The 48,785-nt window shown below is 59.6% G+C and carries 59 protein-coding genes and 1 rRNA gene (1 of these 60 cut by a window edge); 12 read left to right on the top strand and 48 right to left on the bottom strand.

What is annotated here, in order from left to right:
* From OJHNALOF_RS02575 to argC, 34 genes are all read right to left on the bottom strand, one after another.
* Positions 1–494: ribosomal RNA gene (locus tag OJHNALOF_RS02575) — 16S ribosomal RNA — on the bottom strand; the annotation flags it as partial.
* A gap of 628 nt (positions 495–1,122) precedes the next feature.
* Positions 1,123–1,515: a 50S ribosomal protein L17 gene (gene rplQ, locus OJHNALOF_RS02570; protein WP_094201087.1), complete on the bottom strand. Its 393-nt coding sequence runs from the start codon at positions 1,513–1,515 to the stop codon at positions 1,123–1,125.
* A 44-nt stretch (positions 1,516–1,559) separates the two neighbouring features.
* Positions 1,560–2,549, bottom strand: coding sequence for a DNA-directed RNA polymerase subunit alpha (gene rpoA / locus OJHNALOF_RS02565; RefSeq protein ID WP_094201088.1), 990 nt, complete (start codon positions 2,547–2,549; stop codon positions 1,560–1,562).
* Positions 2,550–2,573: 24 nt separating this feature from the next.
* Entirely contained in the window at positions 2,574–3,194 is a 621-nt protein-coding gene (gene rpsD / locus OJHNALOF_RS02560) for a 30S ribosomal protein S4 (protein WP_094201089.1), read from the bottom strand.
* Between the two features lie 30 nt (positions 3,195–3,224).
* Positions 3,225–3,617, bottom strand: a complete 393-nt coding sequence (gene rpsK, locus OJHNALOF_RS02555) for a 30S ribosomal protein S11 (protein ID WP_014290661.1) — start codon at positions 3,615–3,617, stop codon at positions 3,225–3,227.
* 14 nt (positions 3,618–3,631) lie between these two features.
* Complete coding sequence (gene rpsM, locus OJHNALOF_RS02550; protein WP_014290662.1) at positions 3,632–3,988, bottom strand: 30S ribosomal protein S13; 357 nt, start codon at positions 3,986–3,988, stop codon at positions 3,632–3,634.
* A gap of 147 nt (positions 3,989–4,135) precedes the next feature.
* Positions 4,136–4,252, bottom strand: coding sequence for a 50S ribosomal protein L36 (gene rpmJ / locus OJHNALOF_RS02545; RefSeq protein WP_014290663.1), 117 nt, complete (start codon positions 4,250–4,252; stop codon positions 4,136–4,138).
* Between the two features lie 26 nt (positions 4,253–4,278).
* The gene (gene secY / locus OJHNALOF_RS02540) at positions 4,279–5,610 is read right to left on the bottom strand and encodes a preprotein translocase subunit SecY (protein ID WP_014290664.1); all 1,332 of its coding nucleotides are present in this window, start codon (positions 5,608–5,610) and stop codon (positions 4,279–4,281) included.
* Positions 5,611–5,618: 8 nt separating this feature from the next.
* Entirely contained in the window at positions 5,619–6,053 is a 435-nt protein-coding gene (gene rplO / locus OJHNALOF_RS02535; protein ID WP_094201090.1) for a 50S ribosomal protein L15, read from the bottom strand.
* Positions 6,054–6,057: 4 nt separating this feature from the next.
* Positions 6,058–6,240: a 50S ribosomal protein L30 gene (rpmD, locus tag OJHNALOF_RS02530; protein WP_094201091.1), complete on the bottom strand. Its 183-nt coding sequence runs from the start codon at positions 6,238–6,240 to the stop codon at positions 6,058–6,060.
* A gap of 6 nt (positions 6,241–6,246) precedes the next feature.
* Positions 6,247–6,747, bottom strand: coding sequence for a 30S ribosomal protein S5 (gene rpsE, locus OJHNALOF_RS02525; RefSeq protein WP_094201092.1), 501 nt, complete (start codon positions 6,745–6,747; stop codon positions 6,247–6,249).
* Between the two features lie 14 nt (positions 6,748–6,761).
* Positions 6,762–7,115, bottom strand: coding sequence for a 50S ribosomal protein L18 (gene rplR / locus OJHNALOF_RS02520; RefSeq protein ID WP_094201093.1), 354 nt, complete (start codon positions 7,113–7,115; stop codon positions 6,762–6,764).
* Between the two features lie 9 nt (positions 7,116–7,124).
* Positions 7,125–7,658 (bottom strand): 50S ribosomal protein L6, encoded by a 534-nt coding sequence (gene rplF, locus OJHNALOF_RS02515; RefSeq protein ID WP_094201094.1) that lies wholly within the window; start codon positions 7,656–7,658, stop codon positions 7,125–7,127.
* Between the two features lie 9 nt (positions 7,659–7,667).
* Positions 7,668–8,060 (bottom strand): 30S ribosomal protein S8, encoded by a 393-nt coding sequence (gene rpsH / locus OJHNALOF_RS02510; protein WP_094201095.1) that lies wholly within the window; start codon positions 8,058–8,060, stop codon positions 7,668–7,670.
* 22 nt (positions 8,061–8,082) lie between these two features.
* The gene (gene rpsN / locus OJHNALOF_RS02505) at positions 8,083–8,388 is read right to left on the bottom strand and encodes a 30S ribosomal protein S14 (RefSeq protein WP_094201096.1); all 306 of its coding nucleotides are present in this window, start codon (positions 8,386–8,388) and stop codon (positions 8,083–8,085) included.
* An 11-nt stretch (positions 8,389–8,399) separates the two neighbouring features.
* A complete protein-coding gene (gene rplE, locus OJHNALOF_RS02500; protein WP_094201097.1) occupies positions 8,400–8,939 on the bottom strand; it encodes a 50S ribosomal protein L5 in 540 nt (179 codons plus the stop codon).
* A gap of 13 nt (positions 8,940–8,952) precedes the next feature.
* Complete coding sequence (gene rplX / locus OJHNALOF_RS02495; RefSeq protein ID WP_094201098.1) at positions 8,953–9,270, bottom strand: 50S ribosomal protein L24; 318 nt, start codon at positions 9,268–9,270, stop codon at positions 8,953–8,955.
* 11 nt (positions 9,271–9,281) lie between these two features.
* Positions 9,282–9,650, bottom strand: coding sequence for a 50S ribosomal protein L14 (gene rplN / locus OJHNALOF_RS02490; RefSeq protein WP_014290674.1), 369 nt, complete (start codon positions 9,648–9,650; stop codon positions 9,282–9,284).
* A 160-nt stretch (positions 9,651–9,810) separates the two neighbouring features.
* Complete coding sequence (gene rpsQ, locus OJHNALOF_RS02485; protein WP_019935859.1) at positions 9,811–10,071, bottom strand: 30S ribosomal protein S17; 261 nt, start codon at positions 10,069–10,071, stop codon at positions 9,811–9,813.
* A 1-nt stretch (position 10,072) separates the two neighbouring features.
* Positions 10,073–10,264, bottom strand: a complete 192-nt coding sequence (gene rpmC / locus OJHNALOF_RS02480; protein WP_094201099.1) for a 50S ribosomal protein L29 — start codon at positions 10,262–10,264, stop codon at positions 10,073–10,075.
* On the bottom strand, positions 10,264–10,677 hold the full coding sequence (gene rplP / locus OJHNALOF_RS02475; RefSeq protein WP_014290677.1) for a 50S ribosomal protein L16: 414 nt from the start codon (positions 10,675–10,677) through the stop codon (positions 10,264–10,266). The genes rpmC and rplP overlap by 1 nt, the downstream gene beginning before the upstream one ends.
* Positions 10,678–10,689: 12 nt before the next feature.
* Positions 10,690–11,385, bottom strand: a complete 696-nt coding sequence (rpsC, locus tag OJHNALOF_RS02470; RefSeq protein WP_014290678.1) for a 30S ribosomal protein S3 — start codon at positions 11,383–11,385, stop codon at positions 10,690–10,692.
* Positions 11,386–11,403: 18 nt separating this feature from the next.
* A complete protein-coding gene (gene rplV, locus OJHNALOF_RS02465) occupies positions 11,404–11,736 on the bottom strand; it encodes a 50S ribosomal protein L22 (protein ID WP_014290679.1) in 333 nt (110 codons plus the stop codon).
* Positions 11,737–11,746: 10 nt separating this feature from the next.
* Complete coding sequence (gene rpsS / locus OJHNALOF_RS02460; RefSeq protein WP_014290680.1) at positions 11,747–12,025, bottom strand: 30S ribosomal protein S19; 279 nt, start codon at positions 12,023–12,025, stop codon at positions 11,747–11,749.
* A 21-nt stretch (positions 12,026–12,046) separates the two neighbouring features.
* The gene (gene rplB, locus OJHNALOF_RS02455) at positions 12,047–12,871 is read right to left on the bottom strand and encodes a 50S ribosomal protein L2 (RefSeq protein WP_094201100.1); all 825 of its coding nucleotides are present in this window, start codon (positions 12,869–12,871) and stop codon (positions 12,047–12,049) included.
* A gap of 17 nt (positions 12,872–12,888) precedes the next feature.
* A complete protein-coding gene (gene rplW / locus OJHNALOF_RS02450; protein ID WP_014290682.1) occupies positions 12,889–13,191 on the bottom strand; it encodes a 50S ribosomal protein L23 in 303 nt (100 codons plus the stop codon).
* Complete coding sequence (gene rplD, locus OJHNALOF_RS02445) at positions 13,188–13,793, bottom strand: 50S ribosomal protein L4 (RefSeq protein WP_094201101.1); 606 nt, start codon at positions 13,791–13,793, stop codon at positions 13,188–13,190. The genes rplW and rplD overlap by 4 nt, the downstream gene beginning before the upstream one ends.
* 17 nt (positions 13,794–13,810) lie before the next feature.
* Positions 13,811–14,449 carry a 50S ribosomal protein L3 gene (gene rplC / locus OJHNALOF_RS02440; protein WP_014290684.1) on the bottom strand — a complete coding sequence of 213 codons (639 nt, stop codon included), beginning with the start codon at positions 14,447–14,449 and terminating at the stop codon, positions 13,811–13,813.
* A gap of 21 nt (positions 14,450–14,470) precedes the next feature.
* Positions 14,471–14,782: a 30S ribosomal protein S10 gene (gene rpsJ, locus OJHNALOF_RS02435; RefSeq protein ID WP_014290685.1), complete on the bottom strand. Its 312-nt coding sequence runs from the start codon at positions 14,780–14,782 to the stop codon at positions 14,471–14,473.
* Positions 14,783–15,099: 317 nt separating this feature from the next.
* Positions 15,100–16,482, bottom strand: a complete 1,383-nt coding sequence (argH, locus tag OJHNALOF_RS02430; RefSeq protein ID WP_165661061.1) for an argininosuccinate lyase — start codon at positions 16,480–16,482, stop codon at positions 15,100–15,102.
* A 206-nt stretch (positions 16,483–16,688) separates the two neighbouring features.
* Positions 16,689–17,900, bottom strand: coding sequence for an argininosuccinate synthase (locus OJHNALOF_RS02425; RefSeq protein WP_165661060.1), 1,212 nt, complete (start codon positions 17,898–17,900; stop codon positions 16,689–16,691).
* A 6-nt stretch (positions 17,901–17,906) separates the two neighbouring features.
* Positions 17,907–18,815 (bottom strand): ornithine carbamoyltransferase, encoded by a 909-nt coding sequence (locus tag OJHNALOF_RS02420; protein ID WP_165661059.1) that lies wholly within the window; start codon positions 18,813–18,815, stop codon positions 17,907–17,909.
* A 9-nt stretch (positions 18,816–18,824) separates the two neighbouring features.
* A complete protein-coding gene (gene argB, locus OJHNALOF_RS02415) occupies positions 18,825–19,610 on the bottom strand; it encodes an acetylglutamate kinase (RefSeq protein ID WP_165661058.1) in 786 nt (261 codons plus the stop codon).
* Between the two features lie 6 nt (positions 19,611–19,616).
* Positions 19,617–20,630 (bottom strand): N-acetyl-gamma-glutamyl-phosphate reductase, encoded by a 1,014-nt coding sequence (gene argC, locus OJHNALOF_RS02410; RefSeq protein WP_094201106.1) that lies wholly within the window; start codon positions 20,628–20,630, stop codon positions 19,617–19,619.
* A 248-nt stretch (positions 20,631–20,878) separates the two neighbouring features.
* On the opposite strand from argC, the gene argE reads away from it, so the two are divergent.
* Together argE and ppc are read left to right on the top strand one after the other, a co-directional pair.
* Entirely contained in the window at positions 20,879–22,030 is a 1,152-nt protein-coding gene (gene argE, locus OJHNALOF_RS02405; RefSeq protein WP_094201107.1) for an acetylornithine deacetylase, read from the top strand.
* Positions 22,031–22,142: 112 nt separating this feature from the next.
* Entirely contained in the window at positions 22,143–24,764 is a 2,622-nt protein-coding gene (ppc, locus tag OJHNALOF_RS02400) for a phosphoenolpyruvate carboxylase (RefSeq protein WP_165661057.1), read from the top strand.
* A 44-nt stretch (positions 24,765–24,808) separates the two neighbouring features.
* On the opposite strand, the gene OJHNALOF_RS02395 is transcribed toward ppc, so the two are convergent.
* The 3 genes from OJHNALOF_RS02395 to OJHNALOF_RS02385 all read right to left on the bottom strand — a co-directional run bounded on the left by OJHNALOF_RS02395 (position 24,809) and on the right by OJHNALOF_RS02385 (position 28,356).
* Positions 24,809–26,680, bottom strand: coding sequence for a DUF4105 domain-containing protein (locus OJHNALOF_RS02395; RefSeq protein ID WP_165661056.1), 1,872 nt, complete (start codon positions 26,678–26,680; stop codon positions 24,809–24,811).
* A gap of 109 nt (positions 26,681–26,789) precedes the next feature.
* The gene (locus OJHNALOF_RS02390; protein WP_165661055.1) at positions 26,790–27,275 is read right to left on the bottom strand and encodes a DUF3015 domain-containing protein; all 486 of its coding nucleotides are present in this window, start codon (positions 27,273–27,275) and stop codon (positions 26,790–26,792) included.
* Between the two features lie 127 nt (positions 27,276–27,402).
* Entirely contained in the window at positions 27,403–28,356 is a 954-nt protein-coding gene (locus OJHNALOF_RS02385) for a bile acid:sodium symporter family protein (protein ID WP_165661054.1), read from the bottom strand.
* Positions 28,357–28,541: 185 nt separating this feature from the next.
* Here OJHNALOF_RS02385 and ybaK point away from each other — a divergent pair, with 185 nt between their 5' ends.
* The 7 genes from ybaK (at position 28,542) to OJHNALOF_RS02350 (ending at position 34,884) form a co-directional block, all read left to right on the top strand.
* The gene (gene ybaK, locus OJHNALOF_RS02380; protein ID WP_165661053.1) at positions 28,542–29,003 is read left to right on the top strand and encodes a Cys-tRNA(Pro) deacylase; all 462 of its coding nucleotides are present in this window, start codon (positions 28,542–28,544) and stop codon (positions 29,001–29,003) included.
* A 143-nt stretch (positions 29,004–29,146) separates the two neighbouring features.
* Entirely contained in the window at positions 29,147–30,406 is a 1,260-nt protein-coding gene (locus OJHNALOF_RS02375) for an imelysin family protein (RefSeq protein ID WP_165661052.1), read from the top strand.
* Between the two features lie 132 nt (positions 30,407–30,538).
* Positions 30,539–31,924: a di-heme oxidoredictase family protein gene (locus OJHNALOF_RS02370; RefSeq protein ID WP_165661051.1), complete on the top strand. Its 1,386-nt coding sequence runs from the start codon at positions 30,539–30,541 to the stop codon at positions 31,922–31,924.
* Positions 31,921–32,919, top strand: coding sequence for an imelysin family protein (locus OJHNALOF_RS02365; RefSeq protein WP_165661050.1), 999 nt, complete (start codon positions 31,921–31,923; stop codon positions 32,917–32,919). Before OJHNALOF_RS02370 ends, OJHNALOF_RS02365 begins: the two co-directional genes overlap by 4 nt.
* Positions 32,919–33,998, top strand: a complete 1,080-nt coding sequence (locus OJHNALOF_RS02360) for a DUF1513 domain-containing protein (RefSeq protein ID WP_165661049.1) — start codon at positions 32,919–32,921, stop codon at positions 33,996–33,998. The genes OJHNALOF_RS02365 and OJHNALOF_RS02360 overlap by 1 nt, the downstream gene beginning before the upstream one ends.
* Before the next feature lie 158 nt (positions 33,999–34,156).
* On the top strand, positions 34,157–34,408 hold the full coding sequence (locus OJHNALOF_RS02355; protein ID WP_094201115.1) for a GlsB/YeaQ/YmgE family stress response membrane protein: 252 nt from the start codon (positions 34,157–34,159) through the stop codon (positions 34,406–34,408).
* 77 nt (positions 34,409–34,485) lie between these two features.
* Positions 34,486–34,884: an NUDIX hydrolase gene (locus tag OJHNALOF_RS02350; protein WP_165661048.1), complete on the top strand. Its 399-nt coding sequence runs from the start codon at positions 34,486–34,488 to the stop codon at positions 34,882–34,884.
* Positions 34,885–34,956: 72 nt separating this feature from the next.
* Here the strand turns inward: OJHNALOF_RS02350 and OJHNALOF_RS02345 are convergent, their stop codons facing one another.
* From OJHNALOF_RS02345 to metB, 9 genes are all read right to left on the bottom strand, one after another.
* The gene (locus OJHNALOF_RS02345) at positions 34,957–36,348 is read right to left on the bottom strand and encodes a GntP family permease (protein ID WP_094201117.1); all 1,392 of its coding nucleotides are present in this window, start codon (positions 36,346–36,348) and stop codon (positions 34,957–34,959) included.
* A complete protein-coding gene (gene denD, locus OJHNALOF_RS02340) occupies positions 36,348–37,307 on the bottom strand; it encodes a D-erythronate dehydrogenase (protein WP_165661047.1) in 960 nt (319 codons plus the stop codon). Before denD ends, OJHNALOF_RS02345 begins: the two co-directional genes overlap by 1 nt.
* Positions 37,308–37,363: 56 nt before the next feature.
* On the bottom strand, positions 37,364–38,143 hold the full coding sequence (locus OJHNALOF_RS02335; protein ID WP_094201119.1) for a DeoR/GlpR family DNA-binding transcription regulator: 780 nt from the start codon (positions 38,141–38,143) through the stop codon (positions 37,364–37,366).
* Positions 38,144–38,146: 3 nt separating this feature from the next.
* Positions 38,147–38,932 (bottom strand): 2-oxo-tetronate isomerase, encoded by a 786-nt coding sequence (gene otnI, locus OJHNALOF_RS02330; RefSeq protein ID WP_165661046.1) that lies wholly within the window; start codon positions 38,930–38,932, stop codon positions 38,147–38,149.
* A gap of 11 nt (positions 38,933–38,943) precedes the next feature.
* The gene (locus tag OJHNALOF_RS02325) at positions 38,944–39,585 is read right to left on the bottom strand and encodes an aldolase (protein WP_165661045.1); all 642 of its coding nucleotides are present in this window, start codon (positions 39,583–39,585) and stop codon (positions 38,944–38,946) included.
* Positions 39,578–40,843 (bottom strand): 3-oxo-tetronate kinase, encoded by a 1,266-nt coding sequence (gene otnK / locus OJHNALOF_RS02320; protein WP_094201122.1) that lies wholly within the window; start codon positions 40,841–40,843, stop codon positions 39,578–39,580. Before otnK ends, OJHNALOF_RS02325 begins: the two co-directional genes overlap by 8 nt.
* Positions 40,844–41,743 (bottom strand): L-threonate dehydrogenase, encoded by a 900-nt coding sequence (ltnD, locus tag OJHNALOF_RS02315; RefSeq protein WP_165661044.1) that lies wholly within the window; start codon positions 41,741–41,743, stop codon positions 40,844–40,846. It abuts the gene before it with no gap.
* A 324-nt stretch (positions 41,744–42,067) separates the two neighbouring features.
* The gene (gene metL, locus OJHNALOF_RS02310) at positions 42,068–44,500 is read right to left on the bottom strand and encodes a bifunctional aspartate kinase/homoserine dehydrogenase II (RefSeq protein ID WP_165661043.1); all 2,433 of its coding nucleotides are present in this window, start codon (positions 44,498–44,500) and stop codon (positions 42,068–42,070) included.
* Positions 44,501–45,661 (bottom strand): cystathionine gamma-synthase, encoded by a 1,161-nt coding sequence (gene metB / locus OJHNALOF_RS02305; protein ID WP_165661042.1) that lies wholly within the window; start codon positions 45,659–45,661, stop codon positions 44,501–44,503.
* Between the two features lie 176 nt (positions 45,662–45,837).
* Between metB and metJ the strand changes: the two genes are divergently transcribed.
* Complete coding sequence (metJ, locus tag OJHNALOF_RS02300) at positions 45,838–46,164, top strand: met regulon transcriptional regulator MetJ (RefSeq protein ID WP_094201140.1); 327 nt, start codon at positions 45,838–45,840, stop codon at positions 46,162–46,164.
* Positions 46,165–46,195: 31 nt separating this feature from the next.
* Here the strand turns inward: metJ and cysQ are convergent, their stop codons facing one another.
* Both cysQ and nudE read right to left on the bottom strand, forming a co-directional pair.
* Positions 46,196–47,014: a 3'(2'),5'-bisphosphate nucleotidase CysQ gene (gene cysQ / locus OJHNALOF_RS02295; RefSeq protein ID WP_370462287.1), complete on the bottom strand. Its 819-nt coding sequence runs from the start codon at positions 47,012–47,014 to the stop codon at positions 46,196–46,198.
* Positions 47,014–47,571 carry an ADP compounds hydrolase NudE gene (gene nudE, locus OJHNALOF_RS02290; protein ID WP_094201142.1) on the bottom strand — a complete coding sequence of 186 codons (558 nt, stop codon included), beginning with the start codon at positions 47,569–47,571 and terminating at the stop codon, positions 47,014–47,016. The genes cysQ and nudE overlap by 1 nt, the downstream gene beginning before the upstream one ends.
* Positions 47,572–47,730: 159 nt before the next feature.
* On the opposite strand from nudE, the gene hslR reads away from it, so the two are divergent.
* Both hslR and hslO read left to right on the top strand, forming a co-directional pair.
* Positions 47,731–48,123 carry a ribosome-associated heat shock protein Hsp15 gene (hslR, locus tag OJHNALOF_RS02285; protein ID WP_094201143.1) on the top strand — a complete coding sequence of 131 codons (393 nt, stop codon included), beginning with the start codon at positions 47,731–47,733 and terminating at the stop codon, positions 48,121–48,123.
* Between the two features lie 18 nt (positions 48,124–48,141).
* Positions 48,142–48,785 carry the 5' portion of an Hsp33 family molecular chaperone HslO gene (hslO, locus tag OJHNALOF_RS02280; RefSeq protein WP_165661040.1) on the top strand. 217 nt of this gene lie beyond the right edge of the window, so the window shows 644 of its 861 coding nt (coding positions 1–644); the start codon lies at positions 48,142–48,144; its stop codon lies off the right edge, out of view.

The following is a 48,785-nucleotide window of genomic DNA, read 5'->3' as shown; positions in this document are numbered from 1 at the left end:
GTGGTTAACGTCACAGAGGTCAGGTATTAGCCAACCTCCTTTCCTCACCACTGAAAGTGCTTTACAACCCGAAGGCCTTCTTCACACACGCGGCATGGCTGCATCAGGGTTTCCCCCATTGTGCAATATTCCCCACTGCTGCCTCCCGTAGGAGTCTGGGCCGTGTCTCAGTCCCAGTGTGACTGGTCATCCTCTCAGACCAGCTAGAGATCGTCGCCTTGGTGAGCCGTTACCTCACCAACTAGCTAATCTCACTTGGGTTCATCCAATCGCGCAAGGCCCGAAGGTCCCCTGCTTTCCCCCGTAGGGCGTATGCGGTATTAGCCGTCGTTTCCAACGGTTATCCCCCTCGACCGGGCAGATCCCCAAGCATTACTCACCCGTCCGCCGCTCGCCGGCAAAAGTAGCAAGCTACTTTCCCGCTGCCGCTCGACTTGCATGTGTTAGGCCTGCCGCCAGCGTTCAATCTGAGCCATGATCAAACTCTTCAATTAAAGATTTGATGCTCAATGAATATCTGAATTGCTGCTATTTCTAGTGCACTTCACACAACATTGAAAAACAATATTTTTTTGTTTCCCAACATCCTGCGAGTGCCCACACAGTTTGCTTGATAAATTGTTAAAGAGCGTTGACCCTTCTGCGGGTCAGGGCTGCGTATTCTACGCAATCCTTGGTGTTCGTCAAGCGTTGAATCAAACTTTGTCTTGTTCGCTTTCAACTCCTGTGACCGTCGGCGTGTTGCCCCGTGTCAGTGGATGCGCATTATAGGGAGCCTCCGATTTTGCGCAAGGGCTTTTTTGTAAAAAACTCGCCCTTTCGCACCAACAGCTCAACAACCCAGCAAAACCACACATTAACCACAGAGTTATACACAGACAGGGGCTTGAGAATACCATTTGGTTACTTCTACAACAGAGGATAGCCCCCTCCCCTGCACCAAAAATCCATAAGGCTAGGGTAAAACCAGGAGTAAGGAGTAAGGAGTAAGGAGTAAGGAGTAAGGAGTAAGGAGTAAGGAGTAAGGAGTAAGGAGTAAGGAGTAAGGAAACGGTAGCTTAACGTAAGCGGGCTGGCAAAAGGTATGAAAAGAAAAAGCCGGGCGAACCCGGCTTTTATTGCTTACTCTTCAGAAGCGGCTGCTTCTTGCGCGTCAACATCGCGACCTACCAGCTCAATGTAAGCCATAGGGGCGTTGTCACCAGCGCGGAAACCACACTTCAGGATGCGGGTGTAACCACCCGGACGCTCCTGGTAGCGAGGTCCCAGTTCGTTGAACAGTTTGCCAACCACTTCGCTGTCGCGAGTGCGGGCAAATGCCAGGCGACGGTTAGCAACGCTGTCGCTCTTGGCCAGTGTGATCAGAGGTTCAACCACACGACGCAGCTCTTTTGCCTTGGGCAGAGTCGTCTTGATAACTTCATGACGAACCAAGGAGCTGGCCATGTTGCGGAACATGGCCTGACGGTGGCTGCTGTTCCGGTTCAGTTGACGACCACTCTTACGATGGCGCATGACCTAATCCTTCCTAACTAAATCGGTAAAACCCGTGATCCGGTTTATTCATCAGCGATGCTGGCAGGCGGCCAGTTCTCCAGGCGCATGCCCAGAGACAAACCACGAGACGCCAACACGTCTTTAATCTCGGTAAGAGATTTTTTACCCAGGTTGGGAGTCTTCAGCAGCTCCACCTCGGTACGCTGTACCAGATCACCAATGTAATGGATCGCTTCTGCCTTCAGACAGTTCGCGGAACGAACTGTCAGTTCCAGATCGTCGACAGGACGCAGCAGGATAGGATCGAACTCAGGTTTGTCTTCTTTCTCTTCCGGCTCGCTGACGTCACGCAGGTCCACGAAGGCTTCCAGCTGCTCAGCCATAATGGTGGCTGCGCGGCGGATGGCTTCTTCCGGATCCAGGGTGCCGTTGGTTTCCATGTCGATAACCAGCTTGTCCAGGTCGGTACGCTGTTCAACACGGGCCGCCTCTACATTGTAGGCGATACGAACCACGGGGCTGTAGGCCGCATCCAGCAGCAGGCGGCCAATCGGACGCTCGTCGTCTTCGGTGTGAGCGCGGGCGGCGGCAGGAACATAGCCACGGCCGCGCTGTACTTTCAGACGCATGCTGATGTCGGCGTCGTCCCCGGTCAGATGACAGATGACGTGCTCTGGGTTAACGATCTCGACGTCATCACCATGAGTGATGTCGCCTGCAGTTACGGGACCTGCACCAGTTTTGGTCAGTGACAGGGTAACCTCGTCCTTGCCTTCCAGCTTGATGGCAACCTCTTTGAGGTTGAGCAGGATTTCCAGAATATCTTCCTGGACACCTTCCTTGCTGCTGTACTCGTGCAGCACACCGTCGAGTTCAACTTCGGTGATGGCACAGCCCGGCATGGAAGAAAGCAGAATACGACGCAGCGCATTACCCAATGTATGACCAAAGCCACGCTCCAGCGGCTCGAGAGTCACTTTGGCATGAGTCTGGCTGATCTGTTCAATATCAACCAGACGCGGCTTAAGAAAATCTGTTACAGAACCCTGCATTGTGTCCTCTCTTAGAAGCTAGCTTTACTTGGAGTAAAGCTCGACGATCAGCTGTTCGTTAATCTCGGCAGACAGGTCGCTACGCTCAGGCAGGCGCTTGTAAGTGCCTTGCATGTTGGTAGCGTCAACTTCTACCCAAGTCGGCTTTTCACGTTGACCGGACAGCTCCAGGGAAGCTTTGATCCGGGCTTGCTTCTTGGCCTTCTCGCGAACGCTGACTACGTCTTCGGGAGAAACTTGGAAGGAAGGAATGTTAACAACCTGACCGTTTACCATGATGGCCTTGTGGCTCACCAGCTGGCGAGACTCGGCGCGGGTGGCGCCAAAGCCCATGCGGTACACAACGTTGTCCAGACGACCTTCCAGCAGCTGCAGCAGGTTCTCACCAGTGTTGCCTTTCAGGCGCGCAGCTTCTTTGTAGTAGTTGCGGAATTGCTTTTCCAGAACGCCATAGATACGACGAACTTTTTGCTTTTCACGCAGCTGTACACCGTAGTCGGACAGACGGGGCTTGCGAGCGCCGTGCTGACCGGGTGCGGTATCAATTTTACATTTTGAATCGATCGCGCGAACACCTGACTTCAGGAAGAGGTCAGTGCCCTCGCGACGGCTCAGTTTGAGCTTGGGACCCAGATATCTTGCCATGTTCTTTCTCCAACTATCCTACAAGAAGCGTTATACGCGGCGCTTCTTGGGAGGACGACAACCGTTGTGCGGGATGGGAGTCACATCGGTGATGTTGGTGATGCGGAAACCCGCAGCATTCAACGCACGGATGGATGACTCGCGGCCCGGACCCGGACCTTTAACCATTACTTCCAGGTTCTTAACGCCGTATTCCTTGGCAATTTCACCGGCACGCTCGGCAGCAACCTGGGCTGCGAACGGGGTGGACTTGCGGGAACCACGGAAACCTGAACCACCGGCAGTTGCCCAAGACAGAGCATTACCCTGACGGTCGGTGATGGTTACGATGGTGTTGTTGAAAGAAGCATGAACGTGGGCGATACCATCGCTCACCTGCTTTTTGACGCGCTTGCGAGCGCTACGAGCCGGAGTTTTAGCCATGTTCTACCTTCCCGTTATTTCTTGATCGGTTTACGAGGACCTTTGCGCGTACGAGCATTGGTCTTGGTGCGCTGACCGCGAACGGGGAGGCTGCGACGATGACGCAGGCCACGGTAACAACCCAGGTCCATCAGACGCTTGATGTTCATGGAAACTTCGCGACGCAGGTCACCTTCAACGGTGAACTTGGCCACTTGCTCACGCAGAGATTCTACCTGAGCTTCATCCAATTCTTTAATTTTCACATTCTCGGCGATACCGGCTGCGGCGCAGATGGCCTTGGAGCGGGTACGACCGACGCCATAAATAGCGGTCAAAGCGATGACGGCATGTTTATGGTCAGGAATGTTAATGCCAGCGATACGGGCCACTATGCACTCCTACATATTAACGAATAAAAAGCCATTACAAAGCCCGTCGAGGATACGTAATGGCTGAACTTTTCACCTAACGAAGGTGGCTGGCTACTTTAGCCAGCCTGCCTTCAATTTTCAAGCTAAACCGTAACTTTTTTAGCCTTAACCCTGACGCTGCTTGTGCTTAGGGTCAGAGGTGCAGATCACACGAATCACACCGTGACGCTTGATGATCTTGCAGTTACGGCAAATAGCCTTAACGGAAGCACGGACTTTCATTGCTTAACTCCGTAAATAACCGAACCTTAACGGTTGTAGCCCTTCAGGTTCGCTTTTCTCAGGACATCGCCATACTGATGAGACATCATGTGGGTTTGCACCTGAGCCATGAAATCCATGATGACGACCACAATAATTAACAGCGAGGTTCCGCCAAAGTAAAACTGGACGTTCCAGGCTGTCATCAGGAACTGTGGAACCAGACAGATAAAGGTAATGTACAGAGCACCGACCAGGGTCAGGCGAGTCATTACTTTATCAATGTAGCGCGCTGTCTGTTCACCCGGGCGAATACCCGGAATGAAGGCACCGCTCTTCTTCAGGTTGTCTGCCGTCTCGCGCGGATTGAACACCAGCGCGGTATAGAAGAAACAGAAGAAGATGATGGCAGCGGCATACAACATTACGTATAGCGGCTGGCCGGGTTGCAGCGTGAGCGACAACTCCTGCAGCAGGTTGGCAAACCACCCTTCGCCCTGACCGAACCAAGAGGCCACGGTGCCCGGGAAAAGAATAATGCTGGATGCAAAAATCGCTGGAATAACCCCCGCCATGTTCACTTTCAGGGGCAGGTGTGTACTCTGTGCCGCGAACACCTGGCGGCCTTGTTGACGTTTGGCATAGTTCACCACAATGCGGCGCTGGCCACGTTCAACAAATACCACGAAGTAAGTCACAGCAAACACGATCACGGCCAGCAGCAACAGCAACAGAATGTGCAATTCCCCCTGACGCGCCTGCTCTGCCGTGGCACCGATGGCCGAAGGCAGGCCGGCAACAATACCCGTGAAAATAATCAACGAGATACCATTACCAATGCCTCTTTCGGTAATCTGCTCACCCAGCCACATGAGAAACATGGTGCCGGTGACCAGACTCACCACTGCCGTAAAGTAGAAAGCAAGACCTGGATTAATCACCAAGCCCGGCATCATGTTCGGCAGACCGGTGGCAATACCGATGGCCTGAATGGTGCCCAGAACCAGCGTGCCATACCGAGTGTACTGACTGATTTTACGGCGACCCGCCTCACCTTCCTTCTTGAGCTCGGCCAAGGGAGGGTGAACCACAGTCAGCAGCTGAATGATAATGGACGCAGAAATATACGGCATTATCCCCAGCGCCAGTATGGACGCTCGTTCCAGGGCGCCACCACTGAACATGTTGAACATTTCAATGATGGTACCCTGTTGTTGCTGGAACAAGTCGGCAAGTACGGCGGCGTCAATACCAGGAATAGGCACGTAGGAGCCGGCGCGGAACACGACAATCGCGATCAGAACGAAAAGCAGACGGCTTTTCAGTTCACTCAGCCCGCCCTGTGCGTTTTTAGCTTCTAATCCTGGTTTCTTGGCCATAGTACTTATTATTCCTCGATTTTACCGCCGGCGGCTTCGATGGCAGCACGGGCACCTTTGGTGACACCCAGACCAACCACAGTCACTTGACGGTCAATGGTACCGGACAGTACAACCTTGGCAAACTGGATGTTCTTGGTCAGAACGCCAGCCTGTTTCAGGGTGTTCAGATCCACCACGTCGCCTTCAACTTTCGCCAGTTCGCTCAGACGGACTTCAGCGCTGACCAGGGCCTTGCGCGAAGTAAAACCAAACTTCGGCAGACGCTGTTTCAGCGGCATCTGACCGCCTTCAAAACCGTTGCGAACCTTACCACCGGAACGGGACTTTTGACCCTTGTGGCCGCGGCCGCCGGTCTTGCCCAGACCGGAACCGATACCACGACCCACGCGCTTGGCGGAAGGCTTGGAGCCGGCGGCAGGAGACAGAGTATTCAAACGCATGCGATTACTCCTCTACCTTAACCATGTAGTAAACCTTGTTGATCATACCGCGTACGCAAGCTGTGTCTTCCAGCTCAACGGTGTGACCAATGCGACGCAGACCGAGGCCACGCAGCGTTGCCTTGTGCTTAGGCAGACGACCGATGGAGCTACGAGTCTGAGTTACTTTAACAGTCTTGTTAGCCATGGCGCATTACCCCAGAATTTCGTCAACGCTCAGACCACGCTTGGCAGCGACCTGCTCGGGCGACTTCATATGAGCCAGAGCGTCGATGGTAGCGCGAACTACGTTGTTCGGGTTGGTGGAACCGTAGGTCTTGGCCAGTACGTTGTGCACGCCGGCCACTTCCAGAACGGCGCGCATAGCACCACCGGCAATGATACCGGTACCTTCGGAAGCAGGCTGCATGTACACGTTGGAGCCAGAGTGACGACCCTTAACCGGGTGGAACAGGGTGCCGTTGTTCAGGCCAACGGTGTGCATGTTGCGACGAGCCTGTTCCATCGCCTTTTGAATGGCGGCGGGTACTTCACGGGCCTTGCCGTAACCAAAACCAACGCGACCGTTACCGTCACCTACCACAGTCAGAGCGGTGAAGGAGAAGATACGACCACCTTTTACAACTTTTGATACACGGTTTACTGCAATGAGCTTCTCTTGCAGTTCACCGGCTTGAGCTTCGATTTTTGCCATTTTCGACTCCACCCTTAGAACTGAAGACCAGCTTCACGGGCAGCAGCAGCCAGGGCGGCTACACGACCGTGATATTGGAAACCGGAACGGTCAAAAGCGACCTCTTTAACACCTTTCTCGAGCGCGCGCTCAGCGATGATTTTACCGATCAGCGCGGCGGCATCGATGTTACCAGTTGATTTCACCTGTTCGCGAACAGACTTCTCGACGGTAGACGCGGAAGCCAGAACAGCGGTGCTGTTCGGTGCAATAACCTGGGCATAGATGTGGCGCGGAGTACGGTGAACCACCAGGCGAGTAGCACCCAGTTCCAGCATCTTTTTGCGTGCTTTGGTAGCACGACGGATACGAGCTGCTTTTTTGTCCATAGTGTTACCTTACTTCTTCTTAGCCTCTTTGCTGCGAACCTGCTCGCCAAAGTAGCGAACACCCTTGCCCTTGTAGGGCTCCGGCTTGCGGTACGCACGAATGTTGGCAGCAACCTGGCCGATCAGCTGCTTGTCGGCAGACTGGAGAACGATCTCAGTCTGGGAAGGACACTCAGCGGATACGCCTTCAGGCAGCGCATGCTCAACCGGATGAGAGAAACCCAGAGACAGGGCAATAGCATTGCCTTTCATCTGAGCACGATAACCCACACCAACCAGCTGCAGCTTGCGTTCGAAGCCTTGGGTAACACCGATAACCATGTTGTTGACCAGGGCACGGGCGGTACCGGCCTGGGCATTGGCGCCTTCCACGTTTTCACGAGGGGCAAAGGTCAACTGGTTGTCGTTCTGGCTGATTTCAACGGCGGCATTGATGGTACGGTTCAGCGTACCCTTGCCACCCTTGATGGTGATTTCCTGACCGTTCAACGTCACTTCTACGCCGGCAGGAATTTCGATAGGTGCCTTAGCAACGCGAGACATATCTACTCCTTAAGCAACGTAGCAGATGATCTCACCACCCATACCGGCTTTACGCGCGGCACGGTCGGTCATCACACCTTGAGACGTGGAAACGATGGCCACACCCATGCCGGCCATAACCTTCGGCAGTTCGTCGCGCTTCTTGTAGATGCGCAGACCGGGGCGGCTTACACGCTGCAGCAGTTCAACCACGGGGGTGCCCTGGAAATACTTCAGAGTAACTTCCAGTTCGGCCTTGGCGTCAGCAGAGACAGCGTAGTCAGTGATATAACCTTCTTCTTTCAGGACCTTGGCAATCGCTACCTTGACCTTGGAGGAAGGCATGGAGACAGCAACTTTGTTGGCTGCCTGACCGTTGCGGATGCGGGTCAGCATATCCGCGATCGGATCTTGCATGCTCATTGTGTATTACTCCCGTGTTCGCTTACCAAGAAGCCTTCTTCAGGCCCGGAATTTCACCCTTCATCATCAGTTCGCGCACCTTGATGCGGCTCAGACCGAACTTCCGCAGGAAACCGTGCGGACGACCGGTGATGTTGCAGCGGTTACGCTGACGAGAGGGGCTTGCGTCACGGGGCAGTTGCTGCAGCTTGAGCACTGCGTCCCAACGGTCTTCATCAGAAGTCTTGACGTCGGAAATGATGTCTTTCAGTGCCTGACGCTTGGTTGCATATTTGGCAACCAGCTTTGCGCGCTTGACTTCGCGAGCTTTCATTGATTGTTTTGCCATAACCCTACACCTTACTTACGGAATGGGAAGTCAAAGGCAGCCAGCAGAGCACGACCTTCTTCGTCTGACTGGGCAGTGGTAGTGATGGTGATATCCAGACCACGTACACGATCTACCTTGTCATAATCGATTTCAGGGAAGATGATTTGCTCACGCACGCCCATGGAGTAGTTACCACGACCATCGAATGACTTGGGGTTCAAGCCACGGAAGTCACGGATCCGGGGGATAGAGATGCAAATCAGACGCTCCAGGAACTCCCACATACGCTCGCCGCGCAGAGTTACTTTACAACCAATGGGGTAGCCTTCACGGATTTTGAAGCCAGCAACGGATTTACGAGCTTTGGTGACCAGCGGCTTTTGACCGGAAATGGCGGCCAGATCGGCAGCAGCATTATCCAGGATCTTTTTATCAGCCAGGGCTTCACCCACACCCATGTTCAGGGTGATTTTCTCAATCCGAGGGACTTGCATGATAGACTTGTACCCGAACTGGCTTTTCAGTTCATTTACTACAGTTTCGTTGTAGTAATCATGCAGTTTCGCCATCGTATTACTCCAATTACTTCACAAGTTCGCCGGTGGATTTGAAGAAACGGACTTTTTTGCCGTCTTCAATCCGGAAACCTACGCGGTCAGCCTTGCCAGAGGCAGAGTTGAACAGCGCTACGTTAGATACGTCAATCGGTGCTTCCTGGTCGATGATGCCGCCAGCCTGACCCAGTTGGGGTACGGGCTTCTGGTGCTTCTTGACCATGTTGATACCAGAGACGAGAACCTTACCTTCCTCGGTCAGGACCTGGGTGACAGTGCCACGCTTGCCCTTGTCCTTGCCGGTAAGAATGATGACTTCGTCATCGCGACGGATTTTAGCTGCCATCGTTTGACTCCTTACAGTACTTCAGGTGCCAGTGAAACAATCTTCATGAACTTCTCAGAACGAAGCTCACGAGTCACCGGGCCAAAAATACGAGTACCGATCGGCTGGTGATTGTTGTTAAGAATCACGGCCGCATTACGGTCGAAACGGATGACAGAGCCGTCCGGACGACGAACGCCTTTACGGGTGCGTACGACCACCGCGTTCATTACATCACCTTTTTTAACCTTACCGCGCGGAATTGCTTCCTTAACGGTAACTTTGATGATGTCGCCGATGCCGGCGTAACGGCGGTGCGAACCACCCAGGACCTTAATACACATTACGCTGCGCGCGCCGGAGTTGTCGGCCACGTCCAGCATACTTTGCATTTGGATCATGTTAGTGCTCCGCTAAAATTACTACGTTAAAACCCCTTTCAGGGCATGTTGGCTGCCAAAGAAGGCGCGGCATTATAGCACTGCCAATCCCGAAAAGGTAGCGTAAAAAACAAACGGCCCATCGCTGGGCCGTTTGACCGGGTTAGTATATCAGAGAACGTTAGGCCTTGACCGGACGCTCAATGATTTTTACCAGGGTCCAGGACTTGGTCTTGGACAGAGGACGGCATTCGCGAATGGTCACGACGTCGCCGGCCTTGCACTCGTTGTTCTCATCATGAACGTGCAGTTTGGTAGTACGCTTGATGTACTTCCCGTAGATCGGGTGCTTCACGAAGCGGTTGATAGCCACAGTGATGGACTTGTCCATCTTGTCGCTGACTACACGGCCCTGCAGAGTACGAATGGTTTGTTCGCTCATCTTAGGCACCTGCCTTTTCATTCAGAACAGTCTTAACACGCGCGATGTCGCGACGTACCGTTTTGAGGTTGTGAGTCTGAGCCAGCTGGCCAGTGCTCGCTTGCATGCGCAGGTTGAACTGTTCACGCAGCAGGTTCAGCAGCTCCTGGTTCAGCTCTTCAACACTCTTCTCACGCAGATCTTGTGCTTTCATCACATCACCGTCCGAGTTACAAAAGTGGTTCTTACGGGCAGTTTGGCAGCAGCCAGGGCGAAGGCTTCACGAGCCAGCGCTTCCGGTACGCCATCCATTTCGTACAGAACACGACCCGGTTGGATCTGTGCTACCCAGTACTCCACGTTACCCTTACCTTTACCCATACGTACTTCCAGGGGCTTCTCGGTAATCGGCTTGTCCGGGAAGATACGGATCCAGATCTTGCCCTGACGCTTGACGTGACGAGTCATGGCACGACGCGCTGCTTCGATCTGGCGAGCAGTGATACGTCCACGAGTGGTCGCTTTCAGACCAAAGGAACCAAAGGATACCTGGTTACCTGAGGTCGCCACACCGCGGTTACGGCCTTTGTGGACTTTACGGAATTTCGTACGTTTTGGTTGCAACATATCCGAGTCTCCTTACTTACCGCGGCCTTTGCGCTTGGGCTTGGACGGGGCTTGAGGCTCTTGAGCAACGGCCTGCAGGCCGCCCAGTACCTCACCCTTGAAGATCCAAACCTTCACGCCGATGATGCCGTAAGTGGTAGATGCTTCAGAAGTTGCGTAATCGATGTCGGCACGCAGGGTGTGCAGAGGCACACGACCTTCACGGTACCATTCGGTACGCGCGATTTCAGCGCCGCCCAGACGACCGCTCACTTCTACCTTGATGCCCTTGGCGCCAATGCGCATGGCGTTCTGAACCGCGCGCTTCATGGCACGACGGAACATTACGCGACGCTCCAGCTGGGACGCGATGGAATCGGCAACCAGCTGACCGTCGAGCTCAGGCTTACGCACTTCGGAAATGTTGATCTGAGCAGGTACGCCAGCCAGTTTGGCGACGTGCTTGCGCAGTTTTTCAACGTCTTCGCCTTTCTTGCCGATAACCACGCCGGGACGAGCGGTGTGAATGGTCACACGGATGCTCTTGGCCGGACGCTCGATAACGACGCGAGAAACGGAGGCGTTCTTCAGTTCCTTGTTGAGGAACTGACGTACCTGAAAATCGCTGTGCAGGTTGTCAGCGAAGTCCTTGGTATTCGCAAACCAGGTCGAATTAAAAGGCTTGGTGATACCTAAGCGAATACCATTCGGGTGTACTTTCTGGCCCATTGCTTATCTCCTAGCCTCTTAGCGGTCGGACACAACCACAGTGATGTGGCTGGTACGCTTCATGATACGGTCCGCGCGGCCCTTGGCACGAGGACGAATACGCTTCATGGTGGGACCTTCGTCAACGAAGATCTTGGTCACCTTCAGCTCATCGATATCCGCACCTTCGTTGTGCTCGGCATTAGCAATGGCAGATTCCAGTACCTTCTTGACCAGAACGGCAGCCTTTTTGGGGCTGAACGCCAGGACATTCAGTGCCTTGTCTACGGACAAGCCGCGAACTTGATCGGCTACCAGGCGCGCCTTCTGGGCAGAAGTACGAGCAAAGCGGTGTTTAGCTATAGCTTCCATCTTTTACCCCTTAACGCTTCTTGGCCTTCTTATCAGCGACATGGCCGCGATAAGTACGAGTCGGTGCAAATTCACCCAGCTTGTGACCGATCATTTCATCGGAAACGTAGACAGGTACGTGCTGACGACCATTATGGACAGCGATGGTCAAACCGATCATGTTCGGAATGATCATTGAACGACGGGACCAAGTTTTAATTGGCTTTTTATCCCCGCTTTCCACCGCTTTCTCTACCTTCTTCAGCAAGTGCAGGTCGATAAACGGACCTTTCTTGAGAGAACGTGGCATGGTGATACCTCTAAAAAACTATTACTTGTTACGGTGACGTACCACGAACTTGTCGGTACGCTTGTTTTTACGGGTCTTGGCGCCCTTGGTCGGTTTACCCCAGGGGGTAACCGGGTGACGGCCACCAGAGGTACGACCTTCACCACCACCGTGCGGGTGGTCTACCGGGTTCATCGCCACACCACGTACGGTCGGGCGAACACCACGCCAGCGCTGTGCACCGGCTTTACCCAGCTGACGCAGCATGTGCTCAGCGTTGCCAACTTCACCCAGGGTGGCACGGCACTCGGCCAGCACCTTGCGCACTTCACCAGAGCGCAGACGCAGGGTCACGTAGTTGCCTTCGCGAGCCAGGATCTGGGCGTAAGTACCGGCGGAACGGGCGATCTGCGCGCCTTTGCCAGGCTTCATTTCAATCGCGTGAACGGTAGAGCCCACGGGAATGTTGCGCATCGGCAGGCAGTTGCCGGCCTTGATCGGAGCAGCGTCACCGGAGAACAGCTGATCGCCAGCCTGAACGCCTTTCGGGGCCAGGATGTAACGACGCTCACCGTCTGCGTACAGCACCAGAGCGATGTTGGCAGAGCGGTTCGGATCATACTCAAGACGCTCAACCTTGGCCGGAATACCGTCCTTGTTGCGCTTGAAGTCGATGATACGGTAGTGCTGCTTGTGACCACCACCGATGTGACGGGTGGTGATGCGACCGTTGTTGTTGCGGCCACCAGACTTGGACTTTTTGTCCAGCAGGGCTGCAAACGGCTTGCCTTTGTACAGTTCCGGGTTGCTGATCTTGACGACATGACGGCGACCCGGAGAAGTAGGCTTACATTTTACGATTGCCATTTTGAATTACTCCTCTCTTACTCGGCACCGCCGATGAAGTCGATGTCCTGACCTTCTTTCAGGGTCACGTAGGCCTTTTTCCAATCGGAACGCTGGCCAACACGCATGCCGGTACGCTTGGTTTTACCCTTTACCAGCAGAGTGCGAACATCTTTAACTTCAACTTCGAACAGCTTCTCGACCGCAGCCTTAACTTCGGCTTTGGTAGCATCCTTGGCGACCTTGAACACGATGGTGTTGGTCTTCTCGGCAACCATGGTGCTTTTTTCAGAGATATGCGGCGCCTTCAGAACTTTCAGAATACGCTCTTCACGGATCATGCCAGCATCTCCTCGATTTGCTTAACTGCGTCGGCAGTTACCAGTACCTTGTCGAACGCGATCAGAGAAACCGGGTCGATACCGGCCACGTCACGCACGTCAACCTTGTACAGGTTGCGGGCGGCCAGGAACAGGTTCTCGTCCACTTCGCCGGTGATGATCAGAACGTCGTTCAGATCCCACTGCTTCAGCTTGGCAACCAGTTCTTTGGTCTTCGGCGCTTCCACACCGAACTTCTCTACCACGATCAGACGCTCTTGACGTACCAGTTCAGACAGGATGCTCTTGATGGCACCACGGTACATCTTCTTGTTGACCTTCTGGCTGTGATCTTGCGGCTTGGCTGCAAAAGTCACACCACCGGAACGCCAAATCGGAGAGCGGATGGTACCGGCACGGGCCCGGCCGGTGCCCTTCTGGCGCCACGGCTTCTTGCCGCCGCCGGACACTTCGGAACGGGTCTTCTGAGCACGAGTACCTTGACGAGCACCGGCGGCATAGGCCACAACAACCTGATGCACCAGAGCTTCGTTGAACTCACGCCCGAAGGTAGTTTCGGAAACTTCAAGAGCGCCTTGCGCGTCTTTCATTACCAATTCCATTACTATCTCCTCAGACGTTACGCTTTAACGGCAGGTTTAACGATGACGTTGCCGTTAGTCGCACCCGGGACTGCACCTTTGATGAGCAGCAGGTTACGATCAACATCAACGCGAACCACTTCCAGGTTCTGAGTGGTTACCCGCTCAGCACCCATGTGACCGGCCATTTTCTTGCCCTTGAACACGCGACCCGGAGTCTGGTTCTGACCAATAGAACCCGGAGCACGGTGAGACAGAGAGTTGCCGTGAGTCATGTCCTGAGTGCGGAAGTTCCAGCGCTTAACAGCACCAGCGAAACCCTTACCCTTGGAAGTACCGGTAACGTCTACTTTCTTGACATCAGCAAAGATGTCGACTTTCAGCTCGGCACCAACTTCGATGCTGTCGCCTTCGCCTTCACCCAGGCGGAATTCCCACAGACCGCGACCCGCTTCAACACCGGCTTTGGCGAAGTGGCCAGCTTCCGGCTTGGTGATGCGGTTAGCTTTCTTGGTGCCAGCGGTCACCTGGATGGCAGCATAGCCATCCTGTTCCAGTGTTTTCACCTGGGTAACACGGTTGGCATCTACTTCGATAACGGTGACCGGGATGGACACGCCGTCTTCGGTGAAGACACGGGTCATACCCAGCTTACGACCTACTAGACCGATTGCCATTGATAAAACCTCTTTCCGTTATTAGCCCAGGCTGATCTGGACGTCTACGCCAGCAGCCAGATCCAGACGCATCAGCGCATCGACAGTTTTGTCGGTGGGCTCAACGATGTCGACCAGACGCTTGTGAGTACGAATTTCGTACTGATCACGTGCATCTTTGTTCACGTGTGGAGATACCAGTACGGTGTAGCGCTCTTTGCGAGTCGGCAGCGGGATGGGACCGCGAACCTGGGCGCCGGTGCGCTTGGCAGTTTCTACGATCTCCGCAGTAGACTGGTCGATCAGGCGATGATCGAACGCCTTCAGGCGGATACGAATTCTTTGGTTCTGCATTACCAGAGCTCCAATTGGATAAAGAACATAAAATCAACACCGCCTGCTCTTTTAAATAAAGAGGGGGTGCGATTTAACAACGGTGCCCACCATATCGGGGGCCTGTAATGGGTCAGGAGCTACCTGACCGAAGCCTTTCGGCTACTTGGTAAAGTTAACCAAGCGAGCGGCATTATACGGTAATGGTGCCGTGTTGCAAGTCTGCTCTGTTATTTTTTAACCAGTGACAAGCGAGAGGAGTGGAGCGGCAGGAGTGGGAAATAAAGATCCAAAAAGAGCCCTTACGGGCTCTTTGGTGCATGCCGTGATAATGAAGCTTACCGGCGAGCCTGAAGGTGCTGCTCGGCGTTGGTCAGGGCCACTTCCACCTGCTCCGGGGCCACGCCACCCAGGGCGCAGCGGCTGGCCAGGCTGGACTCCAGGGTCAGGCGCGGGTAGACGTCGTCTTCAATCACGTCGCTGAACTGTTTGAAGTCTTCCAACGGCAGCTCTTCCATCGGCAGTTTCTTGCCGATGGCGTGCACTACTATGGCACCCACAATGTGGTGGGCTTCGCGGAAGGGAATGCCCTTGGACACCAGGTAGTCGGCCATTTCGGTGGCGTTGGAGTAGCCGCCTTGGGCCGCTTCCCGAGTCTTGTCTTCGTTGACCTTGAGATCGTGCAGCACCATCTCGGACATTTCCAGGCAGTCGTACCAGGTGTCGAGGGCGTCGAACAGACCTTCCTTGTCTTCCTGCATGTCCTTGTTGTAAGCCAGCGGCAGGGCCTTCAGGGTCATCATCATGCCGGCGTAGGCGCCGAACACCCGGCCGGTCTTGCCGCGGATCAGCTCCAGCGCATCCGGGTTTTTCTTCTGGGGCATCAGGGAAGAGCCGGAGGTCACGGCGTCGGACAGCTCGAGGAAGCCAGCCTCACCGGAGTTGTAGAAGATCAGATCTTCGGCAAAGCGGGACAGGTGCATCATGGAGTTGACGGCACAGTTGATCAGCTCCAGCACATGGTCCCGGTCGGAAACCGAGTCCAGGCTGTTGCGGGTGGGGCCGGCAAAGCCGAGGGACTTGGCCAGCTCATGGCGGTCTACCGGAAAACCGGTGCCGGCCAGGGCGCCGGAGCCCAGCGGACAGGTATTCAGGCGGGCGGCGGCATCCTGCAGGCGGCTGTAGTCCCGCTCCAGCATTTCCACATAGGCCAGGCACCAGTGGGAGAAGGTGACCGGCTGGGCGCGCTGCAGGTGAGTATAACCGGGCAGCACGGTGCCCTGCTGCTCCCGGGCCACGGTCACCAGCTGGTTTTGCAGGGCGTCGATTTTTTCCAGCAGCAGCGGCACCTGGGCCTTGCACCACAGTTTGAGATCGGTGGCGACCTGATCGTTGCGGCTGCGGCCGGTGTGCAGCTTCTTGCCCAGATCACCCACGGCGGCAATCAGCTCCCCTTCCACCCAGGAGTGAATGTCTTCCGCGTCGGATTGCAGGATCTGCTCCGGATCGGCCACCACCCGCGCCTTCAGTTCGTTCAGCGCCTGTTCCAGCCGCTGTTGCTCCTCGGTAGTCAACACGCCCACCTTGGCCAGGGCACGGGACCAGGCTACCGAGCCCACAATGTCCTGCTCCGCCAGCCGGTAATCGAACCGCAGCGAGTCGTTGAACTGCTTAAAGCGGGTATCCGCGGCCTGAGTAAAACGTCCACCCCAAAGTGCCATAATTCTGTTACTCCTATCTAAAACATAGCTATCAGCCTTAAGCTGTAAACTATCAGCAGCCCGAGTGGCTGGAAGAAAATGTCTTCCGCCCGCCGGTACGGCATGGCTGTAAAAATGGTGAATATATCGTGTTTTTTCTTACAGCTGACAGCTTATAGCTTAAAGCTGGATAAAAAAGGGGCCAAAGGGCCCCCTTTTTTATTCCATCACTGCTGCTGGTCTTTCAGCGCCTTGATGCGGCTGGCCAGAGAGTAAAGACGGATAAAGCCTTCGGCATGGCTCTGATCGTACACCTCGTCCGCGCCAAAGGTGGCGAACTCTTCGGAGTACAGGCTGTTGGGAGACTGCTTCTGAATGGCGGTCACCTGGCCCTTGTACATCTTCAGTACCACTTCACCGGATACGTCTTCGGCAATGGCTTCGGCAGAGGCCAGCAGGCCCTTGCACAGCTGAGTGAACCAGCGGCCGTCGTACACCAGGTGGGAGAACTCGGCGCCCACCTTTTCGCGCCAGGCGCGGGTCGGCTTGTCCAGCACCAGCTCTTCAATGGCGCGCAGGGCAGCCATCATCACGGTGCCACCGGGAGTTTCATAGCAACCGCGGGACTTCATGCCCACCAGACGGTTTTCCACGATATCCACCCGGCCCACGCCGTGCTTGGCGGCGCGCTCGTTCAGGTGGGTCAGCACCTGATACGGGGTCATGGCGTTGCCGTCCACGGCCACGATGCGGCCCTTTTCTACGGTCAGCGACACGGTTTCGGCCTTGTCGGGGGCCTGCTCGGGCGACACGGTCCAGGTCCAGGCCTGTTCGGACGGCTCGTTCCAGGTGCTTTCCAGCTCGCCACCTTCGGTGGAGATGTGCCAGGCGTTGGCGTCACGGGAATAGATCTTGGTGGCGCTGGCAGTGGTCTTGATGTTTCGCTCGGCCAGGTAGTCGAGCAGGTCTTCACGGCTGCGCATGTCCCAAATCCGCCACGGGGCGATCACGGCCAGTTGCGGAGCCAGGGCAGCCACGGCGCCTTCAAAGCGTACCTGGTCGTTACCCTTGCCGGTACAGCCATGGGAGATGGCGTCGGCGCCTTCGGCCAGGGCCACTTCCACCATGGCCTTGGCGATCACCGGACGGGCCATGGAGGTACCCAGCAGGTAGGTGCCTTCGTAGATGGCGCCGGTGGTCAGGGTCGGGTAAACGTAGTCGCTGACAAATTCGTCTTTCAGATCGGCCACGATGCACTTGGACGCACCGGAAGCGATGGCCTTTTCTTCCACGCCTTCCAGATCTTCCGCGCCCTGACCCACATCGGCCACGAACGCCACCACTTCACATCCCTCGTAGTTTTCCTTCAGCCACGGAATGATGGCGGAGGTATCCAGGCCGCCGGAATAGGCCAGCACGATCTTTTTGAATTGGCTCATTAACAATTATCCCTTCATCAATGTCAGCAGCACGGCGTTCTGGGCGTGCATGCGGTTTTCGGCTTGGTCGAGGATCAGGGAGGCAGGGCCATCCATGACCTCGGAAGTGATTTCCCACTCCCTGTGGGCGGGCTGGCAATGCAGCACCTTTTTTGCTCCGGTTTTGTCGAGCAGGGCCTGGTTGATCTGGTAAGGCATGTAGATCTCCTTCACCTGCTCCAGCGGCGTATTATCACCCATGGAGACCCAGGTGTCTGTATAGATCACGTCCACCCCTTCAATATCGTCCAGGCTGTCGGTCACTCGAATTTTGGCGCCGCTGACGGCAGCCAGGGCCTCGGCTTCCTTCAGGATCTGCGCGTCCACGTTGTGGCCGCGGGGGCTCACCGCGGTGACGGTGGTGCCCAGAATGGCGCCGCACAGCAGCAGCGAGTGGGTCACATTGTTGCCGTCACCCACATAGGCCAGGTGCACCTGGCTCAGATCATCAAAGTGCTCGGAGATGGTCAGAAAATCCGCCAGCGCCTGACACGGGTGATAGAGGTTGCACAGGGAGTTGATCACCGGCACGGTGGCGTGCTCGGTCATCTCCACCAGGGTCTGGTGGTCGTAGACCCTGGCCACGATGGCGTCGCACCAGCGCGACAGGTTGGCGGCGAAGTCCTGCACGGTTTCCCGCTTGCCCATGGCGCCATTCTGGCTGTCCAGGTACACGGCATGGCCGCCCAGCTTGTTCACGCCGATGTCAAAGGTCACCCGAGTACGCAACGACGGCTTCTCAAACAGGGTCACCACGCTCTTGCCCTTGAGGGCCTCGGCATACTTGGTCGGATTGGCCTTGACGTCTTTGGCCAGCTCGAGGATCTGCTCGATCTGCTCCTTGCTGTAGTCCTTCAGGCTCAGTAAATGCTGCATGGGGCTTCCTTAATGAGAAATACGGGTGCCGTGCTCGGACTCACCGGCCAGCAGCGACAGCAGCTGCTCCGGGTAACGCCAGCTGCCCACGGCCACCGGCCGGCCCAGGGTCTTGGTAGCCTTGAGCGCCGCCTTGACCTTGACCGCCATGCCGTCCTTGATGATGTTCTTGTCCATCAGTTCAAAGGCATCGGCCTCGGTCAGGTGGGCAATACGCTGGCCCTTGCCGTCGAGAATGCCGCTGACGTCAGACAGCATTACCAGCTCGGCATCGAGAATTTCGGCAATGGCGGTGGCGGCCTGATCGGCATTGACGTTCATAAGCTTGCCATCAAAGGTAATGCCGATGGAACTGACGATGGGCAGGAAACCGCCGCTTAGCAGGCTGGTCACCAGGGTGGCGTCGCCACCTTCAATCTGGCCCACCGCACCCAGCTCGGGATCCAGCTGACTGACCCGGCACAGGCCGCCGTCGGCCAGGCACAGGCCCACGGACGGAATCTCGTGGGCGAGGGCCTGGGCCAGCAGCAGCTTGTTGGCGGTGCCGGCCAGGGCGCCGGCGATCACCGGAATCTGCTCAAAGGGGGTCACCCGCAGGCCGTTTTTCTTGGTGGAGGTCAGGCCCATGGCCTTGAGCTGATTGTCCACCAGCACGCCACCACCGTGCACCAGCACCAGTTGGCGGTTGGATTCGTTCACAAAGGCTTTCAGGGTGGAAAACAGCGCTTCCAGCGCCTTGTCGCTTTCCAGCAGGGTGCCACCCAGTTTAACCACCAGCGGTTGTTGCTCAGACATGCGTTGTTACTCCTTGACCAGACCCGCCAGCGGCGAGAATCCCTGATGAATGTTGATGCACTGAATGGCCTGACTGGCGGCGCCCTTCAGCAGATTGTCGATGGCCGATACCACGATCAGCTGGTTGCCGTCCCGGCTCCAGTGCAGATCGCAGAAGGGCGTTCCCGCCACGTCGTTGATCTGGGGCCACTGCCCCGCCAGCCGCACAATGCGCTGGCCGTCGTAGGCCTGGTGGTAGGCGGCGGCAATCTGTTCGTCGGTAACGTCGTCCTTCAGCTGCACATAGACGGTAGCCAGAATGCCGCGAATAAAGTTGCCCAGATGCGGCTGGAACACCACCTGGGTGCCCAGATGATGGCTGATCTCGGGCTGATGGCGGTGGTTGAACACGCCGTAGGGCTTGAGGCTGACTTCACAAAAACTGTTGGCCATACTGGCCTTACGGCCGGCACCGCTGACGCCGGACACGGCGCTGATGATGGGGCGGTTGCCGTCGGCAATCAGCCCGGCCTGCTCCAGCGGCTTGAGCGCACTCAGGGAAGCGGTGGGGTAGCAACCGGGCACGGCGATCAGGCTGGCGGCCCGAATGGCGTCCTGGTTCCATTCCGCCAGACCGTAGGCGGCATTGGCCAGCCAGTCGGTATGCTGGTGGGCAAAACCGTAGAACTTGTCGTAGAAGCCCTCACCAGGCACGCGAAAGGCACCGGACAGGTCAAATACCGGCAGGCCCTTGGCCAGAAATCCCGGGGCCAGATCGTGGCTCACCTCATGAGCGGTAGCCAGCAATACCAGGTCCGCCTCGGTGTGAATACGGCTCAGGGCTTCGTCATCCAGCGGCAGCAGCGGCAAATCGATCACGCCCCGCCAGCGCGGGTGCAGGCTGGCAAATGGCTTGTGGGCATCCTGACTGCCCTCGGACACATAGAGTCCGGCCAGTTCCAGGTGGGGATGGCCGTGGATCAGTCCGGCCAGCTCGGCGCCGGTGTAACCACTGGCACCTATGATTGCAGCTTTCAACATGGTCGCGTCCGTAATCTCGATTCAGCTCGTTATAAATATGCAGGCGTCAGCCTAGCGTGTTAGCAGGGCCTGTGTCACCCTGAGGCAAAACGGTGTGGCGCCATCATCGCCCTTTGGCGGGCAAGCAGGATGCAGGGCCAAAAATCACCACCGGTTACCGAATATTGACTGAACGGCAGACTAGCAACAAAAACATATTTATGCAATTGTGTTGAATTTAAATTTGAATGAACTTTGACGGAGGCCCCATGGCATCATTCAACCTGCTGGACATGTACCGAGACATCATCGCGCTGCCTTCCATCAGCAGCACTGACAGCAGCTGGGATCAGAGCAACGAGCAGGTGATTCGCCTGCTGGGTGACTGGTTCAGCCAGCTCGGCTTTGAGGTGGAAATCACCGAGCTGCCCGACCTGCCCGGCAAATTCAACCTGCTGGCCACCAAAGGCCAGGGCGATGGCGGCCTGCTGCTGGCCGGCCACACCGACACCGTGCCCTTTGATCCGGGCCGCTGGAACAAGGACCCCTTCAAGCTTACCGAGGAAGGCAACCGCATCTATGGCCTGGGCACCATCGACATGAAGGGCTTCTTTGCCTTTATTGTGGAAGCGCTGAAAGACATGGACCTGAGCAAGCTCGACAAGCCCATTCGCATTCTCGCCACCGCCGATGAGGAAACCACCATGGCCGGCGCCCGTGCCATTGCCAGCGCCATGGCGATCAAGCCCGACTACGCGGTGATCGGCGAGCCTACCGGACTGGTGCCGGTGATGATGCACAAGGGCCATATGTCGGAAGCCATTCGCGTCACCGGCAAAAGCGGCCACAGTTCGGATCCCGCCAACGGCGTCAACGCCCTGGAGATCATGAATCAGGTGATGGGCCGGCTGCTGGACCTGCAGCGCCAGCTGAAAGAAAAATACGCCAACCCCCATTTCAAGGTGCCCCAGCCCACCCTCAACCTGGGCCATATTCACGGCGGCGACAGCCCCAATCGCATCTGCGCCTGCTGCGAGCTGCACTTTGACATGCGTCCCATTCCCGGCGTGGGCCCCGACGAACTGCTCGGTCTGCTGCACCATGCCCTGGCCCCGATCAAGGAGCAATACCCCGATGCCCTGGAGTTGACCCACCTACACGAGCCCATTCCGCCCTACGGCACCGATCCGGACGCCGAGCTGGTGCGCGCCGCCGCCGAACTGACCGGCCACCCGGCGGAAGCGGTGAACTACTGCACCGAAGCCCCCTTTATCAATCAGCTAGGCTGCCAGACCATAGTGCTCGGCCCCGGCCATATCGCCCAGGCCCACCAACCCGACGAATACCTGGACCTGTCTTTCGTCCAACCCACGGTAGCGGTGCTGCAACGCCTGGTGAGCCGCTTCTGCTTAAGTAACTAAATTACAAAATGTGAGCTGCGGCATGCCGCAGCATTGACCGGCTGCGGGAAAGCTGGCTGAATGAAACACGGAAACGTGACCATTTTGTAATAAACTGACAAAAGAGGCAGATATGGATAATCATGCGGCACTCAGGGCCAATGTGGGCCTGCTGGGTCAATTGCTGGGCGATGCCATTCGCGAACATCACGGACAGGCCTTTCTCGACAAGATAGAAACCATTCGCCAGCTGGCCAAGTCGGCCCGCCAGGGCAATGACGAGGATCAGCAGCAGTTGCTGATCACCCTCAAGCAACTGAGCGATGACGAGCTGCTGCCGGTGGCCCGCGCTTTCAGTCAGTTTCTCAACCTGGCCAACGTGGCCGAGCAGTTTCACACCATTTCCCGGGGCTATCGTCAGGACGCCGGCCCCAACCCCCTCGATCAGGTGTTTGAGCGGCTGAAGGGAGCCAACGTCAGCGAAGCGGACATTCGCGATGCGGTTGCCTCACTCGACATCGATCTGGTGTTGACCGCCCATCCCACCGAGGTAACCCGCCGCACCTTTATTCACAAGCATGTCCAGCTTAACGACTGCCTGGCGGCGCTGGAGCTGGAGCTACCGGAAGAAGAAAAGGCCGGCCTGCTGGCCCGGGTGGATCAGCTGATCACCCAAGCTTGGCACAGCAACGAAATCCGCGCCCAGCGCCCCACCCCGGTGGATGAAGCCAAATGGGGCTTTGCCGTCATTGAAAACAGCCTCTGGCCCGCCCTGCCCCGCTTTTTGCGCCAGCTCGACGAGCGCCTGGAACACGAACTGGGCGAGCGCCTTCCCCTGGACGCCGCTCCGGTGCGCTTTACCTCCTGGATGGGCGGCGACCGCGACGGCAACCCCTTCGTCACCGCCAGGGTCACCGAAGAGGTGCTGCTGCTGGGCCGCTGGATGGCCAGCTCGCTGTTCCTGAACGACATTCAGGAGCTGGTGTCGGAGCTGTCGATGTCCGAGGCCAGCCGAGAGCTCTATATCGAAAGCGGCGAACACGACGAGCCCTACCGGGCGGTGCTGCGCCGGCTGCGAGAAGATCTGCGTGAGACCCTGCTGCACCTCAACGCTCGAGTGCAGGGCCAGAAGACCGATGCCCGGGATCTGATCACCGACAGCGAGCAGCTGCGCCGGCCCCTGGAGCTGTGCTATCGCTCACTGCAGGAATGCGGCCTGAACAAGATTGCCGACGGCCTGCTGCTGGATGTGATCCGCAAGGTGGCCTGTTTTGGCATTCACCTGCTCAAGCTCGACATTCGCCAGGACGGCGAGCGCCATACCCAGGCCCTGGCCGAAATCACTCGCTACCTGGGGCTGGGCGACTACGCCGAATGGAGCGAGGCCGACAAGCAGGCGTTTCTGCTTAACGAGCTCAACTCCCGCCGGCCGCTGCTGCCGCGTCAGTGGCAGCCTTCCGACGACACTCGGGAAGTGCTCGACACCTGCCGAGTAATCTCCCGTCATCCGCGGGATGCCTTTGGCATCTACATCATCTCCATGGCCGGCGAGCCGTCGGACGTGCTGGCGGTGCAGCTGCTGCTGAAGGAATGCGGGGTCGACTTTACCTTGCCGGTGGCGCCGCTGTTTGAAACCCTGGACGATCTCAACCACGGCGCCGCCGTGATCGAGCGGCTGTATCAACTGCCCTGGTACCGGGGCTATATGCAGGGCCGCCAGTACGTGATGATCGGCTATTCCGACTCCGCCAAGGACGCCGGTATGCTAGCCGCGGGCTGGGCCCAGTACAGCGCCATGGAAAAACTGGTGGCCATCAGCGCGAAGGAAAAGGTGGCCCTGACCCTGTTCCACGGCCGCGGCGGCAGCCTGGGCCGGGGGGGCGGTCCGGCCCGCCAGGCCATTCTGGCCCAGCCGCCGGGCTCTACCCTGGGGGGGCTGCGAGTCACCGAGCAGGGCGAGATGATTCGCTTCAAGTTCGGCCTGCCCCAGGTGGCCATCGACAGCCTGGCCATTTACGCCAGTGCTGTGCTCGAGGCCAACCTGCTGCCGCCCCCCGAGCCCAAACCAGAATGGCGTGCGCTGATGAACGCCATGGCGGAAGTATCCTGCGCCCATTACCGCTCTCTCATTCGTGGCGAGCCCGACTTCGTGCCCTATTTCCGCGCCGCCACCCCCGAGCTGGAACTGGGCAAGCTGCCGCTGGGCTCCCGCCCGGCCAAGCGCAAGCCCAACGGTGGCGTGGAAAGCCTGCGCGCCATTCCCTGGATCTTTGCCTGGACCCAGAACCGGCTGATGCTGCCGGCCTGGCTGGGCGCCCACAAGGGGTTGGAAAAGGTGGTGGAAGACGGCCACGAAGCCACCCTCCGTGCCATGAACCAGGGCTGGCCCTTCTTTCGGGCCCGCCTCGACATGCTGGAAATGGTGTTCCTCAAGGCCGACCTCGGCCTGGCCGCCTATTACGACAGCGTACTGGTGCCCGAGGAGCTCAAGCCGCTGGGCAAACGGCTGCGGGACGAGCTCCGCGCCAGCACCAAACTGGTGCTGCAACTGAAGGAAAAATCGGAGCTGCTGTCCAACGAGCCCTGGATTCAGGAATCCATCAAGCTGCGCAACCCCTATACCGATCCGCTCAACGTGCTGCAGGCCGAGCTGCTCAAGCGCTCCCGGGAGCAGGGTGACATTCACCCGGTGCTGGATCAGGCGCTGATGGTCACCATCGCCGGCATCGCCGCAGGCATGCGGAATACCGGCTGAGACGCTACCTTCCGTCAACCCGGCTGCAGGCCCCTGCAGCCGTATCAATAGTAAAAATACGCGGTCAGCTTCATGGATGTATTCTCTGTGTGCCAGTGCTGATACTGAAGCTGACTGCGCAGCGCCAACCGGCGATTGACCGCCCAGTTCCAGCTTGCAGTAATAACGGCATCCTGCTCAGCATCAGTATTGAGCAGTGCCAGGTACTGTCCTTGCAAGCCCGCCCGGTGCTGCGCACCCGCCTGATAAAGGATCCCGGCTTCCACTCCGCCCCCGGCCGCTACCTCATGCTCCGTTAATGCCCCATGACTGCCTGCAGCAGACAACAATGAATACATATGGAGTTTATCTGAACGCCCCCAGGCCTTACCGGCCCCTCCCTGAAAGAACCACCGGCTTTGCTTTGCGTCTTTCATCCCGGGCTTGCGATCAAAACCTGATCTGACGTTCCACGCCAGGCTGTCAAACACCCTGTTGCTGGGTGCCAGTGCCATGGCGTCTACAAGATACATACGTTCAAGCCGCGCCTGCGCATTGCTGTCAATATTCAGCTGTGAATCCAGAAAGCTTATCTGGGCCCCGGGAATAAAACCTGCCTGGGAATCCAGCACATCATGATATGCCGCCCGCCATTCCAGTGTTACCTGCTCGTGCGAATGCGTATTGCCTTGCACCCCCAACCCGACCCTTGCCGAACCGTGGCCCAGCTCAGGAGACACCCGAGGTGCCTGCACCGGTGAAAAAGGCGAACCGGTTGCGATTTTGCTGCGCTCATGCAGCAAGCGCGTCAGACGCTTTGCCGTGCCATCGCGTTCCAGACCTTTATCATACAGTTCAAAATTGAGCCATTCGTAGGCAAGCTCCAGTATCGCTGCTCGCTGTACCAAAGAAACTTGGCCCAGGGAGTCGTAATCCCCATGCTTGGCATTGATGACCTGATTCATCAGGGCCGGATCGATTTCATTGAATTGGTGTAGTAGCCTGGTGCCAAACGCGGCACGATATCGTGGGGTGGCCAGCAGATTATTGTTGGCTAATGTTGCAACGGTATCGGAAGGTATGGCCTGCAGCGGAAAATCCTTGATAAGCGATAAATCGTCCCGTGCCAGCTCCAGCAACGCCAGCAGCTGATAAGAGCAATTTTCATCCAGAAAATAATAATCAAACTCCGCATCACGCATTTCCCACAAATGCAGCAAGACGCGGTTCACCTCTCGAGTATCAAGGGCAAGCCGGTATTCCCAGATATCCCGCGATTCCATGTCATTATATTCACGCACCTTTCTGTAATAGGGCATTACCGTGAACCGGCCCGGATAGCTACCTGCCAACCCCTTTAGTGCAAACAGGGCCGGGTTGTCCTGGGTTTCCGGCTCTGCGGCAAAATTGATGGCAAATGCGACCAGCTCCTTGTTTCTCGTCTGATCTTTGGCATCCACCCGCAATAATGTATGGCCGAACATGGATGAGGGGTTATTCATGAATGCCGTTGGAAATACCAGCGTCATGCCTTCGGGATCCAGCACGCTCCGCCATCGTTCCAGTTCCGGGCAATTGAGCCGCGCTGAGCGCCCGTGCAGGGACTCCAGCCAGGTATAGCGTGCCGGATATTGGCATTGAGCGCGCTCGGCCACGAGCGGATCTCGGCTATACAAGTGTTCAATGGTGGCAACCAGTTCGGCGTAAGGATTTTGCTTTCCATCTTGCGCAAGAAAAAAGCGCCCCTGCCTGATGGTACTGACCGAACCGCGCAGCGGCTTGGAAAGATAATGCCCCAGTTTCAGCCAGTATGGGTTCTGTGCCAGGGTTGTCGCATCAAAACGCTCGTGATCAAACGACGAGGCGCCCAGCGCGGCTGAATGAAGGGAATACAGAAGGCCGAAAATGGCAATAACACTGAGCTTCGGAAAAACCATGACATACCGCTATTATCAATCTGGTACTTTGCGACCATTAATTCTCATTCCGATCACAAAAAATGCCCCCGCAGGAGCATTTTTTTGATCTCATATCTGGCCTGGGCCATTAGATACGATAAGACGCCAGCGCCTCGTTCTGTGCAATCAGGTCATTCAGATTGACCAGAACCTCGGTGGAGGTGACATTTTCTGATGCGAAGATGGTTGCGAAGTTCTCTTGCGCAACGGCGTTAAAGGCAATCTTGTCTGCATCCTGGATGCCCCAAACTTCAGACAGGGTTGCCAGCGTTTCACCCTCACCCTTGGCAATATCACGGGCCAGGTTATCCATGTTACCGTCGATGAACATGGCCAGTTTCTGTGATGAAGTGATGGTGCCGGTGCCGTCACAACCCAAAGTGCCAAACGTAATACCAAATGTCTGGTTACCTGAAGTGCCATTGGTGGTTGCAGCCAGCACTTTATGTACCTTGCCGGATTTACCATCAAATACCATGGTGCCCAGGCCGCAACCGATATCCTCATCGGCCATGGCTACATTGGAGAAAGAAAAGGCAGATACCAACGCCGTTACCGCAAACATCTTTTTCATGAAATACCCTCATCCTTATCAAAGCTACAATTAGCCTCGCAATGGTAACCCAGATGAGTCCTTATTCCAGCTTTTTCACTTAGAAAATATAATGTCATCACTTACCGCATGCTGGTGATTTATCTCATCAGGATTTTACCGGTATATGCTCGGCCGGCTGGCTATCGGCGTCGGCAACGGGCTTTTTACTCCAGTAACCCGCCAGCAGGGAGCCGGAAATATTGTGCCAGACGCTGAACAGGGTGCCCGGCAGGGCGGCGGCGGGGGTAAAGAACTTCATTGCCAGCGCCGTGGCCAGCCCGGAGTTCTGCAGGCCCACTTCAAAGGCAATGGTGCGGCAGACCCGCTTGTCAAAGCCGAACATGGCGGTAACCCCGTAGCCCAGCACCAGGCCGCAGCTGTTATGCAATACCACGGCCAGCGCCACCACGGGGCCAATCTGTGCCATTTTCTCCGCATTGAGCGCCACCACGATGGAGATGATAAATACGATGGCCAGCATGGACAGCAGCGGCAGCACCGGCTCCACCCGACGAACCAGGTTGCCGGCCACGGCATTGAGCACCCCCCCCAGCACCACGGGCGCCACCACCACCTGCAGCAGGCTGAGCAACATGGACTGCACCGGCACATCCACACTCTGGCCTACCAGCAGATCCACCAGCAGCGGGGTCATCACCACACCCAGCAGGGTGGAGATGGCGGTCATGGAAATAGACAGGGCGGTATCCCCCTTGGCCAGGTAGCACATCACGTTGGACGAGGTGCCCCCGGCCACACTGCCCACCAGCAGCATGCCTACCATCAGCTCGGGTCCAAAGCCCAGCACACGGCCCACCAGCAGGGCGATCAGTGGCATCAGCGAGAACTGTAACAACACCCCCACCAGCACCGCCTTTCTGTTTTGCATCACACGGCGAAAATCGTTCAGGTTGAGGGTCAGGCCCATGCACAGCATGATCAGGGTCAGCAGCGGCACTATCTGCCCCTTGATGCCCACAAACAGCTGCGGCTGCATAAAGGCCAGCACAGACAACAACAACGCCCACAACGGAAATAACTGGGTTAACACGGCCAACATGGCAACGACTCTCCTTTAAACAAGCAAAACGGCCACCTCATGTGGCCGTCATCTTTAAGTATCATGTGCAACAAACGATGAACAGCAGTACCGCATATTCATTATTACAATCCGGGATTCCTGCCCTTTTCACGCCTTTTCATTCCCTGCATAATTTTCCCTTCATTTGTTTACCGGACTTCGCCATGACCCCCGCCATTCTGTTTCTGGAAAAGCACAAGGCCGCCTTTACCCTGTACCAGTACGAATGCACCGCCCAGGACGACTTTGGCGCCCACGCCGCCGAGCAGCTGGGGGTGCCGCTCACGCGCGTCTTCAAGACCCTGCTGACCGAGGGTGAACAGGGCGCCGTGGTCGCGCTGGTGCCGTCATCGGGCAAGGTCAATCTCAAGCGCCTGGCCAAGGCCGCCGGGGTGAAAAAACTGGAGATGATGCCACCGCATAAGGCGGAGCGGCTTACCGGCTTCAAGGTGGGCGGCATCAGCCCATTTGCCCAGAAGAAACGGCTGACTACCGTGCTCGACGACTCCGCCAGTGACCACGACACCGTGCTGGTCTCCGGCGGTAAACGCGGCCTGTCGGTAGGGCTGGCGGCTCAGGACATCGAGCGCCTGCTGCAAGCGGTGATCGCCCCCATCGCCGAATGAACCCTGATTCAACGGCGGTAATGCGGGCAATATCCCCTCAGCGACTACGGGCTTTTACGGCGAGACCCTTGCACCTTTTTCCATTCTGACGCTAGAATCGTCCGGCTAATAAAAACGATTCTCAAATGCATAAGGATGATTAAATGCACTTCCGCAAACTTGCCCTCGCCGCTTCCATCGCTGGCCTGCTAAGCGCCTGCGCCCAGACCAACCACCCCGCCGTCACCCAGGATCAGGTGGTGGAGCACTACGCCGATATCGCCCAGGCCGTGTACAGTGACTCGCTCAGCGCCGCCCAAAGTCTGGATCAGGCCATTGCCGCCCTGCTGGCCAACCCGAGCGCGCAGACCCTGGCCGATGCCCGCACCGCCTGGCTGGCCGCCCGGGTACCCTACCAGCAGTCAGAAGTGTTTCGTTTCGGCAATGCCATCGTGGATGACTGGGAAGGCCAGCTCAACGCCTGGCCCCTGGACGAAGGTCTGATCGACTACGTGGCCCCGGGTTACCAACACGAGCTGGGCAACCCCGGCGCCACCGCCAACATCATTGCCAGCACTCGGCTGCAGGTGGGCGGTGAGCTGCTGGACGTCAGCCACATCACTCCCGAGCTGCTGGCCAGCCTGAACGAGCTGGCGGGATCCGAGGCCAACGTGGCGTCCGGTTATCACGCCATAGAGTTTCTGCTGTGGGGCCAGGATCTGAACGGCACCAACGCCGGCGCCGGTGAACGCGCCTGGACCGACTTTGCCCTAGATGCGGACTGCACCAACGGCAACTGTGACCGCCGCCGCGACTACCTGCAGGCCGCAAGCACCCTGCTGATCCAGGATCTCGAATACATGGCGGGCCAGTGGCAACCGGGCCAGAACAACTACCGCGCCGAGCTGACCGCCCTGCCGGCGGAAGAAGGCCTGCGCCGCATGCTGTTTGGCATGGGCTCCCTGTCTCTGGGTGAACTGGCCGGCGAGCGCATGAAGGTGGCCCTGGTAGCCAACTCGGTGGAAGACGAGCACGACTGCTTCTCCGATAACACCCATCACTCGCACTACTACAACGAAAAAGGCATCAGCAACCTGATGTTTGGTGAATATCAGCGCATTGACGGCACCACCCTGCAGGGCCCGTCGCTGCTGCAACTGGTAGCGCAACAGGACGATCTGGCCGCCGCGCAAATCGCCGACCAGTTCCGTACCAGCGAACAGGCCGTCTATCAGCTGGTGCAGTCTGCCGAGGTGAACAATGTGCACTTTGATCAGCTGATCGCCGCCGGCAATACCGAGGGCAACCGGCTGGTGCAGGACGCCATCGACGCCCTGGTGGAGCAAACCCGTGCCATTGAGCTCGCCGCCAACACCGTCGGCATCAACAACCTGAGCCCGGATACCGCCGACCACGAGTTTTAAGCTCATCTGGCCATAACAATAAAATCAATAAGGGGTGGCCTGGCCGCCCCGTGACGGCACCCGAAGCAGGCACGGTCTGCACGCCGTGTTGACCGCTTAACGTCCCGGGTGCCCTTTCGCTCTGGAGTCCTTATGTCGTTTCGACTCACCGGCCTGCTGCTTGGCGCCGTCCTTGCCTTGAGCGCCCAGGCCAATCCCGCCAAACCCGGCGGCGAGACCACCACCACCAAAACCGGCGCCAACGCCTTTTCCATGCCCGCTGCCAACCTGAGTTTTGACAAACGGCTCGACTTCTCGGTGGGCAACAGCTTTTTCCGCAATCCCTGGGTCGCCGCCCCGGCCACCACAGACGCCCGCGACGGCCTGGGGCCGCTGTTCAATACCAACGCCTGCCAGAGCTGTCACGTCAAGGACGGCCGCGGCCATCCACCCGCCTTTGACGGTGACAACGCGGTAAGCATGCTGGTACGGCTGTCGATTCCCGCCGATGAGAGCGAACAACATCGCGACTACCTGCGCACCCTTGGCGTAGTGCCCCATCCTGTCTACGGCGGGCAGCTGCAGGACATGGCCATTCCCGGCGCCGTGCCCGAGGGCAAGGTACGCATCGACTACAGCACCAACACCGTGCGCTTTCACGACGGCGACAGGGTGGAACTGCGCCGTCCTCACCTGACCATTGAGCAAACCGGCCATGGCGAGCCCGGCAAGCAGTTGCTCACCTCGGCCCGCATTGCGCCCCCCATGATTGGCCTGGGGCTGCTGGAAGCCATTCCCGAGTCGGCGCTGCTGGCCCGGGAAGATCCGCAGGATCACAATAACGATGGCATCCGCGGCCATGCCAACCGCGTGTGGAGCAACGCCCAAAACGCCACCGTGATCGGCCGCTTTGGCTGGAAGGCCGGCCAGCCCAGCCTGCGCCAGCAAAACGCCGGTGCCTTTGCCGGCGACATGGGGCTGACGTCAAACCTGGTACCCGCAGACGACTGCACCGCCGCACAAGCCTGTGAGCAATACCCGGATGGCGGCAAGCCCGAGGTGAGTGATGACATTCTCGACTCGGTGACCTTCTACAGCCAGCACCTGGCGGTGCCCGCCCGACGCAACCTGGACGACCCAAACGTCCAGGCCGGCGAGCAGTTGTTCCTGGCCCTGGGCTGTGCCAGCTGCCATACGCCGTCTTACACCACGGGTGAGCATACCAGCCCGGCCCTGAGCCACCAGACCATCTACCCCTATACCGATCTGCTGCTGCACGACATGGGTGAGGATCTGGCCGATAACCGGCCCGAGTTTGCGGCCAGCGGTCGCGAGTGGCGTACCCCGCCGCTGTGGGGCCTGGGCTATGCCGATGAAGTGGCGGGCTCGCCCGCCCGCTACCTGCACGACGGCCGCGCCCGTACCCCGCTGGAAGCCGTGCTCTGGCACGGTGGCGAGGCCGAAGCGGCCCGCAACCGAGTGCTGGCCGCCAGCGCCGAAGAACGAAAACAACTTATCGCCTTTCTGGAGTCGCTATGAACCTTCGCCTGTTTTCACTCGCCGCCCTGGGAGTGCTGACCGCCTGCCAGAGTCAGCCGCCGGTGGATCCGGCCCTTGAGCGGCTGACCGATGCCCACCTGACGTTAATGCGCCAGCAGGCGGGTCACCTGGCCGGCGAGCTTGAGCAACTACACCACTATGTTCAGGCCTATTGTGGCGGTGATCAGTCCCTGGTCACCGTGCAGGGGCAATGGCGTGACGCCTTTGCCGCCTGGACCGCCCACCAGGGACAGAGCGGCGGTCCCCTCGACGCCGCCGGCCTGAGCTATGCGTTTCAGCTGTGGCCCGACAAAAAAGACACCACCGGCCGCCAGCTGGCCGGTCAGCTCAGCCAGCCCGGTGCACTCAAGGGCGCCAGCGTGACCCTGGGGGCGGTGGAATACCTGTTGTATGAGGATCTTTCCCAGGCGCAGCGCTGTGCCCTGCTCCCCCGCATCAGCGCCGAGCTGGTCGCCAGCGGAGGGCGACTGCAACAAGCCTGGTACCATACGGCCGGCTACGCCCAGCAACTGGAGCAAATGCAGCTTCAGGGTGGGGAAGCCGTGGTACTGACGCAAATCCTGGGACAGCTGGCCCACCGCTTTGACCGCATCGAGAAGAAGCTGGATCTGCCCTTGAACACCGTCGACCACCCGCGGCCGCTGTTTGCCGAGGCCTGGCGCAGCGCGCAGTCACTGCACTTTTTACGCACCAGCCTGCACAGCCTGCAACAGGAATACCAGGCCGGCGGGGTACGAGCTTACCTTGAACAACGGCATGCAACCGCCCTGATTGCCGAGCTGGATGACGCCTTTGCCGACACCCTGGAGCACCTGCCAAAGGGGGACAGCCTGGCCTACTGGCTGCAAGGGGACAACTACGCCACCCTGCTGCGTTTTAAAATTTCCTTTGACCGCCTCGGCAGCAAGCTCAAGCTGCGCCTGCCCGAAGCCCTGGGAGTCAGCCTGGGCTTTAACGCCACGGACGGTGACTGATGCAACGGCGGCAATTCCTGAAGGGGCTGTCCGCCGCCGGGGTACTATGCAGCCTGGGACTGGCAGGCTGTGCCCTGCCTTCCACCAAGCAGGCCTATCTGGTGGGCGGCGGTCGCCGCGCGGGGGGCCATCGCTATGTGGTGCAGGCGCTTAACCTGGACGGCAGCCTGCGTTACGAGCTCCCCCTGCCGGACCGGGGGCACGGCATGGCCGCTCACCCCTCTCGGCCGCTGGCGGTATGCCATGCCCGCCGACCCGGCGGCTACCTGGCGCTGTTCAACCATGAGCAGGGCCGGCTGCTGCAGCTGCGCGAGGCCGATAACGAGCGTCATTATTACGGTCACGGCGTGTTCAGCGCCGACGGCCGCCGGCTCTATACCACCGAAGGGGTTCGTGCCAGCAGTGAGGGGGTGATTGGCGTGTATGCCCTTGAGCACGACCACCTCACCAAGGTGGACGAGTTTACCGGCTTTGGCCTGGGCCCCCACGAAATAGGCCGACTGCCCGATGGCAACCTGGTGGTGGGTGTCGGCGGCGTGCACACTCGGGGCCGCGAGCCGTTAAACCTCGGCACCATGCAGCCCAGCCTGAGTTACCTCGACGCCACCACGGGCGAGGTGCTGGAGCAACGCGGCCTGGCCGACCGGCACCTGTCCATTCGCCACCTGGCGGTGACCGCCGACGGCGAGGTGTTTAGCGGCCAGCAGTATCGCGGCAGCCCCGACGACTTTCCGCCACTGATCGTGCGTCATCGCCGAGGCCGCGAGCTTATGCCCCTTGGCGGCACACCGCTGGAATGGGCTCGCTTCAATCATTACATTGCCAGCATCGCGGTCACCGACTACTACATTGCCGCGACGTCACCCCCGGGTAACTGCTACGGCCTGTGGCACCGCCGCAGCGGCGAGCTGGTGCGCATTGCGCCCCTGCCCGATGCGTCCGGCGCCTCGGCGGATCAGGGCCAGATCTGGCTCGGCAGCGGCCAGGGCGGCATCAGCCGGCTTAACGCCCATGGCGAAGAGACCCGTTTCTACTCCCCCTGGCAATGGGACAATCACTGGTCGCTGATCGGCGCCTGAGGCATCCGGCGCCGGTATTGCCGTGCGTGGCGTCGGCCAAAGCACACCGCTGCTTAAAATGACGATCGTTCTCAATGACATGCAACATCATCACTGACGGCTGTGGGCCCTGCTGGTCTATGCTTTTAACCATTCAACATGAGGCAAGGGAGTGCACCATGGGAATTCTGAGCTGGATTATTTTCGGACTGATCGCCGGGGTGCTGGCGAAATGGATCATGCCCGGACGGGATGGCGGCGGCCTGATTCTGACTACCCTGCTCGGCATTGCCGGCGCCTTTGTGGGGGGCTGGATTGGCGTGCGGCTGGGCTTTGGCAGCGTGACCGGCTTTAACCTGGGCAGCATGATCACCGCGGTGATCGGCGCCCTGGTGCTGCTGTTTGTATACCGCATGATCAGCCGTTCCTGAGCTTCGCCATTTAATTCGCCAGCCCCATTCCGGCTTTGGCACAATACCCCTTCTATTCATTCAGCCAGGGAACAAGCATGAAGGCACCCAAGGTCGGCGTTATCGCCGTGGTCTGGCATCGGCAGCGAGTGCTGCTGGTCAAACGCAAACACGCTCCCCACGCCGGGCACTGGGGCTTTCCCGGCGGCAAGCTGGAGTGGGGAGAAACCATGAGCATGGGCGCGGCACGGGAACTGCAGGAAGAAACCGGCATCACCGCGCACATGGACGCGCCCTTTGCCTGCTACGATGTGCTGGCCGAAGAGGCCGGCGAGCTGGCCCACCACTATGTGATGGTGGCGGTGCGCGGCCATTACCAAAGCGGCACCCCGGTGGCCGATGACGACGCCGAGGCGGTGGCCTGGTTCAGCCCCGATGCGCTGCCCTCGCCCCTGTGTCCGGATCTGAAAGACATCATCGCCCGCTCGCGCGCCTGAGTCCTGCCGGCGACGCCCATAAAAAAAGAGGCCTTTTGGCCTCTTTTTTTGATTGTGCGTACCGCGCCCGCCTTACAGCACCGCGTCGAGCACCAGCACGCCCACCAGGCCGGTTGCCCAGGCCAGGGTGGTGGGAATGGACCAGACGATAATCTGCTGCTTCACGTCCTTGATGCCCATCATGCGGTTGACCACCCAGAACAGGCTGTCGTTGAAGTAGCCAAAGAACAGCGAGCCCATGGTCGCCGCTTGGGCCGCCACCAGCATGTTCACGCCGGGAATATTGGCCAGAATGGGCGCCGAGATGGAGGCGGCGGTGACCATGGCCACGGTACCGGAGCCCTGGATCAGGCGCACCAGGGTGGACACGATAAAGGGGATCAGCACCGGCGGCAGCGGCAGGCTGGCGATCTGTTCGCCCAGCATGGCGCCGGCGCCGGATTCACGCAGCACGGCACCCAGGGCACCACCGGCACCGGTCACCAGCAGAATGATACCGGCGCTCTGCAGGCCTTCTTCCAGGTGCTCCATGGTGTCGTGTTTGTTCATCTTCGGCACCAGGGTGTATACCGCCAGCAGCACCGAAATGGACAGGGCGATCACCGGGTGGCCCAGGTAGGTAAACGCCTGAGACACCGGGTTGTCGGCCAGGCCTTCCCAGCCCTCAACCTTGGCCAGGGTACCCAGCATGGTGTTGATGAAGATCAGTACGATGGGGGCCAGAATGGGCAGCAGCGACAGGAACAGGCTGGGCAGCGCCTTGCCGGCCTTGGACGCCAGATACTGGTTATAGGTTTCTTCCAGATCCTGGCTTTCCGCCACCGCAGGCGGATGGAAGTCGGGAAACTTCTTGGCCAGCCACTTGGCGTACAGCACGATCACCACCACACAGGGCAGTGCCAGGGTCAGACCGGCCAGCAGCATGGCCCCCACATCCACCCCGAACAGGCCGGCCACGCCCAGCGGACCCGGCGTGGGCGGTACCGTATGGTGGGTCACCACCAGGCCGCCGGCCAGGGCCACACCCACGGTCAGCAGGTTGCGCTTGCCCTTCTCCGCCAGCGCCTTGGCGATGGGGTAGAGGATCACAAAGGCGGAGTCCACGAAGATGGGAATGGACACGATATAGCCGGTAATGGCCATGGCCCATTCTTCCTTCTTTTTGCCCAGCCACTTGATGGCACTGTAGGCGATCTGCTCGGCGGCACCGGACACTTCCAGAATACGGCCCATCATCACGCCCAGGCCGATAACGATACCGATGCTGCCGAGGGTACCGCCAAAGCCCTTGGTGATCACGTTGACGATGTCACCGGCGGCCATGCCACCCAGGGCGCCGGCGATACTGGCCGCCGCCAGCATCGCGATCAGGGCGTGTACCCGGGTTTTGACCACCAGAAAAATCAGGACCACAACGGCGACGGCCAGGCCGATCACCGGGGCCATGGTGCTTGCTTCAGTCATTACTTGGTTCCTTCCATATCATCTGCCATAAAGCGGCGAATCACACTGTCAAAGTCGGCATCCTGCACAAACCCCAGGCCCTGGGCACGGGCGATATTGAACCGGCCCGGCCAGCTGGCCACGATGCGGGACACGCCTTCGTCTTTTTCATAACGAATGCGATCACACACCTCGTCGCCGGCCACTCGGCGCAGCGCATCGATCATTTCCTGCACGGTCACCGTGATGCCGGGCAGGTTGACGGTACGGCTCGGGCCAAAGGCCTCGGCGGGCACGCGGGCGGCCATCAGAAAGTTCTCCACCACGGTGGCCGGGGAAGACAGCCACATGGGCAGGCTCAGATCCACCGGGCACACGCTCTCCTCACCCTGCAGCGGCTCACGAATAATGCCGCTGGCAAAGGAAGAAGCCGCCTTGTTGGGCTTGCCCGGACGCACGCTGATGGTGGGCAGGCGCAGCACCCGACCGTCCACAAAGCCCTTGCGGGCATAGTCGTTGACCATCAGCTCGCCCACGGACTTTTCCATGCCGTAGGAGGACTGGGGGCAGACGGCGGTGTTGTCTTCAATCACTTCGGGCAGCTCGCCGCCAAACACCGCCAGCGAGCTGGAGAACACAAAACGGCAACCCGGCGCCTGGTGGCGGGCCGCTTCCAGCAGGTAGCGGGTGGCGTCGATATTGACCTTGATGCCCAGATCAAAGTCCGCTTCCGCGTGGCTGCTGACGATGGCCGCCAGGTGGTAGATCACGCCGGTGTCGGCGCTGACCAGTTCGCGCACCGCGGCTTCGTCGCCCAGGTCGGCGCGCACGCAGTGCACCCGCTCGTCGGCGATGGGGGAGCTGGGCTCAATCACGTCTGCCAGGATCAGGCGCTCAAAGGCAATGTCGTTCTGCTGCAACAGCGCCTTGGCCACGCGCTGGCCCAGAAAGCCCGCGCCGCCGGTAATAATGATGTTCATCTAGTTCTCCTCGGCGCCGGGCGCCGGATGGTGATACAGAGGTCGAGTTGTTGTGGTTATGCCGGTATCTTCCGGCTTACCAGGGATACCTGCAGCCCCTGGCCGCGCAACGGCTCGGCCGTCTCTTCGCCCAGGTCGGTATCACTGATAATGTCGGTCAGTGCCGTCAGCGGGCAGATACGAAACATGCCGTATTTGCCGTATTTGCTGCTGTCACTCACCAGAATGCGTCGGCGGGCCACCCGCAACAGGGCCTGCTTGACCATCACCTTGTTTTCGGATGGTGTCGACAGGCCTCGCTCCGCGTCCCAGGAGCTGGAGCTGATAAAGGCCAGATCCAGGTTCAGCCCTTCAAGCAGGGTGGCCGCCGCCTGCCCCACGCAGGAGCGGTTGCGGGCGTCCACCAGCCCACCGGTATGGAACAGGGTGAGCTGAGGGTATTGCATCAGGTAATGGGCAATGGTGAAGTCGTTGGTCACCACGGTGAGATTGGCCCGCGTGGCGATGCCCCTGGCCACCTCAAAGGTGGTAGTGCCCGCGTCCAGGTAAATCACCTGACCATCTTCCACCAGATCCGCCGCCGCCTGGCCAATGGCCATCTTGCGCTGATGGTGAATGCCGGCCTTTTCGCTATAGGCCAGCTCCTGCTTGACCGCGTCGTTGAGCCTGACCCCGCCGCTTACCGGCACCACCTTGCCTTCCGCCTCCAGTTGCTGAATGTCGCGGCGCACCGTCATGTGCGACACGTTCAGCTCGGCGGCGAGCTCATTGATGGACACCACGTTGCGCTCGTGTACATAGCGGTAGATGTAACCTCGGCGTTCGGCGGGAATCATGGCTTACTCCTTGTCGGCCCAGGGGGCGAACCAGCCCAGCCCGGCTTCGGTGTTGCCGCGGGGGCGGTATTCGCAGCCCAGGTAGCCGTCGTAACCCTTGGCATCCAGGTAATCAAACAACCAGGGATAGTTGATTTCACCCTGATCCGGCTCGTGCCGCTCAGGCACGGAGGCGATCTGAATGTGGCTGAACTTGCCCCACAGCCGGTCGATGGTGCGGGTGAGATCCCCTTCCATGATCTGGCAGTGGTAGAAGTCGAGCTGAATGCGCACGTTGGGGCGATCGATTTTTTCCAGCAACGCCTCGGCCTGCACCTGGGTGCTGAGAAAATACCCGGGCATGTCGCGGCTGTTGATGGGCTCCAGCAGCACCAGCACATCCTGTTTGGCGGCTTGGTCGGCGGCATACTGAATGTTGGCCACATAGGTGGCTTCATGCTGTTCCGCGCTGACCCCGGCCTGGCGCAAACCGGCCATGGCATGCAGCTGGCGGCAGCCCAGGGCCTCGGCGTAGGACAGGGCGGTGGCCACACCGGCACGGAACTCGCTTTCACGGCCGGGCAGTGAGGCCAGGCCACGCTCGCCCGCTTCCCAGTCCCCCGGGGGCATGTTGAACAGCGCCTGGGTCAGGCCCTGGGTCTTCAGCTCGGCGGCAATGGCGGCCTTGTCTTCGGCGTAGGGAAACAGGTATTCCACGGCAGTAAAGCCGGCGGCCCGGGCCGCCTTGAAGCGCGCCAGAAAGGGCACTTCGGTAAACATCATCGACAGATTGGCAGCAAACTTCGGCATCACGGGACTCCTTACAACTTGCCTTTGAACACCTGCTCCAGCTCCGCCACCTGCTCATCGGTCAGGGTGCGCATTTTGCTGTTTTGCAGGGTGAAATACAGCCGGGCGGTGTCTTCCAGCTCCTCGGCGTTGAACATGGCGGAACGCAGGTCCTTGCCCGAGATCACCGGGCCATGGTTGGCCAGCAGCACGGCGCTGTGGTCAACGGCCAGCCGGCCCACCTCGTCGGCCATGCGCGGATCGCCGGGACGAATGTAGGGCACCAGCGGCAGCTTGCCCACCCGCATCACGTAGTAGGGGGTGATGGGCGGCAGGCAGTTGGCCGGATCCAGGCCATCCACGCACGACAGCGCGGTCAGGTAGGCCGAGTGCAGGTGCACAATGCCACCCGCATCGGGCCGCGCCTTGTACATGGCGATGTGCATCAGCACTTCCTTGGACGGTTTGTCGCCGTCCAGGTGATTGCCGTCCATGTCCACCTTGCTCAGGCGGGCCGGATCCAGATCGCCAAAGCTGGAGTTGGTGGGGGTCGCCAGCAGGTTGCCGTCGGGCAGACGCAGGCTGAGGTTGCCGGCGCCGCCGCTGCTGTAACCCCGTTCAAACATGGAGCGGGCAATGTTCACCAGCTCCAGGCGCAAAGAATACTCAGACATGGAAAAACTCCTGGGCCTTGCTGAAGAAGGCCTCGTCGCCAAAGTTGCCGGACTTCAGCGCCAGCGACAGCGGCTTGTCCAGCGCCCGTACCCAGGGCACACCCGGGGCAATTTGCGGACCAATATGGAAGCCGGACACCTTGAGCGCCTGGGTCACAATGCCGGAGGTCTCGCCACCGGCCACGATAAAGCGGCTGAAGCCGGCGTCGGCCAGGCGCGCGGCGACGCGGGCAAACACCCCTTCCACCGCCTCGCTAGCTCGGGCCGCGCCGTATTCGGCCTGAATGCGCGCCAGGGCCTCGGGGCTCTGGGTGGCATACAGCATGGGGGCCGGCGCGGCAGGCTGGGCCTGTACCCAGTCGGCCAGTTCGGCGGCATAGGCCTCGGCGTCGTCCAGGCTACGGGCCACGTCCACTCCGGCGTGAGGCGCCCGGGCCTGGTAGGCGGCAACCTGGGCGTTGGTCATCAATGAGCAGGAGCCAGACAGCACCACGGCGCGACCTTCCCCCACAGGCGCGCCCAGTTCCCGGGCTTCGGCGGCGCCTTCACCGCCGGTGGCATGGGCCGCCATGCCGGCACCCAGGCCGGAGCCGCCGGTCACCAGCTTCAGCTCGCTCACCGCTTCGCCCAGCACCGGCAAATCGGCCATGGTCAGGGTATCGAGCACCGCATAGTTCACGCCATTTGCCTGCAGCTCGGCCAGTCTGGCCTTGACCGCCTCGGCGCCCGCCAGCACCGCGTGGTAGTCCACCAGGCCGGTATTGCCGCCGGCCTGGGCGGCCATCAGCCGCTGCAGGTTGGCATCGCGCATGGGGGTCACCGGGTGATCCTTCATGCCCGACTCGTTCAGGGGCTGGCCGTTCACGAACAGGTTGCCGTGGCAAACGGTGCGGCCGTTCACCGGCAGTGCCGGGCAGATCACGGTAAAGGACTGATCCAGCGCCTTCAGCAGGGCGTCGGTTACCGGCCCGATATTGCCCTCGGCGGTGGAGTCAAAGGTGGAGCAGTATTTAAAGAAGAAGCGATCACAGCCCAGTTGCTGCAGCCGTTCCAGCGAGGCCAGGGAATCGGCCACCGCCTGCTCTACAGCACAGGAGCGGCTCTTCAGGGAAATCACGATGGCGTCCACGTCGGCGGGCACCTCGGCCGGGCCGTAACCGATCAGCTGGGTCACCCGCCAGCCGTTGGCCACCATGAAACCGGCAATATCGGTGGCGCCGGTGAAATCGTCGGCAATAATGCCCAGACGGTGTTTCATTTATTTACCCTCCGGCAGTTCAATGCCCTTGAAGATCTTGACCACGGCGGCGTCGTCTTCACGGCCAAAGCCTTCGTTGCTGGCGGCCAGGAACATCTGGTGAGCGGCCGACGCCAGTGGCAGGGGGAATTTCATCTGGTGTGCGGTGTCGAGCACCAGGCCCAGATCCTTGACGAAGATGTCAACACTGGAACGCGGGGTGTAGTCACCGTCGAGAATGTGCGGCACCCGGTTTTCAAACATCCAGGAATTGCCGGCGCTGTGGGTAACCACGTCAAACATCAGGTCCAGCGGAATGTCGGCCTTGGCGGCCATGGCCATGGCTTCGGCGGCGGCGGCAATGTGCACGCCGGCCAGCAGCTGGTGAATGGTCTTCACGGTGCTGCCCTGGCCAATGTCCGGGCCGATAACATAGAGTCGCTCGGCAATGGCATCGAACAGGCCCTTGGCCCGCTCAAACAACTCGGGTTTGCCCGAGGCCATGACCGACAGCTTGCCGTCGGCGGCCTTGATGGCGCCGCCGGAGATGGGGGCATCAATCAGCTCCAGGTTCAGCTCGCTCAGGCGCTGGTGCACGGCCTTGGTCTGGCTGGCGGCCATGGTGCTGCAGATCACCACCAGGCTGCCCGGACGCAGGGCCTTGGCCACGCCGTGCTCGCCAAACAGCACGCTTTCTACCTGGGCGCCGTTGACCACCACCAGTACCAGGGCGTCGAGCTCGGCGGCGTAGGGCTGCGCCGACGGGCCGGCGGCCACGGCGCCGGCCTCGGACAACGCGGCGCAGGCATCGGGGTTAAGGTCAAAACCAAGGGTGTCAAAACCGGCACGGATCAGGGACTTGGCCATGCCCATGCCCATAGAGCCGAGGCCGACCAGGCCAATGCGGGAAACTGCGCTCATCGTTGTTACTCCAGACTGTGAACTATTGTGATCGATGAATTATCGATCACTCCATTTCACAGTTAAGGATGCCGGCTCACAAATCGCCATATGCGAAATGCAAGGATATAGCCATGAAAAACAGCAATTTATAAGAATAACGAATAAACAGAAGGTCACACGGAAATGTGAAGGAGGCTGTTAAATAAGCCGAGAAAATACCGTAAAAAGCCCTCGGCAATGGGGTAACAGCCTGATTTTGATGAAAAACAGCGGAATGTGAAAATTACTGTGAAGCTGGCTTGGCTCGGGCGGTAAAAAGGCTCCCGCGGGAGCCTTGTCGGTTCACAGCGCCGCCAGCAGCTGCCACAGGTCCGCCTGCACGGCGGCGGCGGTCACTTCCCGGCCGGCGCCGGGCCCTTGAATCACCATGGGGTTCTGGCGGTAGTGACGGGTTTCAATGGCAAAGACATTATCTCCCGGACGCAGAGGCACAAAGGGATGGTTGGCGTGTACCACTTCCAGCCCCACGCTGGCTTCCCTGGTTTCGGCATTGAATCGGGCCACGTGGCGCAGCACGCCGCCCTGGTGTTGCGCCTCGGCCAGCCGCTCGGCCAGAACCACATCGAGCCGGTTCAGGCGGTCCAGGGCCTCACCTTTGCCCAGACCGGCCAGTTCGTCGGGCACCAGGCTGGCGACCTTCACCTGCTCGGGGTCAAGGTCAAAGCCGGCTTCCCGGGCCAGGATCACCAGCTTGCGCTTCACATCCTGACCGTTGAGATCTTCCCGCGGATCGGGCTCGGTCAGACCCTGCTGCCAGGCCTGCAGCATCAGGTCCGAAAACGGCCGGCTGCCGTCGTAATTCTGGAACAGCCAGCTCAGGCTGCCGGAAAACACACCGCTGATGGCACGAATCTGTTCGCCCGACTGGCGCAGTTGGTGCAGGCTGCTCTGCACCGGCAGGCCGGCGCCCACGGTGGCATTGCTGAGAAACTTCACCCTGTGCTCTGCCAGGAGCTGCTTCAGCCCGAGGTAAAACGACTGCTCGGCGGCCCCGGCCTGCTTGTTGGCGGCAATCAGATGAATATGCTGCTGCACCAGGGCCGGGTAGTACTGCACCAGGCTGTCGGACGCGGTGCAGTCCAGCGCCACCATGGTATCAAAGCCGTGCTCTTCCAGGTTCTCCAGCCAGTCGGGCCAGACCACACCCTGGGGGCTGAAGTCGTTGAGCACTCGATCCACTTCCAGTCCCTGGCTGGCGAGCATGGCTCCTTGCGAATCAAACACGCCATACAGGGTCAGGCGCAGGTTGAGCTCCTGCTCCAGCCGCGCCTTCTGCTCCTTGTACAGCCGCAGCCAGGCCTGGCCGATGTTGCCCCGGCCAAACAGCAGCACGCCCACTCGGCGGGGCCGGCTGAACAGGCTCTGGTGCAGCCGCAGCAGCAAGGGATCCAGGGCGGTCTTGCGCACCACACCCACCAGGCTGAGGCCATTCTTCGCGGGCTGAATAAACTCCAGCGGCTGCTCGTTGAGGGCGTGGTAGAACTGCAGGCACTGCTCGGCCTGGGCAGTAACGTTCTTGCCGATCAGGGCCACCAGGGAAAAACCTTCCCGCTGCTGCAGGTCTTCAAAGCCGCCGGCGGGCTGGTGGTCCCTGAGCTGCAGAAAGGCCTGCTCGGCCTGCTCGCGGGTGTAGGCAAGCTGCCACAGTTTGCGATCGGGGCGGCGTTTGCACGCCAGGGGCGCCAGTCCTCGTTTACCAAGCCATTCGGTCAGGGCGTCCACCCGTTCCTGATAGCGATCGGAAATGGTCATTTCCACCAGTACGGTGTCGTCCACCGCGGTGACGATGCGCGCGCCCTGCTCCCGCCGCGGCCGGCGCTCAATGCGAGTGTGGCCGTCGTCCGGATGATAGCTGCAGCGCAGCATCAGCTGCTGGCGGCTGGCCGCTACCGGCCCCAGGGTACGGCTGTGCAGTACCGGCGAGCCCAGCCGGGCCAGCTCGGCGGCCTCGGGCAACGACAGCCGGGTCAGCAGATGCGCCTCGGGTATGCGCCGGGGGTCGGCGCTGAACACGCCGGGCACATCACTCCAGATGGTGGTGTGGCTGCTGTCGGCCAGGGCCGCCAGCAGGGTGGCGCTAAAATCGGAGCCGTTGCGCCCCAGCAACCGAGTATTGCCCTCGTTGTCCGCGGCGATAAAGCCGGTGACCACCAGCATGCGCTGCGGGTGCTCCGCCAGTATGCCGGCCAGCAGCCGGCGGGATTCGTCTTCCTGCACCCGCACCGGCGTGCCGGACACCCGCAGAAAGCGGCGCGCGTCCAGGCTGGCGGCAGGCTGCCCCTGGTTGCACAGCACCCGCGCCAGCAAGCGGGACGACCACAGCTCGCCGAACGACTGAATAAAGCTGCGCTGGCCGTCGTCCAGCCGGCTTTGCTCCAGTACCCGCGCAATGGTGACGATATCGTCATCCAAGGCCGCCAGCAGCGGCGCCGCCTCGGCCTCGGGCAGTGAGGTTTCAATCAGGTTGCGCTGAAAGGCATGCAGCCCGGCCAGCGCCTCGGGGGCGGCGGTGTCGCCGCTGGCGAACAGGCTGAGCAGCTCGATCAGCCGGTTGGTGGTCTTGCCCGGGGCCGACACCACGATCAGGGCGTCGGGTTGTTGCAGTTTGTGAATAATGCCGGCTACCCGGTGAAAACAGGCGGCATCGGCCAGGCTGCTGCCGCCAAACTTGTGCACCGGTCGCTGAACGCCGGCCTCGGGCTCGAGAATGGTCATTTACTTGCTGAGTACCTTGAATGCGTTTTCCAAATCGTGGATCAGATCACCACCGTCCTCAATGCCGACGGACACCCGCAGCAGCTGCTGGCTGATGCCGGCCTCGGCCAGAGCCTCCGGGCTCATGGCGGCGTGGGTCATGGTGGCCGGGTGGGCGATCAGGCTTTCCACCCCGCCCAGGGATTCGGCCAGGGAGAACAGCTGCAGCTGCTGCAGGAAGGCCTTAAGCCCGGCCTCGTCGGCATCCAGCTCAAAGCTGAGCATGGCGCCAAAGCCGGCCTGCTGGCGAGCGGCAATGTCGTGGCCCGGATTGCCCGGCAGGCTGGGATGATACACCGCCTTGACCCTGGGCTGGATTTGCAGAAAGGCCACCAGCGCCTCGGCGTTTTCACAGTGCTGGCGCATGCGCACCCCAAGGGTGCGCAGGCCGCGCAGGGTCAGGTAGTTGTCAAAGGCGGAACCAGTCAGGCCCAGACAGTTGCCCCACCAGCGCAGTTGCTCGGCCAGATCCGGATCCGCCGCCACCACGGCGCCACCCAGGGCGTCGGAATGGCCATTGATGTATTTGGTAGTGGAATGCAGCACCAGGTCGGCGCCCAGTTTCAGCGGCTGCTGCAGCGCCGGCGACAGAAAGGTGTTATCCACCACGCTGAGCGCGCCCACGGCCCGGGCGGCGGCGCACAGCGCCTGAATGTCCACCACCCGCAGCAGCGGGTTGGACGGCGTTTCAATCCACAGCATGCGCGGCTGGCGCGCCATGACCGCGGCCAGGGCGTCGGCATCGGTCTGATCCACATAGGCCAGTTCAAACAGGCCCTTGGCGGCCAGGGAGTTGAACAGCCGCTGGCTGCCGCCGTAACAGTCGTGGGGCACCACCAGCAGGTCACCGGGCTGCAGCTGGGAGGTCACGATCAGATTGATGGCGCCCAGGCCGCTGGCGGTGACCGCCGCGCCGGCACCACCTTCCAGGTGGGTCAGGGCGTCAAGCAGGGTCTGGCGGGTGGGGTTGCCGGAGCGGGCGTAATCGAACTGCCGCTTCTGGTTGAAGTCGGCAAAGGAATAGGTGCTGCTCAGGTAGATGGGCGGTACCACGGCCCCATGCTGCGTGTCGCTCTCAAGGCCGGTACGAACGGCGTGGGTCTGAGTCTTGTAAGTCGGCATGTCCTTCTCCTTTGCGCACGGCAGCCTGAAACGAAGATTTTCAAGAAGCGCACAGTAACCCAGGGAACAAAAGCCGTCAAGCCATCTGGACGGCTGAAAGGCTTTGCCGTTGGATTGCCAATACAAAAAGCAGGGGTTACAATTCGCCGGAATTAATTTCCGAACGCAGGTGGACGATGAAAACTGAATGGAACGGCGACTATATCAGTCCTTACGCCGAGCACGGCAAGAAAAGCGAGCAGGTCAAAAAGATCACCGTTTCCATCCCGCTCAAGGTACTCAAGGTACTGACCGACGAGCGCACCCGTCGTCAGGTCAACAACCTGCGCCATGCCACCAACAGCGAGCTGCTGTGCGAGGCGTTTCTGCACGCCTACACCGGCCAGCCCCTGCCCCAGGACGACGACCTGCGCAAGGACGTACCCGACCAGATTCCGGCCCACGCCCGGGAAATCATGACCGCGCTGGGCATTGAAATCGAGGATTTCGGCCAGGACGATTAAACAAGGGCGGCCATGGCCGCCCTTGTTGTATTCAGGCTTTCCCCCGCAGAATCCGGCTCCAGGGCAGGCCTTCGTCCCCCAGCGTGATGAAGTTGGGGTTGATCAGGCTGTCGCGCTCGTTATAGCTGAGCCGCGCCAGTCCCAGATCCAGAATGCGTCCCCCCGCCTCTTCCACAATGCACTGGGTGGCGCCGGTGTCCCACTCGCCGGTGGGGCCGATACGTATGTACAGATCCGCCTCACCTTCCGCCACCAGGCACGACTTGAGCGAGCTTGAGCCCAGGGGCAGCAGGCGATAGTCCAGATCGTCGGTAAGCCGGGAACGCACCCAGTCCACGTTCTGCCGTCGGCTGATGGCAATGCACAGGCTGCCCACCGGCTTGTCGGCGGCATAATGCCGGGCGTGGATTTGGATGACCTCGCCATTGGCCTCCTTGAAGGCCCCCTGGCCATGCACCGCGTAATACATAAGATCGTGTACCGGGCCATAGACCACCCCCAGTACCGGCTTGCCGTGTTCAATCAGTGCGATCATGGTGGAGAAGTCACCGCTGCCGGCAATGAACTCCTGGGTGCCATCCAGCGGATCCACCAACCAGTAGCGGGGCCAGGTGCAGCGCTCGGACAGCGGAATGTCGCCGCCTTCTTCCGACAATACCGGCACGTCTGCCAGGGCGCGCAGGGCCTGGTCGAGGTAAGCATGGGCGGCCAGATCGGCGCTGGTTACCGGGCTGTCGTCGTCCTTGCTTTCGGCCTGATACTCGCCGCTGTTATACATTGACAGGATCAGCCTGCCGGCCTCACGGGCTGCCGCCTTTACCCCCGGCAACAGGGCACTGGTATCCATGATTATTCCTCTTTATTCAGCCAGTCCTGCAATAAAAACAGGCCGCAGATGCTGCGCGCCTCGGAAAAGTCGGGTCGGGCCATCAGCTCGTCCAGCCGGCTCAGGGGCCAGGGCACCACTTCCAGCGGTTCGGGCTCGTCCCCTTCCCGCTGTTCCGGATACAAATTCCGTGCCAGTAGAATGTCCATGCGGCTGCCAAAGTAACCGGGGGCCAGGCTGACCTGCTTGAGCGGGACAAGCGTACGGGCGCCGTAACCCACCTCTTCCATCAGCTCCCGGTTGCCCGCCTCCAGGGCGGTCTCACCGGGATCGATAAGCCCCTTGGGAAACCCGAGCTCGTAGCTGTGGGTGCCGGCGGAGTATTCCCGAATCAACAAAATGGTGTCGTCGTCCAGCATGGGCACCAGCATGACGGCACCGCGACCGCCGCCACGCATGCGCTCATAGACTCGCTCAACGCCGTTGCTGAAGCGCAGGTGTACCGATTCCACGCGAAACAGGCGGCTTTCCGCCACCAGTTCGGTATGCAGTATCTGGGGTTTTTGCTTGTTGTCGGCCATGGCCCGTCCCGTTTTTTGACTCGCCCTGACATGAGGTTATCGCAACTGGCGGCCAACGTCTGCCGCAGAATGAACACAATGGGAGATTTGCTTGCGCTTGCATGCCAAAGCGGGCCATCTGATATAATCGTGAGCACGGTTTTGACGAGAGCGAGTACCATGAACGGAAAAACGGATTCCGTGCGGCTGGACAAATGGCTGTGGGCCGCCCGCTTTTACAAGACCCGCGGCCTGGCCCGGGAAATGATCGACGGCGGCAAGGTGCACTACAACGGTCAGCGCACCAAGCCCGGCAAACCGGTGGAAATCGGTGCCGTCATTCGCTTGCGTCAGGGGCACGACGAACGGGAAGTAGTGGTGCAGGCCCTGTCCGACAAGCGCGGCAAGGCCGAGCTGGCACAACAGCTCTACCGGGAAACACCAGAAAGCATTGAACAGCGGCAGCGCAACAGCGAGGCGCGCAGGCTCAGCAGCCAGTTTGCCCCCAGCCCCGAGCGCCGGCCCGACAAGAAAGAGAGACGTACCCTGCTCAAAATCAAGCAGGGCAACTGAGCCGAAACAGGATCCATTATGAGCAAACCCGATCAACTTCACCGTTATCTGTTCGACCACTACCAGGTGCGTGGCGAGCTGGTGCAACTGCAGCACAGCTTTCAGCAGATCCTCGAGGCCCAGGCCTATCCGGTGCCGGTGCAGCGCCTGCTGGGCGAGCTGCTCACCGCCACCAGCCTGCTCACCGCCACCCTCAAGTTCGAAGGCCATATCACGGTGCAGCTGCAGGGCGACGGCCCGGTCAGCCTGGCGGTGATCAACGGCGATCACAACCAGCACCTGCGGGGAGTCGCGCGCTGGCAGGGCGAGGTGCCCGACAGCTCTCGGCTGGCCGACCTGGTGGGCAAGGGCTATATCGCCATCACCATCACGCCGAATGACGGCGAGCGCTATCAGGGTATAGTGGAACTGAATGAGAACTCACTGGCCGAAAGCCTGGAAAACTATTTCGCCCAGTCGGAGCAGCTGCCCACCCGCATCTGGCTGTTTACCGGCCTGACCGGCCAGCCGGCGGCGGCCGGCATGCTGCTGCAGGCCCTGCCCAGCGACGACGCCAGCCAACGCGACGACTTCGCCCACCTGGAGGCACTCACCGCCACCGTCAAGGCGGAAGAGCTGCTGCAGCTGGACGCCCAGGAAGTCCTGTACCGGCTCTATCACCA

Source organism: Oceanimonas sp. MB9 (assembly GCF_011319775.1).
Classification (GTDB): Bacteria; Pseudomonadota; Gammaproteobacteria; order Enterobacterales; family Aeromonadaceae; genus Oceanimonas; species Oceanimonas doudoroffii.
The sequence above is the reverse complement of the archived record's forward strand: the minus strand, read 5'-3'. Positions and strand labels throughout refer to the sequence as shown.

Bases quoted from the DNA above. Each gene is read 5' to 3' on its own strand.
- rplQ (WP_094201087.1), bottom strand. From the start codon at position 1,515: ATGCGCCATCGTAAGAGTGGTCGTCAACTGAACCGGAACAGCAGCCAC.
- rpoA (WP_094201088.1), bottom strand. From the start codon at position 2,549: ATGCAGGGTTCTGTAACAGATTTTCTTAAGCCGCGTCTGGTTGATATT.
- rpsD (WP_094201089.1), bottom strand. From the start codon at position 3,194: ATGGCAAGATATCTGGGTCCCAAGCTCAAACTGAGCCGTCGCGAGGGC.
- rpsK (WP_014290661.1), bottom strand. From the start codon at position 3,617: ATGGCTAAAACTCCGGCTCGTAGCGCTCGCAAGCGCGTCAAAAAGCAG.
- rpmJ (WP_014290663.1), bottom strand. From the start codon at position 4,252: ATGAAAGTCCGTGCTTCCGTTAAGGCTATTTGCCGTAACTGCAAGATC.
- secY (WP_014290664.1), bottom strand. From the start codon at position 5,610: ATGGCCAAGAAACCAGGATTAGAAGCTAAAAACGCACAGGGCGGGCTG.
- rplO (WP_094201090.1), bottom strand. From the start codon at position 6,053: ATGCGTTTGAATACTCTGTCTCCTGCCGCCGGCTCCAAGCCTTCCGCC.
- rpmD (WP_094201091.1), bottom strand. From the start codon at position 6,240: ATGGCTAACAAGACTGTTAAAGTAACTCAGACTCGTAGCTCCATCGGT.
- rpsE (WP_094201092.1), bottom strand. From the start codon at position 6,747: ATGGCAAAAATCGAAGCTCAAGCCGGTGAACTGCAAGAGAAGCTCATT.
- rplR (WP_094201093.1), bottom strand. From the start codon at position 7,115: ATGGACAAAAAAGCAGCTCGTATCCGTCGTGCTACCAAAGCACGCAAA.
- rplF (WP_094201094.1), bottom strand. From the start codon at position 7,658: ATGTCTCGCGTTGCTAAGGCACCTATCGAAATTCCTGCCGGCGTAGAA.
- rpsH (WP_094201095.1), bottom strand. From the start codon at position 8,060: ATGAGCATGCAAGATCCGATCGCGGATATGCTGACCCGCATCCGCAAC.
- rpsN (WP_094201096.1), bottom strand. From the start codon at position 8,388: ATGGCAAAACAATCAATGAAAGCTCGCGAAGTCAAGCGCGCAAAGCTG.
- rplE (WP_094201097.1), bottom strand. From the start codon at position 8,939: ATGGCGAAACTGCATGATTACTACAACGAAACTGTAGTAAATGAACTG.
- rplX (WP_094201098.1), bottom strand. From the start codon at position 9,270: ATGGCAGCTAAAATCCGTCGCGATGACGAAGTCATCATTCTTACCGGC.
- rplN (WP_014290674.1), bottom strand. From the start codon at position 9,650: ATGATCCAAATGCAAAGTATGCTGGACGTGGCCGACAACTCCGGCGCG.
- rpsQ (WP_019935859.1), bottom strand. From the start codon at position 10,071: ATGAGCGAACAAACCATTCGTACTCTGCAGGGCCGTGTAGTCAGCGAC.
- rpmC (WP_094201099.1), bottom strand. From the start codon at position 10,264: ATGAAAGCACAAGATCTGCGTGAGAAGAGTGTTGAAGAGCTGAACCAG.
- rplP (WP_014290677.1), bottom strand. From the start codon at position 10,677: ATGTTGCAACCAAAACGTACGAAATTCCGTAAAGTCCACAAAGGCCGT.
- rpsC (WP_014290678.1), bottom strand. From the start codon at position 11,385: ATGGGCCAGAAAGTACACCCGAATGGTATTCGCTTAGGTATCACCAAG.
- rplV (WP_014290679.1), bottom strand. From the start codon at position 11,736: ATGGAAGCTATAGCTAAACACCGCTTTGCTCGTACTTCTGCCCAGAAG.
- rpsS (WP_014290680.1), bottom strand. From the start codon at position 12,025: ATGCCACGTTCTCTCAAGAAAGGTCCGTTTATCGACCTGCACTTGCTG.
- rplB (WP_094201100.1), bottom strand. From the start codon at position 12,871: ATGGCAATCGTAAAATGTAAGCCTACTTCTCCGGGTCGCCGTCATGTC.
- rplW (WP_014290682.1), bottom strand. From the start codon at position 13,191: ATGATCCGTGAAGAGCGTATTCTGAAAGTTCTGAAGGCGCCGCATATC.
- rplD (WP_094201101.1), bottom strand. From the start codon at position 13,793: ATGGAATTGGTAATGAAAGACGCGCAAGGCGCTCTTGAAGTTTCCGAA.
- rplC (WP_014290684.1), bottom strand. From the start codon at position 14,449: ATGGCAATCGGTCTAGTAGGTCGTAAGCTGGGTATGACCCGTGTCTTC.
- rpsJ (WP_014290685.1), bottom strand. From the start codon at position 14,782: ATGCAGAACCAAAGAATTCGTATCCGCCTGAAGGCGTTCGATCATCGC.
- argH (WP_165661061.1), bottom strand. From the start codon at position 16,482: ATGGCACTTTGGGGTGGACGTTTTACTCAGGCCGCGGATACCCGCTTT.
- OJHNALOF_RS02425 (WP_165661060.1), bottom strand. From the start codon at position 17,900: ATGAGCCAATTCAAAAAGATCGTGCTGGCCTATTCCGGCGGCCTGGAT.
- OJHNALOF_RS02420 (WP_165661059.1), bottom strand. From the start codon at position 18,815: ATGCAGCATTTACTGAGCCTGAAGGACTACAGCAAGGAGCAGATCGAG.
- argB (WP_165661058.1), bottom strand. From the start codon at position 19,610: ATGTCTGAGCAACAACCGCTGGTGGTTAAACTGGGTGGCACCCTGCTG.
- argC (WP_094201106.1), bottom strand. From the start codon at position 20,630: ATGTTGAAAGCTGCAATCATAGGTGCCAGTGGTTACACCGGCGCCGAG.
- argE (WP_094201107.1), top strand. From the start codon at position 20,879: ATGGCATCATTCAACCTGCTGGACATGTACCGAGACATCATCGCGCTG.
- ppc (WP_165661057.1), top strand. From the start codon at position 22,143: ATGGATAATCATGCGGCACTCAGGGCCAATGTGGGCCTGCTGGGTCAA.
- OJHNALOF_RS02395 (WP_165661056.1), bottom strand. From the start codon at position 26,680: ATGGTTTTTCCGAAGCTCAGTGTTATTGCCATTTTCGGCCTTCTGTAT.
- OJHNALOF_RS02390 (WP_165661055.1), bottom strand. From the start codon at position 27,275: ATGAAAAAGATGTTTGCGGTAACGGCGTTGGTATCTGCCTTTTCTTTC.
- OJHNALOF_RS02385 (WP_165661054.1), bottom strand. From the start codon at position 28,356: ATGTTGGCCGTGTTAACCCAGTTATTTCCGTTGTGGGCGTTGTTGTTG.
- ybaK (WP_165661053.1), top strand. From the start codon at position 28,542: ATGACCCCCGCCATTCTGTTTCTGGAAAAGCACAAGGCCGCCTTTACC.
- OJHNALOF_RS02375 (WP_165661052.1), top strand. From the start codon at position 29,147: ATGCACTTCCGCAAACTTGCCCTCGCCGCTTCCATCGCTGGCCTGCTA.
- OJHNALOF_RS02370 (WP_165661051.1), top strand. From the start codon at position 30,539: ATGTCGTTTCGACTCACCGGCCTGCTGCTTGGCGCCGTCCTTGCCTTG.
- OJHNALOF_RS02365 (WP_165661050.1), top strand. From the start codon at position 31,921: ATGAACCTTCGCCTGTTTTCACTCGCCGCCCTGGGAGTGCTGACCGCC.
- OJHNALOF_RS02360 (WP_165661049.1), top strand. From the start codon at position 32,919: ATGCAACGGCGGCAATTCCTGAAGGGGCTGTCCGCCGCCGGGGTACTA.
- OJHNALOF_RS02355 (WP_094201115.1), top strand. From the start codon at position 34,157: ATGGGAATTCTGAGCTGGATTATTTTCGGACTGATCGCCGGGGTGCTG.
- OJHNALOF_RS02350 (WP_165661048.1), top strand. From the start codon at position 34,486: ATGAAGGCACCCAAGGTCGGCGTTATCGCCGTGGTCTGGCATCGGCAG.
- OJHNALOF_RS02345 (WP_094201117.1), bottom strand. From the start codon at position 36,348: ATGACTGAAGCAAGCACCATGGCCCCGGTGATCGGCCTGGCCGTCGCC.
- denD (WP_165661047.1), bottom strand. From the start codon at position 37,307: ATGAACATCATTATTACCGGCGGCGCGGGCTTTCTGGGCCAGCGCGTG.
- OJHNALOF_RS02335 (WP_094201119.1), bottom strand. From the start codon at position 38,143: ATGATTCCCGCCGAACGCCGAGGTTACATCTACCGCTATGTACACGAG.
- otnI (WP_165661046.1), bottom strand. From the start codon at position 38,932: ATGCCGAAGTTTGCTGCCAATCTGTCGATGATGTTTACCGAAGTGCCC.
- OJHNALOF_RS02325 (WP_165661045.1), bottom strand. From the start codon at position 39,585: ATGTCTGAGTATTCTTTGCGCCTGGAGCTGGTGAACATTGCCCGCTCC.
- otnK (WP_094201122.1), bottom strand. From the start codon at position 40,843: ATGAAACACCGTCTGGGCATTATTGCCGACGATTTCACCGGCGCCACC.
- ltnD (WP_165661044.1), bottom strand. From the start codon at position 41,743: ATGAGCGCAGTTTCCCGCATTGGCCTGGTCGGCCTCGGCTCTATGGGC.
- metL (WP_165661043.1), bottom strand. From the start codon at position 44,500: ATGACCATTCTCGAGCCCGAGGCCGGCGTTCAGCGACCGGTGCACAAG.
- metB (WP_165661042.1), bottom strand. From the start codon at position 45,661: ATGCCGACTTACAAGACTCAGACCCACGCCGTTCGTACCGGCCTTGAG.
- metJ (WP_094201140.1), top strand. From the start codon at position 45,838: ATGAAAACTGAATGGAACGGCGACTATATCAGTCCTTACGCCGAGCAC.
- nudE (WP_094201142.1), bottom strand. From the start codon at position 47,571: ATGGCCGACAACAAGCAAAAACCCCAGATACTGCATACCGAACTGGTG.
- hslR (WP_094201143.1), top strand. From the start codon at position 47,731: ATGAACGGAAAAACGGATTCCGTGCGGCTGGACAAATGGCTGTGGGCC.